General features: G+C 54.4%; 53 protein-coding genes and 1 pseudogene (2 of these 54 cut by a window edge). 35 read left to right on the forward strand and 19 right to left on the reverse strand.

The genetic code is table 11. The annotated features are described in order from the left end of the window. Positions 1-227, forward strand: partial view of an XRE family transcriptional regulator gene (locus tag ABGA49_RS00515; protein ID WP_134318143.1) — the 3' portion only. It extends 346 nt beyond the left edge of the window; only the last 227 of its 573 coding nucleotides appear in the window; the start codon falls outside the window, past its left edge; the stop codon is at positions 225-227. 251 nt (positions 228-478) lie between these two features. Then, entirely contained in the window at positions 479-2,437 is a 1,959-nt protein-coding gene (locus ABGA49_RS00520) for a U32 family peptidase (RefSeq protein WP_061496023.1), read from the forward strand. A 30-nt stretch (positions 2,438-2,467) separates the two neighbouring features. Here the strand turns inward: ABGA49_RS00520 and ABGA49_RS00525 are convergent, their stop codons facing one another. Continuing rightward, positions 2,468-2,677: a hypothetical protein gene (locus tag ABGA49_RS00525; RefSeq protein ID WP_061496020.1), complete on the reverse strand. Its 210-nt coding sequence runs from the start codon at positions 2,675-2,677 to the stop codon at positions 2,468-2,470. Positions 2,678-2,747: 70 nt separating this feature from the next. Continuing rightward, complete coding sequence (locus ABGA49_RS00530) at positions 2,748-3,713, reverse strand: LysR family transcriptional regulator (RefSeq protein WP_088237592.1); 966 nt, start codon at positions 3,711-3,713, stop codon at positions 2,748-2,750. A gap of 96 nt (positions 3,714-3,809) precedes the next feature. On the opposite strand from ABGA49_RS00530, the gene ABGA49_RS00535 reads away from it, so the two are divergent. After that, positions 3,810-4,490 carry a nitroreductase gene (locus ABGA49_RS00535; RefSeq protein WP_061496017.1) on the forward strand — a complete coding sequence of 227 codons (681 nt, stop codon included), beginning with the start codon at positions 3,810-3,812 and terminating at the stop codon, positions 4,488-4,490. 53 nt (positions 4,491-4,543) lie between these two features. Here the strand turns inward: ABGA49_RS00535 and ABGA49_RS00540 are convergent, their stop codons facing one another. The 4 genes from ABGA49_RS00540 to ABGA49_RS00555 form a co-directional block, all read right to left on the reverse strand. After that, complete coding sequence (locus tag ABGA49_RS00540; protein ID WP_245191418.1) at positions 4,544-5,008, reverse strand: hypothetical protein; 465 nt, start codon at positions 5,006-5,008, stop codon at positions 4,544-4,546. A gap of 110 nt (positions 5,009-5,118) precedes the next feature. Next, the gene (locus ABGA49_RS00545) at positions 5,119-5,247 is read right to left on the reverse strand and encodes a DUF2474 domain-containing protein (protein WP_071890023.1); all 129 of its coding nucleotides are present in this window, start codon (positions 5,245-5,247) and stop codon (positions 5,119-5,121) included. Beyond that, positions 5,247-6,257: a cytochrome d ubiquinol oxidase subunit II gene (gene cydB / locus ABGA49_RS00550; protein WP_134318145.1), complete on the reverse strand. Its 1,011-nt coding sequence runs from the start codon at positions 6,255-6,257 to the stop codon at positions 5,247-5,249. Before cydB ends, ABGA49_RS00545 begins: the two co-directional genes overlap by 1 nt. Further along, the gene (locus ABGA49_RS00555) at positions 6,257-7,594 is read right to left on the reverse strand and encodes a cytochrome ubiquinol oxidase subunit I (protein ID WP_347664955.1); all 1,338 of its coding nucleotides are present in this window, start codon (positions 7,592-7,594) and stop codon (positions 6,257-6,259) included. The genes cydB and ABGA49_RS00555 overlap by 1 nt, the downstream gene beginning before the upstream one ends. Positions 7,595-7,870: 276 nt before the next feature. Here ABGA49_RS00555 and ABGA49_RS00560 point away from each other — a divergent pair, with 276 nt between their 5' ends. From ABGA49_RS00560 to ABGA49_RS00600, 9 genes are all read left to right on the forward strand, one after another. Then, positions 7,871-9,583 carry an AAA family ATPase gene (locus ABGA49_RS00560; protein WP_347664956.1) on the forward strand — a complete coding sequence of 571 codons (1,713 nt, stop codon included), beginning with the start codon at positions 7,871-7,873 and terminating at the stop codon, positions 9,581-9,583. After that, the gene (locus ABGA49_RS00565) at positions 9,549-10,502 is read left to right on the forward strand and encodes an HNH endonuclease (protein WP_347664957.1); all 954 of its coding nucleotides are present in this window, start codon (positions 9,549-9,551) and stop codon (positions 10,500-10,502) included. The genes ABGA49_RS00560 and ABGA49_RS00565 overlap by 35 nt, the downstream gene beginning before the upstream one ends. Before the next feature lie 84 nt (positions 10,503-10,586). After that, on the forward strand, positions 10,587-11,993 hold the full coding sequence (locus tag ABGA49_RS00570; protein ID WP_061496005.1) for a PLP-dependent aminotransferase family protein: 1,407 nt from the start codon (positions 10,587-10,589) through the stop codon (positions 11,991-11,993). A 347-nt stretch (positions 11,994-12,340) separates the two neighbouring features. Further along, positions 12,341-13,483: a putative ABC transporter substrate-binding protein YdcS gene (gene ydcS, locus ABGA49_RS00575; protein ID WP_088237587.1), complete on the forward strand. Its 1,143-nt coding sequence runs from the start codon at positions 12,341-12,343 to the stop codon at positions 13,481-13,483. A 17-nt stretch (positions 13,484-13,500) separates the two neighbouring features. Then, a complete protein-coding gene (locus ABGA49_RS00580) occupies positions 13,501-14,514 on the forward strand; it encodes an ABC transporter ATP-binding protein (RefSeq protein WP_061496002.1) in 1,014 nt (337 codons plus the stop codon). Position 14,515: 1 nt separating this feature from the next. Continuing rightward, on the forward strand, positions 14,516-15,451 hold the full coding sequence (locus tag ABGA49_RS00585; RefSeq protein ID WP_134318148.1) for an ABC transporter permease: 936 nt from the start codon (positions 14,516-14,518) through the stop codon (positions 15,449-15,451). Beyond that, complete coding sequence (locus tag ABGA49_RS00590) at positions 15,441-16,235, forward strand: ABC transporter permease (RefSeq protein ID WP_061495999.1); 795 nt, start codon at positions 15,441-15,443, stop codon at positions 16,233-16,235. The genes ABGA49_RS00585 and ABGA49_RS00590 overlap by 11 nt, the downstream gene beginning before the upstream one ends. A gap of 25 nt (positions 16,236-16,260) precedes the next feature. Beyond that, the gene (gene patD, locus ABGA49_RS00595) at positions 16,261-17,685 is read left to right on the forward strand and encodes an aminobutyraldehyde dehydrogenase (RefSeq protein WP_061495998.1); all 1,425 of its coding nucleotides are present in this window, start codon (positions 16,261-16,263) and stop codon (positions 17,683-17,685) included. A 271-nt stretch (positions 17,686-17,956) separates the two neighbouring features. After that, the gene (locus ABGA49_RS00600; RefSeq protein WP_347664958.1) at positions 17,957-18,178 is read left to right on the forward strand and encodes a hypothetical protein; all 222 of its coding nucleotides are present in this window, start codon (positions 17,957-17,959) and stop codon (positions 18,176-18,178) included. 58 nt (positions 18,179-18,236) lie between these two features. On the opposite strand, the gene ABGA49_RS00605 is transcribed toward ABGA49_RS00600, so the two are convergent. Further along, positions 18,237-18,674, reverse strand: coding sequence for a hypothetical protein (locus tag ABGA49_RS00605; protein WP_061495995.1), 438 nt, complete (start codon positions 18,672-18,674; stop codon positions 18,237-18,239). A gap of 308 nt (positions 18,675-18,982) precedes the next feature. On the opposite strand from ABGA49_RS00605, the gene ABGA49_RS00610 reads away from it, so the two are divergent. From ABGA49_RS00610 to ABGA49_RS00625, 4 genes are all read left to right on the forward strand, one after another. Further along, a complete protein-coding gene (locus tag ABGA49_RS00610) occupies positions 18,983-19,231 on the forward strand; it encodes a hypothetical protein (RefSeq protein ID WP_245191420.1) in 249 nt (82 codons plus the stop codon). A gap of 173 nt (positions 19,232-19,404) precedes the next feature. Next, the gene (locus ABGA49_RS00615; RefSeq protein ID WP_071890708.1) at positions 19,405-19,578 is read left to right on the forward strand and encodes a GhoT/OrtT family toxin; all 174 of its coding nucleotides are present in this window, start codon (positions 19,405-19,407) and stop codon (positions 19,576-19,578) included. Positions 19,579-19,664: 86 nt separating this feature from the next. Beyond that, entirely contained in the window at positions 19,665-19,838 is a 174-nt protein-coding gene (locus ABGA49_RS00620) for a GhoT/OrtT family toxin (protein WP_071890021.1), read from the forward strand. 63 nt (positions 19,839-19,901) lie between these two features. Then, complete coding sequence (locus tag ABGA49_RS00625) at positions 19,902-20,663, forward strand: alpha/beta hydrolase (protein WP_347664959.1); 762 nt, start codon at positions 19,902-19,904, stop codon at positions 20,661-20,663. Positions 20,664-20,697: 34 nt separating this feature from the next. Here the strand turns inward: ABGA49_RS00625 and ABGA49_RS00630 are convergent, their stop codons facing one another. Genes ABGA49_RS00630 through ABGA49_RS00640 form a run of 3 tightly spaced genes read right to left on the reverse strand, consistent with a single transcriptional unit; the run spans position 20,698 to position 27,231 of the window. Beyond that, positions 20,698-22,872, reverse strand: coding sequence for a virulence factor SrfC family protein (locus ABGA49_RS00630; RefSeq protein ID WP_347664960.1), 2,175 nt, complete (start codon positions 22,870-22,872; stop codon positions 20,698-20,700). Further along, positions 22,869-25,847, reverse strand: coding sequence for a virulence factor SrfB (locus ABGA49_RS00635; protein WP_088237582.1), 2,979 nt, complete (start codon positions 25,845-25,847; stop codon positions 22,869-22,871). The genes ABGA49_RS00630 and ABGA49_RS00635 overlap by 4 nt, the downstream gene beginning before the upstream one ends. 4 nt (positions 25,848-25,851) lie before the next feature. Continuing rightward, complete coding sequence (locus tag ABGA49_RS00640; protein WP_347664961.1) at positions 25,852-27,231, reverse strand: SrfA family protein; 1,380 nt, start codon at positions 27,229-27,231, stop codon at positions 25,852-25,854. A gap of 278 nt (positions 27,232-27,509) precedes the next feature. Here ABGA49_RS00640 and ABGA49_RS00645 point away from each other — a divergent pair, with 278 nt between their 5' ends. Continuing rightward, positions 27,510-29,108, forward strand: coding sequence for an ABC transporter substrate-binding protein (locus ABGA49_RS00645; RefSeq protein ID WP_088237580.1), 1,599 nt, complete (start codon positions 27,510-27,512; stop codon positions 29,106-29,108). 10 nt (positions 29,109-29,118) lie between these two features. Continuing rightward, the gene (locus ABGA49_RS00650; RefSeq protein ID WP_347664962.1) at positions 29,119-29,352 is read left to right on the forward strand and encodes a DUF2526 family protein; all 234 of its coding nucleotides are present in this window, start codon (positions 29,119-29,121) and stop codon (positions 29,350-29,352) included. Here the strand turns inward: ABGA49_RS00650 and ABGA49_RS00655 are convergent, their stop codons facing one another. Beyond that, positions 29,353-29,802 (reverse strand): DMT family transporter, encoded by a 450-nt coding sequence (locus ABGA49_RS00655; protein WP_061495977.1) that lies wholly within the window; start codon positions 29,800-29,802, stop codon positions 29,353-29,355. Continuing rightward, positions 29,799-30,317, reverse strand: a complete 519-nt coding sequence (locus tag ABGA49_RS00660) for a GNAT family N-acetyltransferase (RefSeq protein WP_061495975.1) — start codon at positions 30,315-30,317, stop codon at positions 29,799-29,801. Before ABGA49_RS00660 ends, ABGA49_RS00655 begins: the two co-directional genes overlap by 4 nt. A gap of 37 nt (positions 30,318-30,354) precedes the next feature. Between ABGA49_RS00660 and ABGA49_RS00665 the strand changes: the two genes are divergently transcribed. From ABGA49_RS00665 to ABGA49_RS00680, 4 genes are all read left to right on the forward strand, one after another. Continuing rightward, complete coding sequence (locus ABGA49_RS00665; RefSeq protein ID WP_061495973.1) at positions 30,355-30,930, forward strand: helix-turn-helix transcriptional regulator; 576 nt, start codon at positions 30,355-30,357, stop codon at positions 30,928-30,930. A 67-nt stretch (positions 30,931-30,997) separates the two neighbouring features. Beyond that, positions 30,998-32,035, forward strand: coding sequence for an NADP-dependent oxidoreductase (locus ABGA49_RS00670; RefSeq protein ID WP_061495971.1), 1,038 nt, complete (start codon positions 30,998-31,000; stop codon positions 32,033-32,035). A gap of 254 nt (positions 32,036-32,289) precedes the next feature. After that, positions 32,290-32,946, forward strand: coding sequence for a GntR family transcriptional regulator (locus ABGA49_RS00675; protein WP_061495969.1), 657 nt, complete (start codon positions 32,290-32,292; stop codon positions 32,944-32,946). Between the two features lie 193 nt (positions 32,947-33,139). Next, on the forward strand, positions 33,140-35,074 hold the full coding sequence (locus ABGA49_RS00680; RefSeq protein WP_061495967.1) for a methyl-accepting chemotaxis protein: 1,935 nt from the start codon (positions 33,140-33,142) through the stop codon (positions 35,072-35,074). 83 nt (positions 35,075-35,157) lie between these two features. Here ABGA49_RS00680 and ABGA49_RS00685 read toward each other — a convergent pair whose 3' ends face one another. Continuing rightward, positions 35,158-36,159: a S1/P1 nuclease gene (locus tag ABGA49_RS00685; RefSeq protein ID WP_347664963.1), complete on the reverse strand. Its 1,002-nt coding sequence runs from the start codon at positions 36,157-36,159 to the stop codon at positions 35,158-35,160. 309 nt (positions 36,160-36,468) lie between these two features. Further along, on the reverse strand, positions 36,469-38,577 hold the full coding sequence (gene pqqU / locus ABGA49_RS00690) for a TonB-dependent receptor PqqU (RefSeq protein WP_347664964.1): 2,109 nt from the start codon (positions 38,575-38,577) through the stop codon (positions 36,469-36,471). Between the two features lie 262 nt (positions 38,578-38,839). Between pqqU and ABGA49_RS00695 the strand changes: the two genes are divergently transcribed. Beyond that, positions 38,840-39,901 (forward strand): YncE family protein, encoded by a 1,062-nt coding sequence (locus tag ABGA49_RS00695; RefSeq protein ID WP_061495961.1) that lies wholly within the window; start codon positions 38,840-38,842, stop codon positions 39,899-39,901. Positions 39,902-39,962: 61 nt separating this feature from the next. Further along, positions 39,963-40,976, forward strand: a complete 1,014-nt coding sequence (locus ABGA49_RS00700) for an alpha/beta fold hydrolase (RefSeq protein WP_347664965.1) — start codon at positions 39,963-39,965, stop codon at positions 40,974-40,976. A gap of 59 nt (positions 40,977-41,035) precedes the next feature. Here ABGA49_RS00700 and ansP read toward each other — a convergent pair whose 3' ends face one another. Further along, the gene (gene ansP / locus ABGA49_RS00705) at positions 41,036-42,532 is read right to left on the reverse strand and encodes an L-asparagine permease (protein ID WP_061495958.1); all 1,497 of its coding nucleotides are present in this window, start codon (positions 42,530-42,532) and stop codon (positions 41,036-41,038) included. 461 nt (positions 42,533-42,993) lie between these two features. Between ansP and ABGA49_RS00710 the strand changes: the two genes are divergently transcribed. The 7 genes and pseudogenes from ABGA49_RS00710 to ABGA49_RS00740 all read left to right on the forward strand — a co-directional run bounded on the left by ABGA49_RS00710 (position 42,994) and on the right by ABGA49_RS00740 (position 50,583). Then, complete coding sequence (locus ABGA49_RS00710) at positions 42,994-44,010, forward strand: MsnO8 family LLM class oxidoreductase (RefSeq protein ID WP_061495956.1); 1,017 nt, start codon at positions 42,994-42,996, stop codon at positions 44,008-44,010. After that, positions 44,007-45,128, forward strand: coding sequence for an amidohydrolase (locus ABGA49_RS00715; RefSeq protein WP_061495954.1), 1,122 nt, complete (start codon positions 44,007-44,009; stop codon positions 45,126-45,128). The genes ABGA49_RS00710 and ABGA49_RS00715 overlap by 4 nt, the downstream gene beginning before the upstream one ends. 64 nt (positions 45,129-45,192) lie before the next feature. Then, positions 45,193-47,458 (forward strand): annotated as a pseudogene (locus ABGA49_RS00720) (NtaA/DmoA family FMN-dependent monooxygenase). Positions 47,459-47,468: 10 nt separating this feature from the next. Then, a complete protein-coding gene (locus tag ABGA49_RS00725) occupies positions 47,469-47,978 on the forward strand; it encodes a GNAT family N-acetyltransferase (protein WP_061495947.1) in 510 nt (169 codons plus the stop codon). Between the two features lie 9 nt (positions 47,979-47,987). Continuing rightward, the gene (locus ABGA49_RS00730; protein WP_347664966.1) at positions 47,988-48,917 is read left to right on the forward strand and encodes an amino acid ABC transporter permease; all 930 of its coding nucleotides are present in this window, start codon (positions 47,988-47,990) and stop codon (positions 48,915-48,917) included. Beyond that, the gene (locus ABGA49_RS00735) at positions 48,901-49,674 is read left to right on the forward strand and encodes an amino acid ABC transporter ATP-binding protein (RefSeq protein WP_061495945.1); all 774 of its coding nucleotides are present in this window, start codon (positions 48,901-48,903) and stop codon (positions 49,672-49,674) included. The genes ABGA49_RS00730 and ABGA49_RS00735 overlap by 17 nt, the downstream gene beginning before the upstream one ends. A 9-nt stretch (positions 49,675-49,683) precedes the next feature. Next, positions 49,684-50,583 (forward strand): transporter substrate-binding domain-containing protein, encoded by a 900-nt coding sequence (locus tag ABGA49_RS00740; RefSeq protein WP_347664967.1) that lies wholly within the window; start codon positions 49,684-49,686, stop codon positions 50,581-50,583. A gap of 67 nt (positions 50,584-50,650) precedes the next feature. Here ABGA49_RS00740 and ABGA49_RS00745 read toward each other — a convergent pair whose 3' ends face one another. Both ABGA49_RS00745 and ABGA49_RS00750 read right to left on the reverse strand, forming a co-directional pair. Continuing rightward, a complete protein-coding gene (locus ABGA49_RS00745) occupies positions 50,651-51,961 on the reverse strand; it encodes an MFS transporter (RefSeq protein WP_347664968.1) in 1,311 nt (436 codons plus the stop codon). A 79-nt stretch (positions 51,962-52,040) separates the two neighbouring features. Further along, the gene (locus ABGA49_RS00750) at positions 52,041-53,237 is read right to left on the reverse strand and encodes an L-talarate/galactarate dehydratase (protein WP_061495939.1); all 1,197 of its coding nucleotides are present in this window, start codon (positions 53,235-53,237) and stop codon (positions 52,041-52,043) included. Positions 53,238-53,557: 320 nt separating this feature from the next. Between ABGA49_RS00750 and ABGA49_RS00755 the strand changes: the two genes are divergently transcribed. The 4 genes from ABGA49_RS00755 (at position 53,558) to ABGA49_RS00770 (ending at position 56,748) form a co-directional block, all read left to right on the forward strand. Then, positions 53,558-54,571 (forward strand): LacI family DNA-binding transcriptional regulator, encoded by a 1,014-nt coding sequence (locus ABGA49_RS00755; RefSeq protein WP_061500036.1) that lies wholly within the window; start codon positions 53,558-53,560, stop codon positions 54,569-54,571. 176 nt (positions 54,572-54,747) lie between these two features. Further along, positions 54,748-55,365: a glutathione S-transferase family protein gene (locus tag ABGA49_RS00760; protein ID WP_061495937.1), complete on the forward strand. Its 618-nt coding sequence runs from the start codon at positions 54,748-54,750 to the stop codon at positions 55,363-55,365. A gap of 57 nt (positions 55,366-55,422) precedes the next feature. Next, positions 55,423-55,653, forward strand: a complete 231-nt coding sequence (gene pptA, locus ABGA49_RS00765; RefSeq protein ID WP_088237569.1) for a tautomerase PptA — start codon at positions 55,423-55,425, stop codon at positions 55,651-55,653. 153 nt (positions 55,654-55,806) lie between these two features. After that, entirely contained in the window at positions 55,807-56,748 is a 942-nt protein-coding gene (locus ABGA49_RS00770; protein WP_061495933.1) for an alpha/beta hydrolase, read from the forward strand. A gap of 5 nt (positions 56,749-56,753) precedes the next feature. Here the strand turns inward: ABGA49_RS00770 and ABGA49_RS00775 are convergent, their stop codons facing one another. Continuing rightward, the gene (locus ABGA49_RS00775) at positions 56,754-57,326 is read right to left on the reverse strand and encodes a flavin reductase family protein (RefSeq protein ID WP_061495931.1); all 573 of its coding nucleotides are present in this window, start codon (positions 57,324-57,326) and stop codon (positions 56,754-56,756) included. A gap of 5 nt (positions 57,327-57,331) precedes the next feature. After that, positions 57,332-57,545: the 3' end of a diguanylate cyclase gene (locus ABGA49_RS00780; RefSeq protein ID WP_347664969.1), read on the reverse strand. 1,580 nt of this gene lie beyond the right edge of the window; only the last 214 of its 1,794 coding nucleotides appear in the window; its start codon lies off the right edge, out of view; the stop codon is at positions 57,332-57,334.

Genomic DNA, 57,545 nt, shown 5'->3' on the forward strand with positions numbered 1-57,545 from the left:
ACGAGAAAGGGGTGATTGAGCATGTGGTTGTTCTTAGCGGCGCGCTGGATATGTGTATTAGCGGGCAGTGGAAGACATTAACCGCTGGCAGGGGGATACGTTTTGCCGGTGATGAGGCGCACGCTTATCGCAATAGCACATTGCAGACGGTGCATTTCCAGTCGCTGATCCACTATCCAAAAGAAAAAGCCGCAAGCAAGCCTGCGGCAAATAACGACGACGATTAACATTCAGACGACCCAAAATAACGCAGGGGACAGGCAGCCAGTAATGCACCTGCAACCTGAACTATCACGGGTACACAACGTGACAAGGCGTGTCCGAGTCACCACTTTACTGTTCAGCAAAACGCAGCGGAAATAGCAATTTCAACATTGCATTGCCAGCGTACGCAAATTCCCCCGGTCGCAGGTGGTGAAACGGCCCGCTTGTGACTACAATAGCCGCCATTTTGCACATAATGGATAACGACGATTGTATGCGCCTGCACCCCCATCACCTTGAACTGTTAAGCCCGGCCCGCGATGCCGCTATCGCCCGTGAGGCAATCCTTCACGGCGCGGACGCTGTCTATATTGGCGGTCCCGGTTTTGGCGCCCGCCATAACGCCGGAAACAGCCTGCGTGACATTGCCGATCTGGTGCCGTTTGCACATCGCTACGGTGCAAAAGTCTTTATTACGCTGAATACCATTCTTCATGATGACGAGCTGGAACCGGCGCAGAAATTGATTGGTGACCTTTATCAGGCAGGCGTTGATGCGTTGATCGTGCAGGACATGGGGGTGCTGGAGCTGGATATTCCGCCCATTGAGCTGCATGCCAGTACCCAGTGCGATATTCGCAGCGTTGAGAAAGCCAAATTTCTTTCCGATGTCGGCTTCAGCCAGATCGTACTGGCGCGCGAACTCAACCTCGAGCAAATCCGCGCCATTCACAGCGCAACGGATGCAACCATTGAGTTCTTTATTCACGGTGCGTTATGCGTGGCCTATTCCGGGCAGTGCAACATTTCTCATGCGCAAACCGGACGCAGCGCCAACCGCGGCGATTGCTCACAGGCGTGCCGTTTGCCCTACACTCTGAAAGATGATCAGGGGCGCGTGGTAGCGTATGAAAAACATCTGCTGTCGATGAAAGATAACGACCAGACCGCCAACCTGGCAGCGCTTATCGACGCGGGCGTGCGCTCCTTCAAAATTGAAGGGCGCTACAAAGATATGAGCTACGTGAAGAACATCACCGCGCATTATCGCCAGATGCTCGATGCGATCATTGCCGATCGCGGTGACCTGGCGCGGGCATCCGCCGGGCGTACCGAGCACTTCTTTGTTCCGTCGACCGACAAAACCTTCCATCGCGGTAGTACGGACTACTTCGTTAATGCGCGTAAAGGCGATATCGGTGCATTTGATTCGCCGAAGTTTATCGGTCTGCCGGTGGGTGAAGTGCTGAAAGTGGGCAAAGATCACCTCGATGTGGCGGTGACCGAGCCGCTGGCGAATGGCGATGGCCTGAACGTGCTGGTGAAACGCGAAGTGGTCGGGTTTCGCGTCAATGTAGCCGAAAAGACGGGAGATAATCGCTATCGCGTCTTCCCGAATGAAATGCCGGAACTGCTGAAAACCCTGCGTCCGCACCATCCGCTGAACCGTAACCTCGATCATAACTGGCAGCAGGCGCTACTCAAAACGTCCAGCGAGCGGCGTATTGGTGTGGATATTGAGCTTGGCGGCTGGCAGGAGCAACTGATTCTGACGCTGACCAGCGAAGATGGCGTAAGCGTAACGCATACGCTGGAGGGGCAGTTCGACGAAGCCAATAATGCAGAAAAAGCGCGGGAAAACCTGAAAGAGGGCCTGAGTAAACTGGGGCAAACCCGCTATTACGCACAAACGGTAGCGGTCAACCTGCCAGGCGCGTTATTTGTGCCTAACAGTCTGCTCAATCAACTGCGCCGTGAAACGGTGGAGATGCTGGAAGAGGCGCGCCTGGCGAGTTACCAGCGCGGCAGCCGTAAACCCGTGGCGACACCCGCGCCTGTTTACCCGGAAACCCACCTCTCTTTCCTGGCGAACGTTTACAACCACAAGGCGCGTGAGTTTTATCATCGCTACGGCGTTCAGCTCATCGATGCTGCGTTTGAAGCCCATGAAGAGAAGGGCGATGTACCGGTGATGATCACGAAGCATTGCCTGCGTTTTGCCTTTAACCTGTGCCCGAAACAGGCGAAAGGGAACATCAAGAGCTGGCGCGCGACGCCAATGCAGTTGATCCACGGTGATGAAGTGCTGACGCTGAAATTTGACTGCCGCCCGTGCGAAATGCACGTGGTGGGCAAGATTAAAAACCACATACTGAAAATGCCGCTCTCCGGCAGCGTGGTGGCGTCGATAAGCCCTGATGAGTTGCTGAAAACACTGCCGAAAAACCGCTAAAAGAACGGGTGGCTTAGCCACCCGTTTTGCTTAACGCGGATCTTCCGGCATTGGCGGTTTCTTCTCGTCACGCTTTGGCGGCTTCGCCGGTTTATGTTTCGGCGGCAGCGGTTTTTTCTCTGCTTTGTGGTGTTGCTGGCCCGGGGCGTTTTCCGGCGGCAATGGTTCATGGTCTGCGGCAAACACCATCGAAGAGACGCTCACCGCCAGGATGGCAGACACGCGTGCAATCTTTTTCATACGACTTCCTTTCTCACTCTGTATTGCGTCGCCGTGAATTTGACGCCAAAAAAGTGAAGGAATGATGGAGTTAACCCCCTGTGGGAGTATGCCAGGCAGAGGGCGTTTGATAGCGCCAGTAGGGCGGCGAACCGAAACTCGCCAGTAAGAAATCAATCACTGTGCGGGTATTGAGCGACGGGTATCTCCCGCCAGGATAAAGCAGCCACAGCGATTGTTCTGCCGCGGAGTAGGTCGGTGAAAATTCCGGCAACAGATCAACCAACTCACCGCGATTCAGCATTTCACCCACCTGCCAGTCCGGGTAAAGCAGGATCCCGGCGTCATTGTTCGCTGCCTGGAGTAACAATTCGGCATTGTCGGAGACGATTTTTGCCTGTGGTGAAAACTGATAGTGCTGCTCACCGGTATGAAAACGCCAGCGCTGCAGACCCGTTTTCCCACGATAGGCCAGCAACCGATGCTGTTGTAACGCTTCCGGGGATTCTGGTCGTCCAAAACGACGAAGATAAGCGGGTGTGGCCACCAGGTGACAACGCTGGCTGGCGATCAGCCGGCCGTGAAGTTCTGAATCTTTCAAAGAGGCGATGCGTAACAGCAGATCCGTCCCATCGGCAAACGGGTCGATGTAGTCATCATTCAGGTTGAGTTCAATGTTCAGTGCCGGGTAACGCTCACTCAATTCACTGATACGCGGCCCAATATGCCGCAAGCCAAAGGATATCGGCGCGTTAATGCGAATGCGGCCGCCGGGTTGGTCGCGCCTTTCGCCAACCTGTATTTGCGCATCGGCAAGTTGCTGAAGCATGGTACGAAAAGCATCGGCATAGATATGACCCGCATCGGTGGCAATGACCGCGCGCGTGTTGCGATACAGCAATTGCGTTTCCAGCGCCTCTTCCAGTTGCTGAACAACACGTGAAAGCGACGACGCGGCAAGACCTTCGTTACGTGCCACTTCCGACAAATTCCCTTCACGCACAATGGCGAGAAACAGGTGCATCGAACGGGCGCTAATCTGGCTGAGTGATTTCATTTTTGCGTAATCTGCAATGGTCTATAGCGCATTGTAGTGTTTTTACGCACAGAATTCATCGCTAAGCTACGCGAACGATAAGCACCGGAGAGTATGATGAATCACACAGTTTTGGCATTTGATGAAACCGTTCGCCAGCGTTCTTCCGTCCGCGCGTTTTTACCCACCCCGCTCAGTGATGCGCAAATCCGCGCGGTATTGCAGGATGCGCAATATTCACCGTCAAACTGCAACACGCAGCCGTGGCACGTGCATGTGGTTTCCGGAGAGACGAAAACGCGGCTGGGAAAACTGATGACCGCGAACGATCTGGCGGGGGTCCAGACGCCGGATTTCAGCTTCTCCTATGAGGATTTTCACGGGGAGTATTTCGATCGTGCCCATGAGCAGGCACGCATTTACTATGAGGCACTCGGCATTGCCCGCGACGATAAAATCCGCCGCAAAGAAGCTTACTTACGTAACTATCAGTTTTTTAATGCGCCGCACGCCGCGTTTCTGTTTATGCCATCGTTTGGCGATAACATCCGTGTGGCCTCGGACATCGGTATGTATGCGCAGAGTTTTTTACTTTCGCTCACTGCGCGCGGTTTTGCCGGGATCCCGCAAACCCTGCTCGGCTTTCACGCCGATATGATCAGAAAGGAATTGGGTGTTTCCAGCGACTATCGCCTGTTATTCGGCATCTCGTTTGGTTATGCCGATACGACCGCGCCTTCGGCGCAAGTCCGTATGCCGCGTATTCCTGTCGAACAGAGTGTGGTGATGCACGGGTAAAACAGCAGGTTTACAGAGACGCTAATCGCGAACATTAGCGTCTCTGTCTGGGATCAAGCAGCACAAAGTGCGCGAGCGCTCTGTTTCCATTGATCAACTTGTGTGGGATGCAGAAAAGAGAAGTAGACGGTGATGTTGTCGGGAAGGATGTTTTGCAGTGCTGGCAGACAATTGGCTTCACAAGGCCGCAGTTCAATGTAAGCACTGGTGATTGGCAGAACGATGTTGGTGCTGTCAGCGCGTTCAATACGCCGGATCGCCGCCATCAGCGCGGCCATTTCTCCGTGCAGTTTCACCCAGTTGTGCGCGTAGATATTTGGTGGCATTTCGACCTGCATCTGGCTATTACCAAACGCATAGCGGGCGTTACCGCGCAGCGTGTATTCAATGGTCGCGCAGCACGATTCCGGGCCAAACCCCTCATGCCGGACCAGTTTCTTTTTGTCTTCCAGCGTGCGACGAACAATCGGATAGCCCGAGTTGAGATCGTAAGGCGTCTGAACAAGGTTAATCATCATCTCTCCCTAACTGCATGAAAAAGCGCGGCTCTAATCAAAATCAGATAACAAAAAAGCGTAGTGAATGATCCCGGCTATTTCTAGCCGGGATCATCGTTGCTTCGTAATTGTCAGTGTGATTTAAACCCCGCCGCCGACATCAGGAGCCGGAAAACCATACTGACCGCGAACAGCGCCATAACACTGCCACCCCAGATTAATAGCATCCAAATCAAGCGGTTCAGGAAGGTTTGTTTCATCAGTGATACCCCTCGCCAGGTTGCACTTTGCCGCGGAACACGTAGTAGCTCCACAACGTGTAAATCAGAATAATTGGAATGATCAGCAGCGCGCCGACCAGCATAAAGCCCTGGCTCTGCGCGGGTGCTGCCGCCTGCCATAGGGTGATATCTGGCGGAATAATGTGTGGCCAGATACTGATGCCAAGGCCGCTAAAACCAAGGAAAATCAACCCCAGTGTCTGTACAAAAGGCAAGGTGTGGTAATCCGGATTGCTGAGGCTACGCCATAACCAAAGACTCAGCGCTACCACCAACAGCGGTACCGGTGAGAAGAAGTAGAGGTTTGGCAGACTAAACCAGCGATCGGCAATCGCCGCATGTGTCAACGGCGTCCACAGGCTGATAACAGCAATAACCGCCAGCAGCGCCAGCAATAAACGCTTCGATGCATGACGCATTTTTTCCTGTAACGGGCCATTGCTTTTCATCACCAGCCAGCTTGCCCCCAGCAAGGCATAGGCGATCACCAGGCCCACGCCGCAAAACAGGGTGAAAGGTGTTAACCAGTCCAGCGCACCGCCGCTGTAACTGCGCCCGGTGACGGAAAAGCCATTAATGACCGCTCCAACCACTACGCCCTGGGCAAACGTAGCAAGCAGTGAGCCCGACAAAAAAGCTTTATCCCAGAACGGTCGATGTGCAGGCGTGGCTTTAAAGCGGAATTCAAACGCCACGCCGCGGAAAATCAGCCCCAGCAGCATCAGCGTTAGCGGAATGGTCAGCGCATCCACAATCACCGCATAAGCCAGCGGAAATGCGCCGAACAATCCCGCGCCACCCAGCACCAGCCAGGTCTCATTGCCATCCCAGACCGGTGCAACGCTGTTGACCATCACATCCCGCTCATCGGCATCACGCGTCAGCGGAAAGAGAATGCCAATACCGAGATCAAAACCGTCCATCACGATGTACATCAAGGTGGCGAAGACAATAATGACGAACCAGATTAACGACAGATCGATACCCATTAGTGACTCTCCTTATGCCACGCCTGCGGGCCGTGGGTGATCAGGCGCACCATATAGCTGTAGCCGACGCCAAAAACCGAACAGTAGACAATAAAAAACGCCAGCAGGCTGAGGCTCATGTGCAGGTCGCCATGTGCCGAAACCGCATCTGCCGTACGCAACAAACCGGACACGACCCACGGTTGTCTGCCAACCTCAGTGGTCACCCACCCGGCGAGAATGGCGATCAAGCCAGCGGGCCCCATCCACAAGGCAAAATGCAAAAATGGGCGAGACTGGTACAAACGCTGTTTGTAGCGCAACCACAGCGCGCCAACGCCCAGCGCAATCATCAGCACGCCCAGCCCGACCATCACGCGGAATGACCAGAACACCAGCGGCGCGTAAGGGCGATCTTCTTCAGGAAACTCTTTCAGCGCCGGAACCTGCTTGTCCAGGCTGTGGGTGAGGATCACGCTGCCCAGCGCCGGGATCGCCAGTGCGTAACGTGTGCGTTCCTGCGCCATATCCGGCAAGCCAAACAACAGCAGCGGGGTGGCTTCACCGGGCGGGTTTTCCCAGTGGCCTTCGATGGCGGCGATTTTTGCCGGTTGATGTTCCAGCGTGTTGAGTCCGTGCATATCGCCAACCATCGCCTGAATCGGGGCGACGATCAGCGCCATCCACATCGCCATGGAGAACATTTTTCGCATGGCGGGGGTGTCGTTACCGCGCAGTAAATGCCAGGCAGCGGAAGCGCCGACAAACAGGGCGCTACTGAGAAATGCCGCAATGGTCATATGCAGCAGACGATACGGGAACGAGGGGTTAAAGATCACCTTTAGCCAGTCGACCGGCACAACCTGGCCGTTTTCAATCACAAACCCTTGCGGTGTATGCATCCAACTGTTAGACGCCAGGATCCAGAAGGTAGACATCAGCGTGCCGAGCGCCACCATGCAGGTGGCAAAGTAGTGAAGACCCGGTCCAACTTTATTCCAACCAAACAGCATTACGCCCAGAAAACCCGCTTCAAGGAAAAACGCCGTCAGCACCTCGTAAGTGAGCAGTGGTCCGGTAATGCTGCCGGCAAACTGGGAAAAACCGCTCCAGTTGGTGCCAAACTGGTATGCCATCACCAGCCCGGAAACCACGCCCATTCCGAAGTTAACGGCAAAGATTTTCGACCAGAAGTGATAGAGCGTACACCAGTCCGGGTTGCGGGTTTTCAGCCACAGCCCTTCAAGCACCGCCAGAAAGCTGGCGAGACCGATGGTGATCGCCGGGAAAATAATGTGAAAAGAAACCGTGAAGGCGAACTGTATTCTCGCCAGGTGAAACGCGTCTAAACCAAACATGCACAACCCCAAATCAAACGTTGTGGTGATTATGTTAATGAGCGCGAGCCTGAACTTGCAGAAACAGATTAGGGAAATTTTTCCATAACAGTTGCTCTGATAATGCTGTTTAGTGGCATCTGATATAGCTACGCTGTTTCAGTGCCAATACGGGTAGGGCGTGTGGCGTGGTAGCCAAAATGTCTCTGTGTTAGATTTATTCTCTTCTAAGATTTTACCGGGTTATGAATGGATCATAACCGTTAAGCCTGACTTCTCACCGGAAGGAGATGGACGTTGAAGGTTTATTTTTGCAATTCACTCGCGATTGACGGGCCAGAGGGTTTGTATTTGGTACCGGATAATATCGTCACTAACCACAGCGCACAGTGGAATGATTTCGGCTTTGAGATGATGTTTGCAGTTCATTATCACAGTCGTCGCCAAGAGACAGAATATATTGGTATGGCGCGATTTTTATGTCGCAGCCGGATGAATACCGCGAGTTATTTTACTGAGCACGGCGAGATTGTGCGTTCAGGGTTGTATGATATATCAAGGTTTATGCGCATCGATAATATCATCTCGCTAGGCAATGAGATTGATTATTACAAGATGCTGAATTTCTTGAGAATGGAGTATCGTCTTGAACCGCTGGTGCTATTGAATAATTTATGCGACGCCAGCTATTACGCTCTGTTCCATAGTGAAACAGGCTTCAAAACATGGAACGGTTATAAAAATGCCTTTCTGCGCAATAAAACGACAGCGGAAACTTTATTAACAAAAGGGGTGAGTATCGCTGCGCCTGGCGCTATCGAGTTAGCCCATCAAGACCTGACAATAGAAGAACTGGATCTACCTGAGACATTCGAACCGGTTAAATTTTCTTTCAGCCGCCGACGCAGTGGCGAGCTGACCGATAACATTAATATTATTATCGGTAAAAACGGGCTTGGTAAGACCCTGGTGTTGAAAGAAATCATCAATAGCATCGCCGGGATCTCATTAGACAAAACCAACAATGGTAAATTCCTCAAACTCATTGTCGCCGCTTTCAGCCCCTTTGAAAATTTCCCTCATCGTGAAGAAATTCTCGATGAGATTGAAAAATTAGAACCCATCCAGATTCGCTCGTCAGAAGAAGAAGCCCGGCGTATAAAAATGCTCGACGCGTATACCTATATCGGTTTTCGCAACCCGCAACGGGTATTTGATACCGAGTGGCCAAAAGCGCAGTCGGTGATTGCGCTGCAAAAAATACTTGAGCATGAAAAAGTCTCTGCAAAACTCAAAGAGACCTCCCGGTTTACACTGCTGACGCAGACCCTTCGCCGGGCGCTCTCCTTTGATCATATTGCCTTAACCGACAAAAATGGGTTTCAGATCATCGTTGATCCGAACGACGATATCGACTTTGATGCCATCAATCTAAAAGCAGGCTTGTCTTTTATTCGCAATGGCGACGAAAAAGCCATGAGCTCAGGCCAGCTAATGTACGCCTATATGATACCGCCGCTTATCGCCCACATTGAGGATGAGAGCCTGGTGCTGATTGATGAGCCGGAGCTTTACCTGCACCCGGAACTGGAAATTGGCCTGATCAAGATGCTAAAAACCCTGCTGCGTGAAACGCGTTCCTATGCAGTGATTGCCACCCACTCAGCGCTGATGGTACGAGAAATACATAAAAACCGCGTCACCATTTTGCAGGAAGGAAACGCGTCACAGCATTCGACACGCGTGATGCAACCGCAAAGCGAAACCTTTGCCGCGTCTATTGAGCAGATCATTGGCGAAGCATTTAACGATTACTTCAGCAGCAAGCCGTTTGAAGAAGAGATCGATGCGCAAATCAGGAAATATGACTCTGCTGAAGAAGCAATAAGAATATTGTTCCCGAAATTGGGTTCAGACGGACAACAATATCTTTTCAGCAAGCTGGATAATTCACATTATACGTTGGGGGACAGGGATGAAAGCACTGAGCCATATGCGGATCCCGAATGATGACAGTTGGTTAGCGCTGGCGCTGGATTCTGACAAAGATAAAGTTCCACAGTTGCTTGCTATTTCTGCACGTTTACGTGTTCGCTACCCTCAGTATGATCGTATTATTCAAAGGTACACAGTCAGGCCAGCGAACAGTATTTTCAAGAATGGCGATGATTTTGGGCCTGAAAAAGAGTTATTAAACCATTTTTACAATTTTGCACCTGCAAACCTGGGTGCTGAGTTAACGCGCCGTCGTAATAATAATGACCTTTCTGAATGCCCTTATTGTGGCTACCCGGAAAAACCTAACACGCTGGATCATTTTATCCCTGAAAGTGACTGGCCTGAGTTTTCCATTTATCCCGATAACTTAGTTCCGCAATGCATATATTGTGCGCGAATTAAAAGCAAACGCTATTACTCAGACGATGAAAGGCGATGCTTTTTTATTCATCCCTTTTATTCCGCTCTCCTTGAAGGGACACGCTTTGTCATTCAACTCTCATTAAGGCGTATTGAGCCGGATACGGTCACGGTAATAGGTGATCCGACATTCACTGTTCCTCCTGACACGTCGGAGGAAAATCGCAGACGCATTAAATTGCATATCGATAGTTTACGTATTGCTGAGCGTATCCGGGAATATTGTCAGCAAGAGCATAACAATCTCAAAAATTTTATTGAGAAAGGCAATCAAACCCATAACCCGGTCAATGTGGACGGCTACTGCCGGGCCAAACGCTACAGCGCGCTGGTGGCGGTGGGGATGACCGATCGCATTGCCGAACCTGATTATCCGCACTGGGCTTCAGCCTATTACGTGGCATTAATTCGCAATACGGCGGTGATGGATTACTACAAGAGTCTGGTGGTCGCACCGCCTGCGACGTCAATCGCGCCGGTTGCCAGAGCGGCCGCAAACGTGCCGCTGTAGAGGATTATTTGCAACATAATTATAACAGGCGCTGTTTTTTGTCGTAATATTCATAACTGATATGAAAAGGAACGCTCCCGTTATATGAAAAAATACCAGCGCCTGGCGCAGCAAATCAGTGAACAGATTGAACTGGGCGTCTGGCGGCCGGGAGAGAAACTGCCGTCGCTGCGTGAGCAGGTCACCAGCAGCGGGCTGAGTTTTATGACCGTCGGCCATGCGTACCAGTTGCTGGAAAGTCAGGGGCGGGTGATTGCTCGCCCGCAATCCGGGTATTTCGTTGCGCCCGCGCCGGGCACGCCTCGCGCGCCGGAGATGAAAGTGACCCGCGATGAAGCGGTGGATATCAACACCTATATTTTTGACGTGTTACAGGCAAGCTGTGACGCTTCCGTGTTGCCGTTCGGCTCCGCCTTCCCGGACCCCAAACTGTTTCCGATGCCGCAACTTAACCGCTCGCTGGCGAAAGTAAGCAAAAGCGCTGCCGCCATGAGCGTGATAGAGAACCTGCCACCGGGCAACAGTCAGCTTCGTCATGCCATCGCCCGGCGCTATGCCCGCCAGGGTATGAATGTCTCGCCGGATGAAATCGTGATTACCGCCGGGGCGCTGGAGGCTCTGAATCTCAGCTTACAAGCCGTCACGGAGCCAGGCGACTGGGTGATTATTGAAAGCCCGTGCTTTTATGGCGCATTACAGGCGCTGGAACGCCTGAAACTGAAAGCGTTGTCGGTACCAACAGATGTGAAAGAGGGCATTGATCTGGATGCGCTGGCGCAGGCGCTGACAGAGTACCCGGTCAAGGCATGCTGGCTGATGACCAACAGCCAGAACCCGTTGGGTTTTACCCTCAGCGCGGAAAAAAAAGCGCGACTGGTCGCGCTGCTGGCCGCGCATAACGTCACGCTGATTGAAGATGATGTTTACAGCGAACTCTATTACGGCCGTGAACAGCCGTTGCCTGCCAAAGCGTGGGATAAACAGGAGATAACGCTGCACTGCTCCTCGTTTTCCAAATGCCTGGTGGCGGGGTTTCGTGTGGGCTGGGTCGCGGCAGGTCGCCATGCGAAGCGCATTCAGCAACTGCAACTGATGAGCACCTTATCTACCAGTTCTCCGCTGCAACTGGCACTGGTGGACTATCTCTCTACCCACCATTACGACGCCCATCTGCGCCGCCTGCGCAGGCAACTTGCGGAGCGTAAACATCTGGCCTGGCAGGCATTGCTGCGCCATTTACCGCCAGAGGTGAAAATTTACCGTAACGAAAGCGGCTATTTTTTATGGCTCGAATTGCCCGCCGGTCTGGATGCGGGCGTTCTGAGCCAGCGAGCGCTGGCACACCATATCAGTATTGCGCCGGGCAAAATGTTTTCGACCACGGATAACTGGCGATCGTTTTTCCGCTTTAATTGTGCCTGGTCGTGGGGCGATAAAGAAGAACGCGCGGTCGTTCGCCTGGGGGAATTAATCCGCGACATGTTGAAATAAACGTCGGCAAGTTGTTCTTATTTTCTGAAGACACCATTCTCATTTTAAAAATAGCGACGGCGTAAACAGAGGTTACGTCGTCATTATTTTCTGCGCTTTCGTTGTGTGTATTCATAGGAAATGTGAATAGCAACACAGATTAACGTGCCATCGCTAACCCCTTGTCTATACTCTAAAAGACCGCGGCTTATTATTTTCATAATTAACGTAATGCGGAGTCAGTCACATCCTGGCGAAATTTCTGATGGGCGACGTTCAGCCCGTCAGGCCGCCGACTATTTTTAGTAAGGGAGATATATTTACGGCAAGGCTGCCGCTCATTTTTCATTGCGACAGGAGTAAAACCGATGAGCAAGAAATTTGCCCGCAGCAGCCTGTGTGCGCTGGGTATCACTGTGATGACTGCACACGCAGCCGTGCCAACGGAAGTGGGACCCGGAGAAGGGCGGCTGGATATTATTGCCTGGCCGGGTTATATCGAGCGCGGCCAGACGGATAAGCAATATGACTGGGTCAGCCAGTTTGAAAGCGACACAGGCTGCGCGGTGAACGTGAAAACCGCCGCCACCTCCGATGAGATGGTCAGCCTGATGGCGAAAGGCGGTTATGACCTGGTCACCGCCTCCGGCGATGCCTCGCTGCGATTGATCATGGGTAAGCGTGTGCAGCCGATTAACACGGCGCTTATCCCGAACTGGAATACCCTCGATCCGAAGCTGGTGAAAGGTCAGTGGTTCAATGTGGACGGTAAGGTTTACGGCACGCCCTATCAGTGGGGCCCGAACCTGCTGATGTACAACACCAAAACCTTCCCGACACCGCCAGATAGCTGGTCTGTGGTTTTTGTGCAGCAAAATCTCCCCGACGGTAAAAGCAACAAAGGCCGCGTACAGGCTTACGATGGCCCCATCTACATTGCCGATGCGGCGCTGTTCCTGAAAGCCACACAACCGCAGCTCGGCATCAGCGATCCCTACCAGCTTACAGAAGCGCAATACCAGGCGGTGTTGAAAGTGCTGCGCGATCAGCATCTCCTGATCCACCGTTACTGGCATGACACCACCGTGCAAATGAGCGACTTCAAAAATGAAGGCGTTGTGGCCTCCAGCGCCTGGCCTTATCAGGCCAATGCCCTGAAAGGTGAGAATCAGCCCATCGCCACCGTGTTCCCGAAAGAAGGGGTAACCGGCTGGGCCGACACCACCATGCTGCACGCACAGGCGAAACACCCAAACTGCGCCTACAAATGGATGAACTGGTCGCTGACGCCAAAAGTCCAGGGGGATGTGGCGGCCTGGTTTGGTTCACTGCCGGTGGTGCCACAAGGGTGTAAAGCCAGTGCCTTGCTGGGCGAAAACGGCTGTGAAACAAACGGCTACAGTTTCTTCGACAAAATCGCTTTCTGGAAAACACCGGTGGCTGAAGGCGGTAAATATGTGCCTTATAGCCGCTGGACGCAGGATTACATCGCCATTATGGGCGGCCGCTAATCTGCCGGGAGCGACGCATGACTGATGCAGTAGAGTTTCAGGATGTCTCCCGCCTGTATGGCGACATTCGGGCGGTGGACGGCGTGAGCATTGCCGTCCGCGATGGGGAATTTTTCTCGATGCTGGGGCCATCCGGCTCCGGCAAAACCACCTGTCTGCGACTGATTGCCGGTTTTGAACAACTGAGCGGCGGGGCGATCCGTATTTTTGGGCGTGAAGCCAGCGAACTGCCGCCGTGGGAGCGGGATGTGAACACCGTTTTCCAGGATTACGCGCTGTTTCCGCATATGTCGATCCTCGACAATGTTGCCTACGGATTAATGGTCAAAGGGATGGAGAAAAAACAGCGTCACGCCCGCGCCCGTGAGGCGCTGGAGAAGGTGGCGCTTGGCTTCGCGCACGGTCGCAAACCTTCGCAACTCTCCGGCGGGCAGCGCCAGCGTGTGGCTATTGCCCGCGCCCTGGTGAATGAACCCCGGGTCTTACTGCTGGATGAACCGCTGGGCGCACTGGATCTCAAGTTGCGCGAACAGATGCAACTGGAGCTGAAAAAACTCCAGCAGGATCTGGGCATCACCTTTATTTTCGTGACCCATGATCAGGGAGAAGCGCTGTCGATGTCTGACCGGGTGGCGGTGTTCAATAATGGCAAAATTGAACAGGTCGACACGCCGCGCGAACTCTATCTGCGTCCGCGTACGGCGTTTGTCGCCAGCTTTGTCGGCACCTCGAATGTGTTTGATGCGGCACTGGCGGGGAAACTGTGCGGTATGCAGGGCATGTACTCGCTACGCCCGGAGCATATTCGTCTGAACGCGCCGGGTGATATCGAAGTTGACGCAATCGTACAGGCAGTGCAATACCAGGGGGCGTCAACCCGCTTTGAACTGGCGCTGCCCGATGGCGTCAGGCTGCTGGTCAGCCAGGCCAATCTCTCCGATGCGTTATTACCAGAGACGCTGGCACCGGGGAAAGCAGTGCGGGCCGCGTGGTCGCGGGACGCGATGGTGCTACTCCAAGGAGCGGGGTGAGATGGAGATGAGCATCACCGGCAGGTCATCGCGCCGCGCCAGCCTTAGCGGGCTATTCTGGCGTAAACCGCTACTCGGGTTGTTGCTGTTACTCCTTGGCCCCCTGATGTGGTTTGGCATTGTTTACCTGGGGTCGCTACTGACCCTGCTGTGGCAAGGTTTTTACACTTTCGACGATTTTACAATGTCGGTCACGCCGGATCTGACTCTGGCGAATCTGTTGGCACTGTTTAATCCGGCCAATTACGACATCATTGTACGCACACTGATGATGGCGGTTTCGGTTACTGTGGCAAGCGCGATCCTCGCCTTCCCGATGGCGTGGTACATGGCGCGCTACAGTCGCGGAAAGTGGAAAGCCTTTTTCTATATTGCGGTGATGTTGCCGATGTGGGCGAGCTATATCGTGAAAGCCTACGCCTGGACGCTATTGCTGGCGAAAGATGGCGTTGCTCAGTGGTTTTTAAATCACCTTGGGCTGGAGCCTGTCCTGGCGTCGCTTCTTGCGCTGCCTTCAGTAGGTGGCAACACGCTGTCCACCTCCGGCCTCGGGCGGTTTTTGGTGTTCGTCTATATCTGGTTGCCGTTTATGATCCTGCCGATTCAGGCCGCGCTGGAGCGGCTACCGCCGTCGCTGCTGCAGGCGTCGGCGGACCTGGGGGCGCATCCGCGCCAGACCTTTCGTTATGTGGTGTTGCCGCTGGCGATCCCTGGTGTGGCGGCGGGATCGATATTTACCTTCTCGCTGACCTTGGGGGATTTTATCGTTCCGCAATTGGTGGGACCACCGGGCTACTTTATTGGCAACATGGTCTATTCCCAACAGGGAGCGATAGGCAATATGCCGATGGCCGCCGCCTTTACGCTGGTTCCAATCGTGCTCATTGCTATTTATCTGGCGTTTGTCAAACGCCTGGGAGCTTTTGATGCACTCTGACCGCGCACCGTTTTTGCTCAAAGTCGCCACCTGGGGTGGCGTTATCTTTCTCCATTTCCCGCTTTTGATTATCGCCATCTATGCTTTCAATACTGAGGATGCGGCATTCAGTTTCCCGCCGCAGGGTTTTACGCTGCGCTGGTTCGGCGTGGCGGCGGCGCGGGGTGACATCCTGGATGCAGTCACACTGTCACTGCAAATTGCCGCCCTGGCGACGGTTATCGCATTGATTCTTGGCACACTTGCTGCAATGGCCTTATGGCGCAGTGATTTTTTTGGTAAGAGCGCCATCTCGTTGTTACTGCTGTTGCCCATTGCGCTGCCGGGCATCATTACCGGGCTGGCGCTGTTAACCGCTTTTAAAACGGTCAATCTGGAGCCGGGCTTTTTTACCATTGTGGTGGGGCATGCGACCTTTTGCGTGGTGGTGGTATTTAACAACGTCATCGCCCGTTTCCGCCGCACCTCCTGGAGTCTGGTGGAAGCCTCAATGGATTTAGGCGCAAATGCCTGGCAAACCTTTCGTTATGTGGTGCTGCCGAATCTCGGTTCAGCGCTGCTGGCGGGGGGGATGCTGGCATTTGCGTTGTCGTTTGACGAAATCATCGTCACGACCTTTACCGCGGGCCACGAGCGCACCTTGCCACTGTGGTTGCTTAACCAGCTTGGTCGCCCGCGTGATGTGCCGGTCACGAATGTGGTTGCGCTGCTGGTGATGCTGGTCACCACCGTGCCTATTCTCGGCGCCTGGTGGCTAACCCGTGATGCGGAAACCGGCAAATAACTGACAACGCTGAAAGGACAGAACTATGCAACATCAATTGTTTATCAATGGCGAACTGGTTAACGGCGAAGGTGAGAAACAGGCTGTCTACAACCCGGCCACCGGCGAGGTGTTGCTGGAGATCGCAGAAGCCTCACCAGCCCAGGTCGATGCGGCGGTGCAGGCGGCAGACCGCGCCTTTGCCAGTTGGGGGCAAACCACGCCAAAAGCACGGGCGGAGTGCTTGCTGCAACTGGCGCAGGTCATTGAAGAGAATGCCGATACCTTTGCCCGCCTCGAGTCCCTCAACTGCGGTAAACCCTTTCATTGTGTGCTGAACGATGAACTGCCCGCTGTGGTGGATGTGTTCCGCTTTTTTGCTGGCGCGGCACGCTGCCTGAACGGGTTAGCCGCAGGGGAATATCTGGAAGGGCACACGTCGATGATCCGTCGCGATCCGATTGGCGTTGTCGCGTCGATTGCACCGTGGAACTACCCGTTGATGATGGCGGCGTGGAAGCTGGCTCCGGCGCTGGCGGCCGGTAACTGTGTGGTGATCAAGCCATCGGAAATTACCCCGTTAACCGCACTGAAACTGGCAGAGCTGGCAAAAGATATCTTCCCGGCGGGGGTACTGAACGTCCTGTTTGGTCGGGGGAAAACCGTTGGCGATCCGTTAACCGGCCACGAAAAAGTGCGCATGGTGTCGCTGACGGGATCTATCGCGACCGGTGAACACATTATCGGGCACACCGCGTCATCCATTAAGCGCACGCACATGGAGCTGGGCGGCAAAGCGCCGGTTATTGTGTTTGATGATGCCGATCTGGATGCGGTGGTAGAAGGCGTACGGACATTCGGTTTTTACAACGCGGGGCAGGATTGTACTGCGGCGTGCCGTATCTACGCGCAGAAAGGCATTTATGCCGCGCTGGTGGAAAAGCTGGGTGCCGCAGTTGCCAGTCTGAAAATGGGCGCGCCAGAGGATGCCTCAACGGAGCTGGGGCCGCTTAGCTCCGCAGCACACCTTGCACGGGTGAGCAAAGCCGTGGATGACGCTCGTGCACTGAGCCATATCCGCGTCATTACCGGCGGCAATAAAGGCGAGGGCGCGGGCTACTATTACCAACCGACGCTGCTGGCGGGGGCGAAGCAGGAAGATGCGATTGTGCAGCGCGAAGTGTTTGGGCCCGTGGTCAGCATGACTGAGTTCGACAACGAAGAGCAGGTGCTGGGCTGGGCGAATGACTCACAGTATGGCCTGGCGTCTTCGGTGTGGACGAAAGATGTCGGGCGGGCGCACCGTCTCAGCGCGCGGCTGCAATATGGCTGCACCTGGGTCAATACGCATTTTATGCTGGTGAGTGAAATGCCCCACGGTGGGCAAAAACTTTCTGGTTATGGCAAAGATATGTCGCTGTATGGTCTGGAAGATTACACCGTGGTGCGTCACGTTATGATCAAGCATTAACAGAATTATCGGCTGCCAGGGAAGGCAGCCAAATCCTTATATTTTTGAGGTATATCTCATAGTCTGTTTTCGTGCTGTTATTATGCGCAAGAAACTGGTTTAATCATCATCAGCCACCAGCGGAATGGCAAAATATAAGTTTTTAAATAATACCGCACTCAGACATCTTCGTTGCCCTGTCACATTAATGTCATTAACGCGACAAATCGCAGTCATTACTGCCTTCGATAATGTCTGGCTTTTAAAAAAATCAGGCAGGGGAAATATACCTATGAGTAAAACAGTGGTCGTGCTCGGTCCGGGCGGGACGTCTGAGTTTCTGACGGTTGCAGACGGTGAAACTTCTATTCCGTGGGCACTGGAAGGGCCCAATGGCGATGCAACACGCGGCGCCATGCCTATCGAAACCTATTATTGCGAAGGCGAAGAGTTTTATTTCGCACGCATCGAGAATATGTTGCATGGCGAAGTGATGTCATCGCCGCTCAATTAAAATTCAATAAAAAAAGAAGGGCTCTGATGAGCCCTTCTTTTTATAATAATTCGCATGCTTATCTTTTCAAAAAGACTTCATTTTCGCGAGGGGCCCAGTCTTTCTCCGAAAAGTCGTAGGTGGGCAGTGGCTCGTCTTTGATTCCCTGGGAACGCAGCACGGCGCGAACTTCCGCAGGTAAGTTTTCATCGCGGAAGAGTTCAGCCAGTACAAACATGACGTCGAGAAACGAGAGTTGCTTTATTTCAAAGGGTTTCCAGCCGGTGCGTTTGTGAATCAAATGATACAATGCTTCTTCGCCGGAGAGCGGCACGAAACTGCTGGCATATTTTTCCCGATGGCGCGCGAGTAGCGATTCAAGAATAAATATCTGCGCAGTGCGCTGGCGGGCTGCATGCGCCCGTGGACTGTCAGTGGTCACATCGTTGTACGTTATGTCATTGTTTTCACGTACCCGAACTTCTATGGCTTGCCACAGATCGTCGTATTTCTGCATAACCTTACCTTTTTCTCCTGAAGTATGACTTGCTGCCAGACAATAACAGAGTTACGCGATCGTCGCCAAACTTCAGGGTGCTATTCAACATCATCGTTTATATTTTAATTTTACCTTAAATTAAATTTTTCTCCACAGACAATGTTCTCTGTTTTTATAGATTACGTCGCCGTAAAAACCCGCAGAATAATTTGCGTTTAATCAATGCTTATTCACTATGTGAATACTACTGTATAAACTCATACCTTCTCTGGATGCATATAATGAACAGGAATGCAGTGTTGTGCGGGGTGATCGCGGCTGTGAGTATGCTGATGACATCAGAAGGACTGGCAAAAACACAGGCGCTTTCCGACGCACAGGTTAAAAAAGAGATTATCGCCGAATCGATCGCCAACTACCCTGGCCCTTGTGCGTGTCCTTATAACCAGGCGCGTAATGGTAGCGCCTGCGGTAAACGCAGCGCATGGAGCAGAGCGGGGGGATACTCACCCATTTGCTATGCAGACGAAGTGACGAAAGAGATGATTAAAACGTGGCGCGAACGACAGCGGTGATCCGTTCGTTACGGGCAAGCCGGGTGAACAGAACACCCGGCTTTTTTATGCCCATCAGTGGGTTAGATCAAAATACGCGCCCATGAATTTCAGGTATAAGTAATTAAACTTGATATATGTCAACAAAAAGAGCATATTGCGCACGTTTTGTTACTTCCTGGTTAATGTTTGCTATGTCGCTCTATCAAAAAATGTTGGTTTTCTACGGTGTTATGGCGCTGATTTGCGCATTTATTACCTGGTTTCTTTCCCACGATCGGAAACGCATTCGTCTGTTGAGTGCTTTTTTGGTGGGTTCCACCTGGCCGATGAGTTTCCCGGTGGCGTTATTGTTTTCCCTCTTCTGAGTGAAGCGTGACGCTGAAAACACAAAAATCTTAAAAAAAGTGCAACATATGCCGCGGATGTTTTACCTAAGGACAGGAGACAGACGTTGGAATTATATACAAAGCTACTCATCTTTTACGGTGTTATGGCGGTCGTGTCCGGTGTAATAACGTATTTCCTTGCGAGTGATACCCGCAAAATTCGTATTCTCAGTGCCTTTTTAGTGGGTGCAACCTGGCCCATCAGTTTTCCTGTCGCCTTACTTTTTTCTCTGTTTTAACGTTTCTCGCCACTTTACTGGATTGCTGTATATAATTACAGTATTACGGTAAAGGAGAGACACATGAACAGTTTTTATTCGCAGCAGGCACAAGGGTGGGTTCGCTGGCAGGATCTGCCCGGTCACGGCGATCCGGTGGTTTTTATCCATGGACTGGGCTGCGCATCATCGTATGAATACCCGCGCGTGGTAACCGATCCAGCCTTCGGCGGCCGGCGCGCGATCCTTATCGATCTGCCCGGCAGCGGTTACAGCGAACGTCCGGCGAGTTTTTCCTACCGCACCAGTGAACAGGCGAAGGTCATCGTTGAACTCCTTGACTATCTGCAACTTGACGCTTGCTGGCTGTATGGCCACAGCATGGGTGGCAGTATTGCAATTGAAGTGGCTGCGCTGGTCCCACAACGGATTCGCGCGCTGGCGGTTTCCGAGCCCAATTTTCATGCCGGAGGCGGGGTGTTCAGCCGGGTGATTGCCGCTGAAGAGGAAGCCGAATTTGTCACCTGCGGTTACGCCATGTTATTAGGCCAGGAGAAAACACCGTGGGCAGGCAGCCTGCAAAGTAACGCGTCCTGGGCTATATGGCGTGGCGCGAAAAGCCTGGTTGACGGTATTGCCCCGTCATGGATGGCGTTGTTTAGCCGTTTTCCACGGCCAAAGACGCTGATTTTTGGTGAGTTATCGCTACCGGATAACGATGCTCAACAGGTGTTGGATCAAGGTATAGAGGTGCGGATCATTCCGCAGGCGGGGCATTCCATGTCATGGGAACAGCCCGCTGCGCTGGCACGTGCGCTGAGCGCCTTTATTGCCGAACATGAGTAAAACCCCCGGCACACCTGCGTGGCCGGGGGGTTTTTTAAGGCAGTAAGGTTTTGAGTTTCTTACGCGCGGCGGCAGAAACATCCAGCGGGTGGCTGTAGCCAATGTTTTCTGTCGCGCGATGGTAGAGAGCAACCAGCCAGTCGTAAACGTAGCGGGTCGCCGCATGAACCGGCTGCTCACTGAGTTTGGTTAAGCGAGCATCATTCATGCTTACCGCGGCGCTGGCAAAAATGGTGCTGCCTTTTTGTACGCGGCTGGCCGGGCGCTTGTCTTCCGGCACATCGGCATAACCCAGCCAGGCGACAAAGTTCCCTATCGCAGCGTACAACTGCGCGGCGCAGGCAGTATCGCGCTGCATCACTTTTTGCAGTTGCTCCGGCAGGTTAAGGCGATAGCTACTGATAATCACCGTCTCCGCCATATGGCGCAGTGCAGCGGGAGAAATGCCAAGGCGTGCTGCATTGTCGTCGTTACGGCTCCACTGGCGAACATGATTTACCCACAGCGCATGCGCCTGCTGCCCAATGTCTTTCGCCATCGGTTGCTGCTCCGTGTTTTCAGCGGACTCGGCAAACAGATCGATAGACTCATTAAACAGGCCGCTGACTTTCTCTTCACGGGGCTGCTGTACTTTCCACAGCGTATCGAACTGCTGCATATCCGGCAGTAAGCCTTCCAGCAACTCACCGTGCCGGGACGCCTGGCCTTGCAGTTCACGGACAACCGATTCCGCACGCGCACGCTGTACCGTAACTTCTCTGACCGGCGCAGCGGCCCAGCTTTGCAGCAGATCCCGCAGCGTTTGTTGATGACGCTCGGTCAGCGCTTTCAAACGGTTCTGGCGCAGACCCGGTGCGGTGGCCTGCGCCAGCCATTCCAACAGGCGTTGCAGGCTGCTGGCATCCAACGCCTGCAATGTGCCCCAGTGCTGGCCCGGTTTGCCAATTAATTGCTGAACGGCTTCGTCGAGGTTTTGCGCCTGGGTAAAACGCGCGTCCTGTGGCGTAATGGCCCAGACCAGACCCGGTAAGGCCGTTTCCTGACCGGATTGCGTCTCTTTAACCCAGTTCAGCAGGGCACGGGCTGTGACGCCTGTCGCTGCGCGTTCTGCGGTGGCATTACAGATCATCAGCACATCCGGTTGCAGACGCTGGCGATAATTGTCCAGCAGCCAGCGGCATTTACTGCGCCACAGCGGTTGCCCCTCCTGAGGACCCGGGGCCGGGATATCCAGAATATCCACCGAGGGCAGCACGCTGTTTTCAACCGGCAGCACCAGTTCACGGGTAATCAGGGCAAGGGTCGCCAGCGGCACGCTCACCGCATTTTGCAACTGGTCATTAGACCAGGGATGCACCACCACGTCGTCCTGAATCTCTTCAGAACGGTGTTCCGCCGGGGTGAGAAAACCGTCCGTCGGCAGGGCAAAATTATCCACCAGTACGCTAAGCGGGGCTGCCAGTTCGCTGGCGTTGCCGGTTTGATGCAGCGTATGGGCCAGCGACAACCACTGTTGCGTCAGCTCTTGCTGTTCACCCCATAGCAGCGACCAGGCGCTGGCGCGCGCGGTGAGATCCAGCGACGGCAGAAGAGAAGCGAACTGATGCCATAACGCATCGTCCATATGTTGCAGTGATGATGGCACCACCGAACGCCAGAAGCGGGCAATGGCGCCAATTTCCAGCGCCGAAATACCGGGAACCGCATTGGGCTGACGCAGGGTGCGCCATTTTGCTACCCGATCTTCAATAACGGATTTGTCCACGGCGCGCAGTTCCGGTTGCTGGCGTGCATGGGCGATAAAAACCTGCACCAGTTCAGCTTCGCTGAGAATGCGCAGACGCAGCGGAAAACTCTCATCCATCCCGCTTGTGCGCGGACTAAAACGCAACGCCATGCTGGTCAGCCCGTGCCCCGGATTAATATGGGTAAAGTAGTCCAGCGTTTTGTCGCCAGGGCGCACATTCAGCCGCCCGTTGCCAGTGCCACACAGCGCATTGAGCAAATGGGCTTTCGCCGCTTGCGAATGACCATACAACCCGATGGTGCAGGGAGCATCCTCCGCCTCTTTTAAGGCAGACTCTTCAGCAGCGGCGGTGGTCAGGCGCGCCAGCAGCGCATCGGCATCGTCGTCCAGCAACGGCGATAGCAGGCGGTTTTCGTTGATCCATGCCGTCAACGCTTGGGTAGTCTTTGCGCTCGCACTCATTTCAGGTACACACTCCCGCTGTCGATCCAGTAATGGCTTCCGCTATGGCGGCGATCGGCCAGCGTATTCAGTTTAAACGTTAACGCATCAGGGGCGACCGGTGTGCCATCCTGTAACCAGGCTTCGCTGAGGGCGAAAGATTCCGGCCCATGTTGTTTGTTACCACCGCTGAATTTCAGACGCACGTTCAGCACACCGTCTCCGGCAATGGCTTTCGCCAGTTCCTGAGAGTTGATACTCAACGTATAGAGCGGGGTGGCTGGCCAGCGGGCATTTGCCAGTTGGCGGAACCCCAACGTTACATTTCCGCGCAGCGGGAAGTGTAAACGCGCGTCCAGCTTCGCGCCCGGCTTATCTAAATCAATGTCGTGATACCAGATATTCTCGTCGCGCAGGGTGTTGACCACGTTATCCAGCACCCCGAGATAGCGCACGGTAGAGTAGGCGCCAATGTCCGCTGCTTTAAAGTTAAAGCGCGGCAGACGCAAATCCAGCGCCAGGCTACAGAGCATCGCGCCGACGGCCGCGGTGGATTTCGGGTTGCCAATTTTGCCTTGCTGGCTGAAGGGATACCACTCATGCACGCGATATTTATCCAGCCACACCATTCGGTTGACCGGCACTGGTTGTAAGTGGCGGATCAGCGCTTGTACGCCAGGCAGACAGCCAGGGCGGCCGGTAATGAGCAGCACGTCGCAGCAATAATGGCTGATGGCTTCGCACACTGCGTGGAGCGGGGCGGTAAGGGTGAACTGCCCGGCCAGCATGGCGTTTTGTAACTCCTGGAAATTCACCTGTAACGGAACATCCAGTACATCAAATTCAGCAGAACCCGCAGGCAGCGCATGATCAATGGCCTGCTTCAGGTAGTTCATCACATTGCGCGTTGGCTGTTGGGTAAGCAACTCGCCAAACGTGGCGTGCAACCCGGCCAGCGGATCGTTGATGTCGCTCTCTTCCCAGGCGGCAAGAATAGCATGGCCGATAGGCATAAAGAGTTGCAGCGTGGTTTGCTGGCGCAATACCGCCTGAGTATCAATACGGCCGGAATCGCCAAACAGGGCCGCCATAATCGCAGCGGCATCGGTGATCCCGGCTTTTTGCATGTGGGTTTGCAATGCAGGCAGAACGCAGCGCTGAATAACGTCCAGCAGAATGTCGTCCCCGGCCACTTTGAAACCTTCGCGGAACAACAGTTTCGGTGTAATTTTCACATTGCTGCCGGTTCCGTCATCCAACTGATAATGGGTGATCGCCATATCCGTGGTGCCGCCACCAATGTCCACGGAGGCAACACGCAGCGAACGACCCGGCGCGGCCTCCGGTGCGTCGGTGCGATCCGGGCGAGCGGTCGCGGCGAAGAATGTTTCGGTTTGCCCGGCAAAACGGGAAATGGCTTCGTTATACAACCACACCAGTTGCCCACAGCTCGCTTCGTCCCACTCCATTTGAATATGCGGCACCGGAACAACGCTTTTTTCCTGCTGTTTACGGTTGGCGAAATCTTCATCCTGCGGATGCCAGCCCATGGCTTTCCATACCAGCGCGATAGCTTCAAACATACGGCGGCGGAAAATTTCCCGCTCCTGTTTTGGCATTGCGGAGGGCAGGGTCAGAATGATGGTACGCAACTGGCGCGGCGAAGCCGGGAAACCAAGACGCAAGCGTGTGGCAACGCTGTTGATCTGCCCGAGCGCTTGCGCCAGCAATTCGCACAGCATATGGGTCATCAGCGTGCTGCGGCTGTACTGCGGTGAAAAGACCGGCAGACGCTCATCCAGCGGCAGGCTGTACAGCGGCTGGCCTTCGTCATTCATCAGGTTCATCAGCGGGAATGCAGTCGCCAGCGGTTCACGCTGGGTTTTGCTGTTCATCTGGCTAAAGCGCCAGTCCTGCAAGACCGGGGTTTCGTCCCACAAATAGCGGCGAGGGCTGGAGATCCCGCTGTTGCCTTCGGTGCCCAGACGTTGCATCGCCAGTTTGCGGGCTTCATCACCGACACGCACGATAGAGGGCCAGATAAACGCATCTTCACGCCCGCTCTCTACGGAAAAATGTTGCTTGCCGAAGCGGGCTTCTGAGAACTCAAGACGGCTGGTAAACAGTGGCTCATTGAGGAACTGCGGTTCACTCAGGGAACGCACCTGCAGTTCGGCAGTCTGACGCAGACCATCGTTAGCATCACCATGATCTTCAATAATCACGCCGCAGGTATGGGTGTTACCGACATCCAGAATCAAATCCACCGGGATCGCCGGGGTGCTCAGGGTATGGGTGACGATCTTCACTTCTGGCACCTGCAACTGCGTACCCAGCAGCGTCATCAGGTTCAACCAGTGCGCCTGGTACTCAAAACTGCGCAGCGCCTGGTTAATATCCCGCTCGCTACGGTTTTCGTTTTGCGTGGCCTGCTGAAAAGCTTCGCGCAACCAGCCGTCGACCCAGGTTTGATCGAGAAAATCCGCCACTTCGTCATCGCGCCAGGCCAGAGAGAAGCGGGTGCCATTAAGGATATCGTTCTCCAGCGGCGCAAGGCTGCCCGGCGAGAGATCGTTAATCTGGCTGTCGAGCGCCAGCGCCACGCGGTGCGTATTACCTGCGCTGTCCGGCTCGCTCAGTTTGCGGATCTGCACGCGCGCCCAGTTATCCGGGCCTTCAACAAAGGTACGCGGCGGGTTGAAGCGTAAAAAGGGAATCGGTAGCCAGACGCCGTCAAGCAGCGCCAGCGAATACTGTAACGCGTGGGTGCTTTCCGGTTTCACCACTTCTGGTTGGCCGCCGTCGCGACCGGGCAGGGTAAAGCGCCCGTTCAGCAGGTCGAAATCCAGACGCAGCAGCGGGCCGTTGGCGGTTTTACGGACGAACCGACCGCTGTTTGGCGGATCTTGCGGCGTCAGGCCGAAATCAAGAAATTGCACGCCGCTGTTGGCAATCAGCGTCACGCTCTGTTTGTAGTCGCAAAGATTAACCAGCATAAACTCAGTCACCTGTTTTTCTGAACGTCACCGGAACGGTGGTTTTGGCGTCAAAACGCGCGTTACATTCCGCGACGTCATTGGTGCTTGCTTTACAGGAAATTTCCGGCATCGGGTAGCGGGATCCGTCACTGCAACGTGCGTTGCCACGGCTCTTAATCATTAGTTCACCAGTGCCATGCAGACCGGAGTAGAGATCCGCGCGGCAGGTAATATTCTTACCGTGAACAATGCGTGCCGTGCCTTTATTGTTCTGGATCTGGAAGCGCACAGCAGGGGCTTTGCCGGTTTCCGGATCTTTAACGTCCAGCGCCACGCGCCAGTTGCCGTTAAGGAAGCGCGTAGAGCCAATTTTCACCTGCAGGGCGTCCATCACCAGCGCATCTTTGGGAATGGCGTTGATCACCACCGGCTCTTTCACTTCACGGGGCTCAGGCGCTTTCTCTTCTGCACGCACTTCAGCACGTACTTCAGCCTGATGCAGCGGCAAACTTGCTGCCAGCATCGGTGCTGCCTGTATCGGTTTTGGTGCAATCTCCACCGGAGCTGGCTGCGGCATGGCGGGCGCGGGGGCAGGGGTTTGCGTCGTTTGTTGATTGAGGACGAACGGTGCTGCCACGGCAATGGCGACGGCCGCCGCAACCGGCAATGCCCACAGACCATAACGACGGCGTTTCTTCGCCACCGGCATCGGCGTCGGCGCAGGAGCAGGTGCGGGAGGTGGAACGGGCTCCGGGGCCACAGTCGGCGCAACATTTTGCACAGGCGGCACGGGTGCGGGCTGAGGTTTGATTTCCGGCGCTGGCGTCAACAGCGGTTCATCAGCCTGGCTGAATGTTACGGCAACCGCAGGCTCTTCCTCTTCAGGTTCCGGTGGCAGAATAATGACCGGTTCTTCCTCTTCCTGTTGGCGCAAACATTCGAGGACATCCTCACGGGCGCTTTCGTTCAGGTTGACGAACCCCCAGAAGGTGATGACGGGTTTACCATCGACCAGGAAAACATGGTTTTCGCCGGGAAACTGCAACGCCTTTTCCAGCAGGGAGCCAAATAACTGCTGCGCCGTTTTTGGCGATTGCATGCATTTGCGGCTCAATGCCGCGGCGCTATCCAGCGTGCTTTCGAGGTAGCGCAATGCCTTAAAACGCGCCTCTTCATCGGCGGCCTTCCACGAGACCGAACGCCCCTCAACGGGCGAATACCAGTCAACACGATCGCCTTCATCATTGACCTGGGGAATCGCCAGGCAGTCTACCAACGCCTGCTGCTTACGCAGACGGAGTGCTTCACGAATTTGCAATGCCGAATCAAATACGGCCTGACCGCCGCCGCCAACGGCCTGGAAATCATCCAGATCACCGCTGCGCAAGAGAGTTTTTGCCACGTTTTCATCCCATAGACTTCTTCACGCGTCTACTCTACGCAATGCGATAGCAAGTAAACGGCAGAAGAAAGCTCAAAACCATTGAATTCTCGACGCATTGATACCGTCGAATCGACTTGACGGCACGAAAAACACTTAACATAAATTTTAATGTTAATTATGGTGGATATTTCAGCGAAATCAACTGCTTTAGAATAACCTGAGCGTGAATCGTTATTTGCCAGTTTGCCGGAGCTATGCTGTGATTACGGCTCCATATAAAAAAGAAGGTTCCTGATATGTCCACAGGGAAAACGCTGCTCGCTCTCGCATTGAGCACACTGTTACCAGCAAGCGCTGCATGGGCAGCGGCAAATGATACCCTCATCTACTGCTCTGAAGCGTCGCCAGAGTCCTTTAACCCACAGATTGCCAGCTCCGGCCCGACGTTTGTCGCCAGCTCGCAGGTGCTTTACAACCGTCTGGTTAACTTCGATCCGGTAAAAAATACGCCGATTCCGTCGCTGGCTACCGGGTGGAAAGTCTCCGACGATGGCAAAACCTGGACGTTTACGTTGCGTCAGGGCGTGAAATTCAACAGCAACAAATACTTCAAACCCACGCGTGATTTTAATGCCGATGACGTGATTTTCTCCGTCCTGCGTCAAAAAGATGCGCAACATCCTTATCATAATGTTTCGCAAGGTAATTACGAATACTTCACCGATGTCGGCCTTGATAAGCTGATCAAAGAAGTGAAAAAAATCGACGACTACCACGTACAGTTTGTGCTCAATGAGCCAAATGCCGCGTTTCTGGCAGATTGGGGAATGGATTTTGCCTCCATTCTTTCTGCGGAGTATGCCGATGCGATGCTGAAAAAAGGCACGCCGGAATACGTCGACACCTGGCCTATTGGCACTGGCCCGTATGCACTGCAACAATATAAAGCCGACGCGCAGATTCGTTATATTGCCAACCCGAATTATTGGGATGGCCCGGTACCGACAAAACACCTGATCTTTGCCATCACACCAGATGTCCAGACGCGACTGGCGAAGCTGCAAACCAACGAGTGCCAGATTATTCCCGCACCTTCGCCGGTGCAGTTTGATCAAATCAAAAATAATAAAGACCTGACCCTGCACACGGTCGATGCGCTGAACGTCGGGTATCTGGCGTTCAATACGGAGAAAAAACCGTTCGATAATGTGCTGGTGCGCCAGGCGCTGAATTATGCGACCGATAAACACGCGATTGTTAACGCCGTCTTCCTGGGGTCCGGTAGCGTGGCGAAATCGCCTTTGCCGCCCAATATGCTCGGTTTTAATAAAGACCTGAAGGACTACCCCTACGATCCTGAAAAAGCCAAAGCGCTGCTCAAACAGGCCGGTCTGGATAAAGGCTTTGAGGCCACGCTGTGGTCAATGCCGGTGCAGCGCCCGTACAACCCGAACTCGCGCCGTATTGCGGAGATGATTCAGGCGGACTGGGCAAAAGTGGGCGTGAAAGCGAAAATTGTCTCTTACGAGTGGGGCGAATACCTTTCGGGGATGCGTAAAGGCGAACACGACACGGCGCTGTTTGGCTGGATGTCGGACAATGGCGATCCGGATAATTTTGCTGATGTATTGCTTGGTTGCAACAGCATAAAAACCGGTTCCAACGCCGCCCGCTGGTGCGATAAAGGGTATGATGCTCTCGTACAGAAAGCGAAGGTGGTGGCCGATCCGGCGTCGCGCGCCAAACTGTACAGCCAGGCACAGGAGATTTTCTACCAGCAAGCGCCATGGATCGCGCTGGCGAATGGTAAAACGTTCTATGCCACTCGCAGTAACGTGACCGGTTACAGCGTGAGCCTGATGGGCAGTGATTTTTCGAAAGCAAAACTGAATTAAAGGAGAGGGTATGTCACACCTGGACGAAGTTGTTGCCCGCGTCGATGCGGCCATTGAACAGAGTGTTATTGCCGACATGAACGAACTGTTGATTGAATTGAGCGATGACGCCGCGCTGAGTCGTGAAGAACGTTATGCTCAGCAACAGCGCCTGCGACAAGCCATTGCTCATCATGGTCGCCAGCATAAAGAAGATTTGGATGCGCGACGGGAACAGCTGACCAAAGGTGGCTCGATCCTGTGATCAGAACTGGCGTCTGGCCACCAGCCAGGCGCCAATCACCAGCAGTACGGCACCGCACACCGGGCCGATAAGCGCCCGCATCGGGATCCCGTGACTTCTGACAACATCCAGTACCAACCCGCCAATCAGCTGGCTTGCCACTAACACCGCAATGGTGGTGGCCGCGCCGACATACTGATAGCCGCTGATGCTGGCGAAAACAAAAAATGACCCCAGCAGACCTGGAATTAACGTCCACCATTTCACGCTGGCATAGAGTTCCTGAAAGCCAGAAAGGCCATATTTAACCAGCAGGATACTGACAAACAGTACAATGCCCACCAGCGAGTTCAGCAACATCGCGATAAGGATTGTCGATGCTGACTGCGTGATGCGCACCATCAAGGTATTTTGCACCACCAGGCCAATACCGGCGGCAATCAGAAAGGTGAGCGTTAGCGACTGATTCATGGGAGCGCGTCCGGGTCGGTGCGGTTATCCAGTTGTAACTGCATAAACGTCAGATCCAGCCAGCGACCAAACTTGGTGCCAACCTGTGGCATTTGCCCGGTCGTGACAAAACCCAGTTTGCTGTGCAGATGAATGGAACCGTGGTTTTGTGCCTCAATGCCCGCCACCATCACATGTTTACCCAAGCGTTTGGCGTCTTCGATTAACCGTTCCATTAATGCCAGTCCCAGGCCTTTGCCCTGATGATCCGGATGAACATAGACCGAGTGTTCAACGGTGTGGCGAAACCCGTCGAAAGCGCGCCAGTCGCCAAAGGATGCATAACCGGTAATCACACCGTTCTCTTCGCTGACCAGTACCGGGTAGCCGAGCAGAGCACGCGCTTCAAACCAGGCGATACGATTTTCCACATCGACGGTTTGGTCATTCCAGATCGCCGCCGTGTTCACCACAGCATGGTTATAAATCGCGGCGATTGCCGCGCAGTCCTCTCTGCCAGCATAACGAATACTCATGGTTGAACCTCTTTTTTGTACACTATAGTATTACGATATGAATACTATCTCAGACACTATAAATCAACGGATCAGTGCACGAATTCGTGTCGAACGCGAATCCCGCGGCTGGTCGCTCAGTGAACTGGCGGAGCGCGCCGGGGTGTCACGGGCGATGATCCACAAAATAGAACGTGCAGAAAGCAGCCCAACCGCGGCACTGCTGGCGCGGCTTTCCGGCGCGTTTGGCATCAGTATGTCAACGCTGATTGCGCGTGCGGAAATGCAGGAAGGAAAACTGCTGCGCTATGCCGATCAACCGGTCTGGCGCGATCCGCAAAGCCACTATCTGCGACGCCACGTCTCCCCCAGAAGCGATTTGCCTATCGATCTCGTGCACATTGAACTGCCTGCGGGCAGCAACATCCCGATGCCAGCCTCCTCGTATGCGCTGGCGCGCCAGTTAATCTGGTTGCAGGAAGGCGAGCTGGTTTTTCAGGAAGGGGACACGCGCCACGAAATGAAAGCCGGGGATTGTCTGGAACTGGGCCCCCCCAATGATTGCCGGTTTATCAACGAAAGTGATGCGCCGTGCCATTATCTGGTTGTGCGACTTAACCATTCCAGCTCGTAATGGAAACGCACACCGCGCAGTCAGCGACTAGTATCAATAGTTAGTCTGACAAGCAGAGGAGTGCAGAATGAATCAACAATCTCACCGTAACCGCCGTTGGGTGCTGGCTTCACGCCCGCACGGCGCGCCGAACGCGGACAATTTCCGCCTGGAAGAAGACAGCATTGCCACCCCTGGAGAAGGCCAGGTGTTGCTGCGTACGGTTTACTTGTCCTTAGATCCTTATATGCGCGGGCGTATGAGCGATGCGCCTTCCTACACGCCGCCGGTACAAATAAATGAAGTGATGTGCGGCGGTACGGTTAGCCGGGTGGTGTCGTCGCTGCACCCGGACTTTGCTGAAGGGGACTGGGTATTAGGCTACAGCGGCTGGCAGGACTATGACATTTCGGGTGGTGAAGGACTGGTGAATCTGGGCGCAAACCCGCAGCACCCTTCGTGGGCATTGGGTGTGCTTGGTATGCCGGGTTTTACCGCCTATATGGGACTGCTGGATATTGGTCAACCGAAAGCCGGAGAAACACTGGTCGTTGCTGCCGCTACCGGGCCGGTCGGCTCGACCGTTGGGCAAATCGGCAAACTGAAAGGTTGCCATGTAGTGGGAGTGGCCGGGGGCAGTGAAAAATGTCGCCACGCTGTGGATGTATTGGGTTTTGATCACTGCCTCGATCACCATGCGCCAGATTTTGCCCAACAACTGAAAACGGCCTGTCCACAAGGTATCGATATTTATTTTGAAAATGTCGGTGGAAAAGTATTCGATGCCGTACTGCCGTTATTAAATACTGCGGCGAGAATTCCGCTTTGTGGGCTGGTGAGTGGTTATAACGCAACCGAGCTTCCCGCCGGACCCGATCGTATTCCGCTATTAATGGCCACGCTGCTGAAAAAAAGAATCCGGTTGCAAGGGTTTATTATTAACCAGGATTATGGTCACCGCCTAAACGAATTTCAGCAAGAAATGGGGCAGTGGGTGAGTGAAGGAAAAATCCACTATCGCGAACATGTGACAGAAGGGCTGGAGAACGCGCCGGACGCCTTTTTCGGCCTGCTCGAAGGAAAAAACTTTGGCAAAGCGGTAGTCAAAATAGGCGCAGAAAGCTAAGCAAACGATGGCGGTAAAAAACCGCCATCATAAATTGTGCAAAATCTAAAAAAACGTCTTTAATTATACAAGCATAAGGAACTGATGACCTTGTGAAGGCAGTTCCTGGTGGTTGTGCATAATAAATAACATTTGTTCTACTTTTAAGCGACAATCCAATACCAGGCATGTGTTTATATAATATATTCTTTGCAAAAAGATCACGGACACGCTACCAGGCTGATAATAGATAAGAATTTAAACAGGATGCAAACATGCTTGATTTGGAAAAAGCGCAGCGGACCAGCCTCACTATGCAAGTTGAAGCCAGTCTGAAAGGTGCGCTTATTATTGGCGCCCTCAAACCTGGCGCACGTCTCATTACGAAAGAAATAGCAGATCAACTTGGCACCAGTATTACACCGGTGCGCGAAGCACTGTTGCGGTTGGTCTCCGCCGGTGCATTGCATGCCACTCCCGCCCAGGCGTTTCTTGTTCCGGAGGTCAGCCTTGAACGTTATAACGAAATCAATTTGATTCGAAAAAACCTGGAAGGTATGGCTGCGCGCTCCGCCAGCCAGAATATGACCAAAGATAAAATCAGGGAACTGCGGATGCTGGCGGGCTCCTTCCATGAAGCGTTAAAAAGTGGCAACACCGAACAAACGCTACAGGCCAATCGCGCATTTCGCTTTAGCGTTTACCAACAAGCGGGGATGCCAACATTAACTGCGCTTATCGAACAATTATGGGTCCGTATCGGCCCCTGTTTTAATTATCTTTATCCGTCTTCTGCTGAGTTATCACGCGGGCATGATTACAGTGACCTGCTGGCTGCACTCGAAGAAGGGGATGGTTTTGCCAGTGAAAGAGCGCTATGGCGAGCCATTGATGAGGGCGCAACCATTATCAACAAGCAGTTCCATCGCTGAGTGATAATTGATAAAACCTATGGTTTAAAGTCAAATATACATGCTCCCCGGCTAAAATTTGCGTAAGGGGAGCATCTGTATCACGTTTTTCACTGATAAGACTCGCTTAAGGCTGAAATCCTTGCACAGTGTGCCGATAACAAATGTTGGCGCAGTTAGGCGCTAACATTTGCTGTTTAGCAAGGAGTCCTGAATGTCATTTAGCCAGCGGTTGAGTAATATAAAAATCAGCAGAAAGCTGTCAGTGGGGTTTGGTCTGGTGCTATTTCTGGTTGCCATCGCCACCATCCTCAGTATGTTGCGCTTTAAAGAAATACGCGACGTCTACGAAAAAACAAACCTGATGTATAACATCAACATTGAAGTATTTCAGGCGAAGATAAACCGCCTGAAATACTTTTATGGTGATGATAAATCCGGAGAGGTGATGTCCAACTATGTACGTCACGCTTCCGAGTTAACCGCCAGCGCGGACGCACTCTCCTGGTCTGCGTCTGAAAAGCAGATCATCAACGATGTGGCGGGCCACCTTAATACGTTCCAGAGCAGCATCGGCGAGATGCAAAAAGCCACCAGTGACATTCGCGCTATACGCGATGCGCTGGACAAACTGGCCGCAAGCGATCTCTCCGCACGATACACCGCGCTTATCCATACACCGCTCGCCGATGCCAACCTGATGACGCAGGTTTACGAACAATTGTTCGCCATCAGCGCCGTGCGTGATGCGGCGCTGGTAGTGCGTTATAGCCCGAGCCAGGCGTCCCGCGACGCATTGGATACACGTTTTAGCCAGACGCAGAAAAGCGTACAGGCGCTGGCGAGTCAATTGCCGGCGGAGCTGAAGTCACCGCTGCAATCCCTGTGGGATGATACGGTGAAATACCGCGATCTGAGCGTGAACTACTTTACCGCCTGGCAGGCACTGAAAGCGGCGGAGGATAAAGTTAAGGTCGGCGGCGACAACAGCAGCGCCTCACTCAAACAGATCATTGCACTGGTCAAAGCCCATAACGATGAGCTGGCGTACACGTCCAGTTCTATTGCGGCAATCATCGGTGTGATTGCGATTCTGATTGGCGTGATTGTCTCCTGGTGGGTTATCCGTCAAATCACCCGTCCGATTGACCGTAACCTGGCGCTGGCGGAGCGTATTGCCAGCGGCGACCTCAGTTCGAATATTCAGGCGCAGAGCAAAGATGAGCTGGGGCAATTGACCGGTGCCATGGGGCGTATGAACGACACCCTGCGCGACATGATCCATGAAGTACGCAACAGCGTAAGTCAGGTATCACGCGCGGCGACGGAAATCGCCGAAGGCAACACCGATCTCTCTTCCCGTACTGAGCAACAGGCCGCCGCCGTGGTGGAAACCGCTGCCAGCATGGAACAGTTGACCGCCACGGTGAAAAACAACGCCGATAACGCCCGCAATGCCCGCAGTCTGGCGGCGCAGGCGTCGAAAACCGCCAGCGAAGGTGGCAGCGTGATGCGCGAAGTGGTGGATACCATGGGCGATATTCACAGCAGTTCGAACAAAATTGCCGATATTACCGCGGTGATCAACAGCATCGCTTTCCAGACCAACATCCTGGCGCTGAACGCCGCTGTGGAAGCCGCCCGTGCAGGTGAGCAGGGCCGGGGATTTGCGGTAGTGGCCAGCGAAGTTCGCAGCCTTTCTCAGCGCAGTTCGCAGGCGGCGAAAGATATCGAACAGCTGATTAGTGAATCCGTCTCCCGTATTAACATCGGTAGCGAACTGGTGGCGAAAGCAGGGGAAACCATGGATCAGGTGGTGCAGTCCGTCACCCGGGTGAATGACATTATGGGGGAAATCTCTTCCGCCTCCGAAGAACAAAGCCGGGGTATCGAACAGATTGCCCGCGCAGTCGGCGAGCTGGACAGCACCACACAACAGAACGCGTCACTGGTAAGCGAATCCTCCTCTGCGGCAGGTTCGCTGGAAGAGCAGGCGCGTCTGCTGGAAGAGCTGGTCGCCACGTTTCGTCTTGAACAGGGTGGCGCGAAACCGGCTTCCGCAGGGAAACCGACGATCAAGCCGAACCTGAAAGCAAAAGCGGAACCCCGTGAAACGGCCGTCAGCGAAGAGGGCTGGACAACCTTCTAAACACGCAGTGAGCCAATCAAAAAGCCCGGATGCGCCATGCTACCGGGCTTTTCATTTTTGCTTACCGGCAAAATGACCGTGCATCAGTTATCTGGCCAAAGGGCTTTCAGAAGCCAGGCCAGATGGGCGCCGCCTTTCTCAAGCTGCGTTGCCTGAAGAGCTTCCCGCTGCGCGGTGTAATCGGGTTGATACTCTACCGTCCAGTTCCCCCACGTTTTCTTACCAAACACCACATTCTGGAAAGCGGCACGGCCATTAACGAGCGTATCGCTGGCCCATTGCGCCGGCCAGGTGGAGAGATCGCCTGTCGGCGCGGGTATAGCCGTTGCGCCGGGCAGCAACGCTTTCCATCCCTCTTTTTCCGTATAGCGTTTCGGCGGCATATCCCACAGCGCGTGAAGCGTTGTATTGCCAGCGATCAGATCGTTGCCTCCGCGAGTATCTGTGCCTTGCGCAGACTCACTCCGGTCGGGGTCTATGGGGTGTCCCTGATCATTAAGATAAATGGCCGCCACGTGGAGCGGCTGTGTTTCATCGCCTACGAAATGTACCAGCAGTTGCAGCGCCTCTTTTTTATCTGCAATGTCAAACGGTGCAGGGGCTGTGCCCCCTTGTAACACGCGGACTGCGGCGTTGATAGCCTGCACAACATCATGATTTGAGGTGCCATATTCTCCCTGCTGATAGGCGTCCCGTTGGATAGCAACATCGGTGAAATGGTAATATCCATGGCAGTTTTTAACCGTTTTCCCGGGGGTACATTGATCCCAATTGCGCTTCACATAGTCCACCAGTGGAGTGCAATCTTTAAAAATAGCGCACTCGGCATATTTGCCATCTTCCTGGTAGTAAAAGCGACCGTTGTTGTCGTTGCGCTTCACCGATTTCACGCAATCAGCCCACACGGATACGGTTTTTAACGTCATACCTTCGCCCAGTATTTCGCGGACGTGCCGCTCAGCATTCGAACCCGCAATTAACGTATCAGCGATTTCACCAATAATTTGATGTCCCTGATAATTCCACGCCAGAGATGTACTTGTATAAAAAAACAACGCAACACAGAGACATTTTGATACTTTCATAACAACCCCTTTTTCTCAGTTGGCTTGCTGATGTAACGCTTTGCTGCGCAACGATGACGGGACTGCAGAGGTGTGTTGACGACGAACGCCGCCCTGACATGAATCAGGCGATGAAAACGTCATCTTCAGACCAGAATGAATGCCGGAGTGGCACAATAAATGATAGCAAGAGATGTTTTTTTATCCGCAGCCGAAGACTGGCTCGCCCAAAAACAGGGAAGGATGCATGTATAGCAATAGTGTATTGGATAGAACTGCGTAAGCATTAAGAGGTCACCCGCCCGGCGGCGGGTGACCCCGATTTCCGTGTTATTCGAATTGATAAGCCACCGACAAGCCCACACCGTAATTACGCCCCGGCGCAGGTTCGTAATAACGCCCATTCGACTCGTTAACGATCACCGACCCCACATATTCGCGGTCAAACAGATTATCGATACGCCCGAAGAGATCCATCATCCAGTTGCCATAGCGAAATTTGTAGCCCGTATTCAGGTCCGCCACGGTATAAGACGGCGCTTTCGCGGTGTTTTCATCATCCGCCATCAAGTCGCTCATATACCGTACATCCGCACCGGCGTACCAGCCTTGATCCGGGATCCAGCCCAGCGAAGCGAAGCCCATATTTCGGGCAATACCCGGCATACGGTGACCGTTACAGTCGGCGTCATTGCACACCTCGCTACGATAGGTGGCATCAAGATAGGTCCATGCCACTTTAGCCCGCCAGTTTCCGGCAAACTGCTGATCCAGAGACAGCTCAGCACCCTGGCGACGGGTTTTCCCGGCGTTTTTATAGGTCGTGCGACCTCCGCTGCTGGTATCGGTGACGATTTCATTATCCGTATCAGTACGGAACAGCGCCGCCGTCAGTAAACCATTACCGATACGGGTTTTACTGCCGACTTCTACCGTATCGTTAGTCGACGGCTTCAGCGCAAAGTTGAGTCCGCTCTGGTCATCGGAACGGTAGGAGAGTTCATTAATGGTCGGTGTTTCAAATCCACGTCCGGCGGCGACATACACATTCCAGGCATCGGTGACGGCATATTTCAGCGACCCTGCCGGGAGCCATTTATGGTAATTCGCCTCGCCGCTGTCATCGCCGTTCCGCGCAGTGATGTAATGATCGTTGGAGTCAAACCACACGGAGCTGTACCGAACGCCAGCTTCTAACGCCAGCTTTTCGGTTAACTGCCAGCCGGTTTGCAGATAGGGGTCAACGTTCCACATCAGATTGCGCTCGTCACGGCGCAGATTGCCTTCACGACCGTAGAGAGGCGTCGTGCCGCTCATCACAAAGTTTTCATAGCCTTTGCGCTGTTCGGTCATGGTTTCGTAATTCAGCCCACCGGTAAACGTCACCGGGACACCCAGCTCACCGCGATGCGTCCAGCGTGTATCGATCCCCTGATAGTGACGTGTCAGGTCGATCACACCCCCGGCATGCTGCGCATTCAGTTGTGGTGCCCGGGGAATGGACTGATATTGCGTGGTTTCACGCTCTCCGGCATACATCATCACGCTCAGGTCATCGTGTGCACTGAGCTGGCGTTCATAGCGTAAACCCGCCTGGGTTTGTTTAATGGTTTTGCGTGTGTCGTACTGTTCGGCGCGTGGAGACTGGCGCGGATTGTTTCGCCACTCGGATTGGGTTAAGCCTCCCGCATCGTTGGCGTTGATATCCACGCTGTTAAAAATCAGGCTCAGTTTGCTGGCATCATCAATGCGTACGCCCAGTTTGGCATTCGCCAGATTTTTACGTGCACCGCTGCGATCGCGATAACCGTGCGTCACAAAACGGGTACTGGAGACAGTGTAATCCACATCCCCGGCATGGGTGCCATCACCCATCGCGCCGGTGGCTTTCACTCCATAGCGCCAACTGGCGTCGCTACCGTAATAACTGCTGGCTTCAATCGTCGCCGGTTCCCTTCCGGTTTGCGTGGTGACATTCACCACACCACCAGACGCGTTACCGTAAAGCGCCGAGAACGGGCCGCGCAGTACATCAATACTTTCCACGCTGTTGAGGTCAATATTCGATGTCTGCCCCTGGCCATCCGGCATGGTGGCGGGGATGCCGTCAACATACATGCGGATACCGCGCACGCCATAGGTTGAGCGGGAGCCAAACCCGCGAATCGACAATTGCAGGTCCTGTGCATAGTTTTGGCGATTCTGTACCTGCAAACCGGGGACACTGCCCAGTGACTCAGACAAATTGACCCGTGGCGTGGCCTGGCGAATATCATCGCCCTGAACAACGCTCACAGCAGCAGGCGTATCCAGTTCAGAAACGGTGTGGGGTGTGGCGCTGACAATCAGGGTTTGTTCATCGGCAAAAGCCGAAGGGGGCACCAGAGCCGGGAGCAGCAAGGCCGGCAAAGTGAGCCTGGTGGTGGAAAAAATAGTCATGGCGGAACCGGTTATAAAACGAACTAATAGGAAAATACGGCAATATGTTAAATCGCATGTTAATCATTTGAAAACATTAAGCGCACATTACGTTAATAATAAGCGTAGTGAGTAAACCGCGATAACGCCTGTTCAAAAATTATGACTCCACATTACTGTCATTAATGATTACTATTCTCACTTATAACAATAAGCGAGGCTGTGGCGTCGCACACTGGAAGCGTGTGAAAAATAACAATCGTGTTAATCAAAGGGAGTCGTCATGTCTTTACGTCATTTATGCTCGCCGCGTTTGCGGCATTCCCTGGTCCTCGGCTCACTACTGCTGGCGGCGTCATTCACCACACAGGCAGCAGAAGAGATGCTGCGCAAAGCCGTAGGCAAAGGGGCGTATGAAATGGCCTTTAGCCAGCAGGAAAATGCGCTCTGGCTGGCAACGGCACAAAGCCGAAAAACCGATAAAGGCGGGGTGGTGTACCGCCTCGACCCAGCAACGCTGGCGATCACACAGTCCATTCACAGCGACCTGAAACCGTTTGGCGCGGCGATCAACACCCGCACGCAAACCCTGTGGTTTGGCAATACTACCGATGGCACGATCACAGCGATCGATGCCAAAAGCGGCATCATAAAAGGACGTGTGGTGCTGGATGCACGCAAACGCTCTGAAACCGTGCGTCCGTTGCAGCCGCGCGAGTTGGCGGTCGATGAGAACACCAACACGGTGTATATCACCGGGGTCGGGAAAGAGAGTGCAATCTGGGTCGTGGATGGCGAAACGCTGAAACTGAAAACCACCATTACGCAGACCGGCACCTACAGCACCGGGCTGGCGATCGACGCGGCAGCAAAACGCCTCTATACCACCAACGGTGACGGTGAACTGATCACTGTCGATACCGGCAAAAACAGCATCATCGCACGTAAAAAACTTCAGGATGACGGTAAAGAACACTTTTATTTGAACCTGAGCCTCGACACAGCGGGCCACCGTGCCTTTGTGACCGATTCCAAAGCGGCGGAAATTCTGGTGGTTGATACCCGCAATGGTAACGTGTTACAGAAAGTCGCCGTGCCAGAATCACTGGCGGTGCTGTTTAACCCGACGCGTAATGAAGCTTATGTTACCCACCGCGAAGCCGGGAAAGTCAGCGTTATCGACGGCAAAACCTACAAGGTTGTCAAAACCTTCGACACACCGACTCACCCCAACAGTCTGGCACTCTCTGCAGACGGCAAGACGCTGTTTGTCAGTGTGAAACAGGCCTCCAGCCGTGAAAAAGAAGCCACCGAGCCGGATGATGTGATCCGCATTGCGCTGTAATCTCGCCATCGCTTAAGCTCCCTACGGGGAGCTTTTTTATGACTGACGGAAGAGTAAAGCGATGCGTAATTGCCTGGTTATCGTGATGGGCCTGCTACTGACGCTGGGTGCGTTGGGTGTTTACCGCTTAACGGACTTCACGCTGCCGACGGATGCGCAGCAACATACCTTGCAGGTGGATTATCAACAGAGCCGGCTTGAAGGAACGTTAATTGTTCCGCACGGCGTGGTTTCACCGCCAGTGGTATTGCTGGTGCATGGCGATGGGGCACAGGATCGCTGGTCGGACGGCGGCTATCTGCCGCTTGTGCGCTATCTTGTCTCTCAGGGTATTGCGGTGTTTTCCTGGGACAAGCCAGGCGTGGGAGCAAGTCAGGGAAACTGGCTGGCGCAAACCATGGATGATCGCGCGCACGAAGCTGCCTTTATGCTGCAACAGCTTAAACAGATGCCGGAACTGGCCGCGAGTCGCGTTGGCTTCCTCGGCTTTTCCCAGGCGGGTTGGGTTGTTCCCGACGCCAGCGCCTTCGCGAAGGCGGATTTTGCCATACTGGTTGGCGCAGCGATCAACTGGCGCGATCAGGGGAGCTATTATCTGCGCCAGCGACTCAGCCGGGAAGGCATGTCAGAACAAAACATCCGTGAGGCCGTGGCCCGTGATAGCATTGATTTCGCGACACAGTTTACCCCGCAAGCGGCGTTACGCCCGTGCCAGGTGAGCTGTAACCGGGATGATTTTGAGCGCCGTAATGCCTTTGCTGATGCCAGGGGTGCCATTGCCCGCATGCACACGCCGGTGATGATCCTGATGGGCAAGGACGACAGGAATGTTGACCCACAGGAAACACTCGCGGTATGGGCGGCGGACTTACCGGCCAATACTGTGCGCTGCATCAAACCGGTTGCTGGCGCAACGCACGGCTTACTGAGAAGTCGCTGGTTTGATTATCAACTGCCTTCCCAATGGCCACTCTGGAAGCAGGGGGTGTTTCTGTTATCCGGTCAGTACGCCTGGGCACCGGGCGCGCTAAGCGGGATAACGGGCTGGATACACACCGGCACGTGCATACAGTAAAGCGCGCAGACATAAAAAAAGCCTGCGCGGGGCGCAGGCTTGTTCACAATAGGGAGGGGTTACGAGCGTGACGCTTCTTCTACCAGCGGCGCTTTTGTTTCTTCATTCGGCGCAACCGGCGCAGTGCTGTGGATAGCCTGCACGCGTTTACGTACGCCAAACCAGCCAGCAACCAGCAGAACGGCGATCAGCGGGATCGAGCCGATGGTATAAGTCCCATTCGGGTAGTCGAACGCCATCAGCACCAATACGCTGAACAGGAACAGCAGGGTCAGCCATGACGTGAACGGCGCGCCCGGCATTTTGAAACTCACATCCGCCGCTTTACCTTCTTTGATGGCTTTACGCAGACGCATCTGGCAAATCACGATAAACGCCCATGATGCGATAATGCCCAGCGATGCCACGTTCAGAACGATTTCAAAGACCTGCGACGGCACCAAATAGTTCAGGAACACCCCAACAACGTAGACACCAATGGTGACCAGAATCCCGGCGTAAGGCACGTGATGACGGCTCATTTTCGCCATGAATTTCGGTGCGGAGCCACCCATCGACATCGAGCGCAGGATACGGCCAGTAGAGTAGAGACCCGAGTTCAGACTGGAGAGCGCAGCGGTCAGCACCACCATGTTCATGATGTCGCCGATGTACGGCACACCCAGTTTGGAGAAGAAGGTGACAAACGGACTCTGACCTGCCTGATAGGCATTCCACGGCAGCAGCAATACCAGCAGCACCACAGAACCGACGTAGAACAGACCGATACGCCAGATCACGCTGTTAATGGCTTTGGGCACCATCGTCTGCGGATCTTTACATTCGCCCGCCGCGGTACCGACCAGTTCAATGGAGGCAAAGGCGAAGACCACGCCCTGAACCAGTACCAGCGCAGGCAGCAGTCCGTGCGGGAAGAAACCGCCATTGTCGGTAATCAAATGGAAGCCGGTTGTGCCGCCGTCCAGCGGTTTACCGGTGCCGAGGAAAATCGTACCGACAACGAGGAATACCACAATCGCCAGCACTTTGATCAACGCAAACCAGAACTCCATTTCGGCGAACCATTTCACGCCGATCATGTTCATGGTGCCGACGATCGCCAGCGCGCCCAGTGCAAATACCCATTGCGGGACATCACCAAATGCGCCCCAGTAGTGCATATACAGCGCCACAGCGGTGATATCCACGATACCGGTCATCGCCCAGTTCACGAAGTACATCCAGCCGGCAACAAACGCGGCTTTTTCACCCAGAAATTCGCGGGCATACGAGACAAAACTGCCGCTGGAAGGACGGTGCAACACCAGTTCGCCCAGTGCACGCAGAATAAAGAAAGAGAAGATACCGCAAACCAAATAGACGATAGCCAGCGATGGCCCCGCCATTTGCAGTCGGGCGCCTGCGCCCAGAAATAAACCGGTACCGATTGCGCCGCCAATGGCGATCATCTGTACCTGACGGTTACCCATAGCCCGGCTGTAGCCCTCTTCGTGAGAGTTAAGCCAGCGTCGTTTTGCCGCGTGATGATCGGCAGCGTGGTTGTGATCTTTTTTCATTGTTTACCTGTTCACCTGTCTGAACCTTGCTGAGTTCCTCAACCCTCGGGATGGCTAACCAAACGATTGCCCCGTCGGGTAAACGCCCTGTCTTTCCAGTCATTCTGCGTATGGATAAGACAAAACATGGCGCAGCATCGTAACCGCAATCGATTACTGACGCAAAACATACACACCAGAAAGACGGCGAGTATTAGTGGAAATTGTGAGGTCACCGGTATCAGGTAGTGTAACTGATTCATAATGGCGAAAAATGCAACAGAAATAACCGTGAGCGGCCAAACGGATTTTAACAAATCAGAACAATCGTCTTCTTTGAACCCTAAGCCTTAACACTCACCACAGCGCCTGCATGCCCTTACTTTGCTAATTTTTTGCTTATTTAATGTAAATTAATTGTTTCACAGCGAATTCAGCGCGTCCTAATAATAAAAGCCTCTTTTCTAACGTGAGTGCGCTGCATGTCTTATCGTCTGAGTCTGCTGGATAAAAGTCCCATTGCGGAACATGAAACCGCGCAGGACGCCCTGAATCGTACGCTACAACTGGCTCAGCGTGCGGAAAAATGGGGCTATCACCGTTTCTGGATAGCCGAACATCACAACACCGCGCAACTGGCCAGCCCGTCTCCTGAGCTGGTTATCGCCTGGATCCTCGGTCAGACCCAACGTATTCGCGTCGGCTCCGGTGGCGTGATGCTGCAACACTACAGCCCGTACAAGGTCGCGGAAAACTTTAATCTGCTGGCAACCCTTGCGCCAGGACGGGTCGATCTCGGCGTCGGCAAAGCACCGGGCGGATTACCGCTCTCCACCCGCGCATTGCAACAGGGTGTGCACAGCGAGGAGAAGGGCAGTTTTGCCGATCAACTGGCGCAACTGGATAACTGGTTATCGCTGGCGAAAGAGGAAAGTGGAGAAGACACGGTACTGGCCACGCCGTTGCCTGCGCAGCGTGCTGCGGGTTTCTTGCTCGGTGCCAGCCTCGAAAGCGCCGAACTGGCGGCCCGGCTGGACTGGAACTTTGTTTTCGCAGCACATTTGAATGGCGATAAAACGCTTCTTCGTGACGTTGTCACGCAATGGCAACAACACAGCCAGCGCGATACCTTCGTTGCGGTGCAGGTGATTGTCGCCGCGACGCAAGCGCAGGCCGATGCACTGGCGCAGCAAGTGGAAGTCTGGGGTGTGGAGTTAGCCAATGGTCAACGGGTTAGCGTCGCCAGTGAAGCGCAAGGGCATGCTTTCGCTCGTCAGGCAGGCAGCCCGGTAGTACGTATTGCGCGCCGGGAACCGTCACTGATTGCCGGAACGCCGCAAACGGTGCTGGCCGGGCTGGACACGCTGCATCAGCACTATGGCATCCATGAATTTATTATCGACACCCCCATCGCTGAAGGGACGGCGCGAATCCGTTCATTACAGTTGCTGGCGGAGGCGTTCGCTGAAGCGCATACCCCTCAGGAGGTGGCAGGATGAGTTTTGCCGGACAACTGATCAACTGGCGGCGCGAGCTGCACCAACATCCAGAACTCTCATTACAGGAGTTTGAAACCACCCGCCGTATTCGCCACTGGCTGGAGAGCGCCGGATTACGTCTGCTTCCACTGACGCTGCCGACCGGCGTGGTGGCCGAAGTGGGCAGCGGAGAAAAGGTGGTAGCGCTGCGGGCGGATATCGACGCCTTGCCCATTGACGAAGCCGTCGATGTGCCTTTTGCGTCGCGTAACCCCGGCGTGATGCACGCCTGCGGACATGACGTTCACACCAGTGTGATGCTCGGCGCAGCACTGCTGCTGAAAGAGAAAGAGCCACAACTGGCAGGTCGCGTGCGTATTCTGTTTCAGCCGGCGGAAGAGAATTTCGGCGGTGCGAAACGGTTGATCCAGGCTGGTGCGCTGGATGAGGTGAACGCCATTTTCGGCATGCACAATGAACCAGGATTGCCGGTGGGCACCTTTGCCACACGTAGTGGGGCCTTTTATGCCAATGTGGATCGCTTTTCGCTGAAGGTCACCGGTAAAGGTGCGCATGCCGCGCGTCCACACGAGGGCAACGATGCGATCCTGCTCGCCAGTCAGTTAGTGGTCGCGCTGCAAAGTATCGCCAGCCGCAATATCAACACGCTGGAGTCGGTGGTATTGAGCGTCACCCGCATTCAGGGCGGTAACACCTGGAACGTGTTGCCGGAAGCGGTGGAGCTGGAAGGGACGCTGAGGACGCACCAGATTACCGTACGCGACCAGGTAAAACGCCGCGTTAACGACATTGCCGCCGGACTGGCGCAAGCGTTCGATGCGGAGATTGCGGTCCGTTGGTTTGAGGGACCCGCCGCGCTGGTGAACCATGATCGATGGGCCACCTTTGCCCGCGATGTTGCCGACTGGCACGGGTATCGCACCGAAGAGGCCGACCTGCATATGGGCGGCGAAGACTTTGCAGTCTACTTACACCATATTCCCGGCGCGTTTGTCAGCATCGGCAGCAACAGCGAATACGGCTTGCATCATCCGGCGTTTAATCCCGATGAGCAGCTCATTGAAGGCGCTGCGCGTTATTTCGCGCTGCTGGCGGAAAAAGCCTTACTCCAACACTGATGTGAATGTCTTTATCCAGGGCTCCGGCCCCGGGTCACCTGTTGCCTGAAAAGGAGGATGGATTATGTCTACAGAACGACAATTGCGGCTCGGCACAATATTACAGGGCGCATCAGGAAATATGTCCGCATGGCGTCACCCGGCGGCAGTCGCGGACGCCAGTATTAATTTTGACTTTGTGCTGGAAACTGCGCGCATTGCTGAACAGGGTAAATTCGATTTTTTATTCGTCGCCGACGGCTTATATATTAATGAAAAATCGATCCCGCATTTTTTAAATCGTTTTGAGCCTATCACCGTATTATCCGCACTGGCCAGCGTGACTCATCACCTTGGACTCGTGGGTACGCTCTCCACGTCATACAGCGAACCGTTTACCGTTGCCCGGCAGTTTGCCAGCCTCGATCACCTCAGCAAGGGGCGTGCGGGCTGGAATGTGGTGACCTCACCACTGGAAGGGTCCGCGAAGAACTTTTCCCGTGCACAACATCCCGATCACGCCCTGCGCTATCGCATTGCCGATGAATATCTGGAGGTGGTGAAAGGGTTATGGAATTCATGGGAAGAGGACGCGTTTATCCGTGATAAAGCCAGTGGGCAATTTTTTGATCCTGCTAAATTACATACGCTCAACCATCACGGTGATTTCTTTCAGGTGGCCGGGCCATTAAATATTGGCCGCACGCCGCAAGGGCGACCGATTATATTCCAGGCCGGTGCCTCAGACGATGGCAAAAAGCTCGCAGCGCATCACGCCGACGCCATTTTTACCCATCAGGAAACGCTGGAAGAGGCAAAAGCGTTTTATCGCGATGTGAAAACGCAACTGGAACAGTATGGCCGTCGCCACGATGAGCTGCATATTTTCCAGGGCGTCAGCGTGATCGTTGGTGACAGTGAAGAGGATGCGGAGCAGCAGTATCAAACCACGGCGGCGTTGGTCTCCATCGATGATGCGCTTAACTATCTGGGGCGTTATTTTGAGCACCATGACTTCAGCCAGTACCCGCTCGATGAGCCCTTCCCGGATATAGGCGATTTAGGGCAAAACAGTTTTCGCAGCACCACCGACGAGATCAAACGCAACGCCCGCGAGCGCCATTTGACGCTGCGCCAGGTGGCGCTGGAAAGCGCATCGCCGCGCCCGCGCTTTTCCGGTACGCCACAGCAGGTCGCCGATGGCTTACAGCAGTGGTTTGAAAACTATGCCGCCGACGGTTTCATCATCCAGGGCGGGACGCCAGACACTTTCCCGCGTTTTGTCGACAACGTTGTTCCCCTGTTGCAGGCGCGCGGTCTGTTTCGCACGCAATACCCCGGCACCACACTGCGTGAAAGCTTAGGCTTGCCGCTGCCGGTGAATCCCTTCTCACAACAATAAAAGATGAGTTAACGCTATGCAGAAAACATCGCTATTGCTGGTCATGATGCTGGCGCTTACGCCGCTGGCCTGGGCAAAGGACGTCACTATCAACGGCACGGGCGTCAGCCTGGAGGCCAATAAAACGCCGATTACGACGGCAAAAAATGCAGACGCCATCGCACAACTGCCCAAGGATTACCACTTTGTCACACCGGGCAAACTGACCGTTGCCGTCGCGGCGCTGAACTCTCCGCCGCTGACCGTGTTTGCCGATGACAACAAAACCCTGCTCGGTAGCGAGGTGGACATCGCCCGCCTGGTGGCGAACAGCCTGGGACTGGAGCTGAATGTGGTGCCGACCTCGTGGGAAGACTGGCCGCTGGGTGTCACTTCCGGCAAGTACGATGCGGCAATCAGCAATATTACCGTTACCAAAGAGCGTAAAGCGAAGTTCGATTTCGCCACCTACCGCAAAGATTCGCTTGGCTTCTACGTCAAATCCACCAGTGCGATCAAACACATTGAGCACGCGGAAGACATCGCTGGATTGCGCATTATTGTGGGCTCCGGCACCAACCAGGAGGCGATCCTGCTGGCGTGGAATGCCGAAAACCTGAAAAAAGGGTTGCAGCCGTTTACGCCGGTGTACACCAAAGATGATGCGGCCCAAACCCTCGCGCTGCAATCCGGTCGCGCCGACGCGTACTTTGGACCGAACGTGATCGGTGCCTGGAAAGCGGCATTGACCGGCAATACCAGGCTGGTTGGCAGCGTGGACGGTGGCTGGCCGAAAGCGGCGCATATTGCGGTGACGCTGCGTAAAGGCAGTGGCCTGGTTGAACCCGTGCAAACCGCGCTCAATGGCGCTATCAAAAACGGGGACTACGACAAGGTACTCAATCGCTGGGGCGAAGGGGTGGAGCGTATTCCGGCGTCGGAGATCAATCCGGCTGGACTGGGCGATTAAGGAGACGGCAATGCGCGAACAATTCCGCGACGTTTCGCCAGAAGCGCAGGAGCTACAACCCATTTTAGCCGGGCTGTTTGGCGAATACGCCGCACGTTACGGTGACTACTTTTCCCGCGATGCAGAAGTGGAACGGACCGAATGGTATTTAGCGCCAAAGGGGCTGTTTATTGTGCTGGAGCGCAACGGCGAAATCATCGCCACCGGGGCTTATAAACCGTTTGATGCACAGACGGCAGAAATCAAACGTATCTGGACCAAACCCACACTGCGTAAACAGGGGCTGGCGGCACGCGTGGTGCAGGAGCTCGAACGTCGGGCGCAACGTGCGGGCTACCGCCAGATCTACCTGACCACGGGCTTTCGCCAGCCGGAAGCGGTACGTCTCTACCTGAGTCAGGGGTATCAGGCGCAGTTTGACCTGAACCGCGATCCGGAAGAGTTCAGTCAGCCGCCATTTGATGGTCGGCTGCGTTTTACCAAAGCGCTGCTGGCAGAAAAATTGAGTAAAACCGCCTGAGGAGCGACCATGAAAAGTCCAGAAACCGTGAAAGTGGTGCCGGCACGCTATCCGCTCCGCACCGTCGGCGCGTTTGTCGCCCTGTTCGTGCTGGCCACCCTGGTGCAGTCGGTGGCCTTTAACCCGCGCTGGGAATGGGCGGTCTTCGCCCGCTGGTTTTTCGACCCGGTGATCCTGGAAGGATTAGGGCAAACACTGCTGTTAACCCTGTTGGGTACAGTGCTGAGCGTGATGTTCGGCGGTCTGCTGGCACTGGCCCGACTCTCCGCATCCTGGCTGTTAAGCAGCCTTGCGTGGAGCTATATTTGGCTGTTCCGCTCGCTGCCACTGATCGTGGTGTTGATCATTTTGTATAACTTTTCCTATCTCTACGACACGCTGTCGCTGGGCATCCCGTTTACCGGCATTACGTGGGCGCGTTATGACACCATTAATGTGCTGGGGCAATTTTCTACGGCGGTGATCGGGCTAACGCTGGTGCAGAGCGCGTATACCGCCGAAATTATTCGCGGCGGTTTTCTCGGCGTCGACCACGGGCAGTATGAAGCCGCCGCTGCGCTGGGGCTCCCTGCCTGGCGGCGCACACTGCGCATCATTCTACCGCAGGCGCTGCGCACCATTTTGCCCTCCGGCTTTAACGAAATCATCAGTCTCGCCAAAGGCACAGCGATGGTGTACGTGCTGGCGATGCCGGAACTGTTCTACACCATTCAGATGATCTACAACCGCACCCAGGACGTGATCCCACTGCTGATGGTCGGCGCCGTCTGGTATCTGGTGATCACCAGTGTCTTGTCCGCGATTCAGCACCTGGTAGAACGCTGGCTGGCCCGCAGCGAACGGCGTTCGGCCATCAACCCGTCGCGCGTTCGTATTCATTCAGCCGCCACTGCGCGTATACCGCAACCACAGGAGCCTGCGCATGCCAACCTCTCTTAATGGCCATATCTCAATTACCGGCGTCAGCAAATACTTCGGTCGCCATAAAGCGCTGGATGAGGTTTCACTGGAGATCCCCCCAGGTTCGGTGACAGTGATCCTCGGGCCATCCGGGTCGGGGAAGTCCACCTTATTGCGCGCCATTAACCACCTGGAGCGCGTTGACGAAGGCTTTATCCGGATCGACGGCGACTACATTGGCTACCGCCAGCAAGGGGACAAACTGTATGAACTGAAAGAGAAGGAGATCCTGCGCCAGCGCGTCAACGTCGGCTATGTATTCCAGAACTTCAATTTATTTCCCCATTTAACGGTACTGGAAAATCTGATTGAAGCCCCCATCGCCCATAAAAAGCTGAGCCGCAAAGCCGCCATTGAACAGGCTTACGAACTGCTGGATGTGGTGGGGTTACGCCATAAAGCGGATGCCTGGTCGCGCCACCTTTCAGGTGGACAACAGCAACGTATTGCCATTGCCCGTGCGCTGTCATTGCGCCCGCGCGTAATGCTGTTTGATGAACCCACATCAGCGCTGGATCCGGAACTGGTGGGCGAAGTGCTGGATGTGATCAAGAAGCTGGCGCGCGCCGGTTCAACCCTGGTGGTGGTCACGCATGAAATTGGTTTTGCCCGCGAAGTGGCCGACCAGGTGGTGTTTATGGTCGATGGCAAAATTGTCGAGCAGGGCAGCAGCGACGAGGTGCTGAACCATCCACAACATCTGCGTACCCGGCAGTTTTTATCCCGGGTTTTGTAAGGAGCAACGATGAAACAAGGATTACTGTCACTGCTGTTGATCACCACAGGTAGTTTCGCCGCCGGGCAGATTGATTTACAGGCCAATGAACAGCCAATAAGCGTGCAGCGAGATGAGGCAGCCATCGCCAAAATCCCGGCCAGTTACAGGTTTGTCGAACCCGGAACATTAACCGTGGCGATCTCTGCGCTTAATTCACCACCGCTGGCGCTGCTCGCCAGTGATAACCGCACGCGTATCGGCAGCGATCCGGATATTGCTCGGTTGCTGGCGCAAAGCCTCGGCTTAAAACTCAACCTGGTGCCCACCGCCTGGGAAGACTGGCCGTTAGGCATCACCTCCGGTCGTTATGATGTGGCGCTGGTGAATATTGCGGTCACAGAAGCACGCAAACAGAAGTTTGACTTCGCCACCTATCGTGCTGATTCGCTGGCGTTTTCGGTAAAGTCCTCCAGCGCTATCCCGGCCATTCGTTCGGCGCAGGATCTCGCCGGACGCAAGGTGATTGTGGGATCGGGAACGAATCAGGAACGCATTCTGCTGCGCTGGAATGAAGAGAACCGCGTTGCCGGTCGGCCCCCGGCGCAGCCGATTTACCTGACAGATGACGCCTCCGGTAATCTCTATATTCAGTCCGGGCGCGCGGATGTGGTGTTTGGTCCACAGTCCGTGGCAGCGTACAAAGCGGCGCTAAACGGCACCACCAAAGTGGTTGGTCTGGGGCCGAAAAAAGCCTGGGTCGCCACCACCACCAAAAAAGGCAACGGGCTGGTTTACGCCTTGCAGGCCGCGCTGGATGGCGCTATTGCGCGGGGGGAATATCAACAGGTGCTGGCGCGCTGGGGGGAGCAGGGGGAAGGGGTCGAACGTTCTCTGGTTAACCCGCCGGGGATCACTTACGACGAATAAAAAACGCTGTTCCGCCGGGAGTACAACGCGCGGAACAGCGAGGCGTAGGAGAACGCCAGGATAACACTCAGGCTGCGGAAGGCGTCAGGGTGATACGCGCCAGCGAGCCGACAATAAACAGGTAAGAGAACAGGCCAATCAATCCCATTGAGCCAACATAGAGAATGGCGTAATCAAAGGAGTGGGTGTTGGCGAGGATCACGCCAATCACCAGCGGGGTGATAATGCTCGCCAGGTTACCGCACATGTTGAACACACCACCGGCAATCCCCAATACCTCTTTGGGCGACGTGTCGCTCAGTACGCACCAGCCGAGGTTGCCGAACCCTTTAGCGAAGAACGCCATACTCATGGCGGCAATCACCACCACTTCAGAGCTGGTGTAGTTTGCCATAACAATCACGCAGGAGAGCAGCATGCCGCAAATCACCGGGAACTTGCGCGCGGTCGTCAGGCTGTAGCCGCGTGTTAACAGCCAGTCGGAGAACACACCGCCCAGTAGCCCGCCAACAAAGCCTGCGATCGCCGGGATACTGGCAACGAAACCGACTTTCAGAATCGACATACCTTTGGCCTGGTATAAATAGGTTGGAAACCAGGTCAGAAAAAACCAGGTGATGGAGGTGACACAGAACTGGCCAATATAAACGCCGATCATCATGCGGTTAATACAGACGCTTTTTATCTGCGCCAGGCTGATTTTAGCCGGCCCTTTTTTATTGCCTAGTGTTGGTTCGCCGCCACCTTCACGAATATAATCAATCTCTTGTTGGTTGATCGCCTTATGGGATAGCGGGTCGCGGACTTTTACCAGCCAGAATATACCCAGAATCACTCCAATAGCGCCAATATAATAGAACACATAATGCCAGCTCAGATTATGCAAAATAAGTGTCATTAAGGGTGTGATAATACCCAGTGAAATATATTGCGCCGCCTGGTAGACCGCCGTTACAAAACCGCGCTCTTTGTTCGGAAACCACTGCACGCTAAGACGACTGTTGGCCGGAAAGGCCGGAGCTTCAATAGCGCCCATCATCAGGCGCAGCACCACCAGTACGATAAGCGGGCTGGCATAAAGATAAATCGTGCCCTGAAACATCGTGACTACCGACCAGCCAATTAATGCGCAGCCATAAACCAGTCTGGATCCATATTTATCCAGCAGCCAGCCGCCGGGAATTTGCATAATCACGTAGGAAATCCCGAAAACCGAAAAAGCGAGTCCTAATGCTTCCGGATCAAAACCTAACTCTTTACTCATGATAGGGGCAACCACTGAAAGGGTGGCGCGGTCGGCATAATTAAATACGGTAGCAAGAAATAAAAAAATAAGGATGCTGTAACGCACATGAGTGCGTTTAATTATTGTATTCATCACAACTCCTCGCAACAGGGTTGAATGTTAGTGTAGGGAACAAAAAAGACGGGAGAGATATCCCGCCTGAGGTGAATACTTAGGGACGTTTGCCAAATTCACAGCTTTGTTGCGTCCAGGCGCGTGCCTGATCGCTGAGGGTAAAGCCCAGACCATGGCGATCGGACACGTACATGCGACCATCGCGCAGTTCGAGTTGCTCGTTGAACAAGGGATTCAACCATTCGAAATGCTCCAACCATGGCTCCAGCGGGTAAGCTGCTGACAAATGCAGGTGCACTTCCATGGCAAAGTGCGGTGCCAGTTTGCGGCCATGTTTTGCGGCTAAATCCATGATTTTCAGGAACGGCGAGATCCCGCCAACGCGGGGCGCATCCGGCTGCACAAAATCGCTGGCATTACCGAGGATCAGCTGTTCATGCTCGCGGAAACTGGTCAGCATTTCCCCGGTAGCAATCGGCGTATCGAGCGCAGCGGCAAGCTGCGCGTGTCCTTCGACATCATAGGCATCCAGCGGCTCTTCAATCCAGATCAGGTTGAATTTCTCCATCTGGCGGCCCATGCGGATAGCCGTTTCGCGGTCCCATTGCTGGTTGGCGTCTACCATCAGCGGGAAGTCATCCCCCAGCGCTTCGCGCACGGCAGTCAGACGGCGGATATCTTCTTTGGTGTCCGGCTGGCCGACCTTAATTTTGATCCCGCCAATGCCGTTTTCCCGCGAGATGATGACATTTTTCAGTACCTGATCTAGTGGGGTATGCAGGAAGCCGCCGGAGGTGTTGTAGCACTGTACCGAGTCGCGATGCGCACCCAGCAGTTTCGCCAGCGGCAGGCCTGCGCGCTTGGCTTTCATATCCCACAGCGCAATGTCGAGAGGGGAGATAGCCTGTACCGCCATGCCGCTACGTCCAACAGACGCGCCAGCCCACAGCAGTTTGGTATAAATCTTATCGATATCGTTAGGATCTTCCCCCAGCAGATTGTCGGCGATCTCTTTGGCATGTGCATAAATGCCCTGGCCTCCCGCACGTTTGGAATAACTGAAACCGACGCCTTCAAATCCATCGCGACTACGGATTTCCGCGATGATGATCGCCACTTCGGTAAGGGGTTTCTGGCGGCCGGTCAGCACTTTTGCATCGCTCACCGGGGTGGCAAGCGGCAGGAAGGCGAGGGAGAGTTTTACCCATTCGATGCGGTCGCCGGTTTCGGCGGCGGTTTTTACCCCTGCGGCTTTGGCATAGGTTACGGCATCAGAATTCGCACTTACGGTCATGATTAGCTCCTGAGGACAGTATAAATGTTTGCGCTAACATTTTTAAATCCGACGAAATGTAATGACCAGAGTTTCGTGCTGATTATGTACAAGAGATCACAAATCGATGCGGGAGAAGGGCAATTATTGGTAATGCGATCACATTTATCATCTTGCATTCAACGGTCAAGGGCAAAAATGATAGCGATAACATTTAAAGGATAAAACAGTGCATAACGCACTGATTTATGAGGGGAGAGCGGCAATGAAAGGAGAACGCGGTATAATACAAAAACAGAGGCGAATAACGCCGAATGCCGTTTAATTCTTTGTGAGTGACCATGTCGAAAACATCCCGTCCCGTACCGCCGCGTGCACCAACGCTTGAAGACGTCGCCCGTTCGGCGGGGCTCTCTTCAATGACCGTAAGTAGGGCGCTTAACACGCCGCAACTGGTGCGACCGAAAACCGTGGAAAAGGTGCTCGCCGCCGTCAAAGCCACCGGCTATATCCCGAACGCATTGGCGGGCGGGTTGGCGTCCCGGCGCAGTAAACTGGTGGCGGTGGTAGTACCGCAAATCAACAACAACATGTTTGTGGATACCATCCAGGCCATTAGCGATGAACTGGCGGTACGTGGTTATCACATGTTGTTATGCGTGGCGGGTTACACGCAACAGACGGAAGCGGAACTGGTGGCGGCGCTGTTGTCCCGTCGCCCGGATGGCATTGTGCTGACCGGTATTCACCACGCTACCGAACTGAAAAAAGTGATCCTCAATGCCAGTGTGCCGGTGGTGGAAATTTGGGATTTAACCCCGACGCCGCTGGATATGTTGGTCGGTTTCTCCCATGAGAAAGTGGGGCAGGCCACGGCGGACTATCTTCTGCGCAAGGGTTACCGCCGACCGGGACTGTTGTGGACAGTGGATAGACGTGCCGCCCAGCGTAAAAGTGGGCTGTGTGACGTGCTGGCGCGTCATGGTATTACAGATCCTGTTGCTGTCGATGTGGCACTGCCTGCTCGTTTTACCTCCGGGCGCGAGGGGCTGTCGCAACTGCTGGCCCGTGGCGAGTGTGATGTGATTGTCTGTAGCTCGGATACGTTGGCGCAGGGAGCAATTATTGAAGCGCAATCCCGTGGCATGCGGGTACCGCAGGACCTGGCGGTGATCGGTTTCGGCGATCTGGATTTCGCCGCCGGGAATCAGCCCGCCATCACCACCGTGAGTGTGGATCGGCAAATTATCGGCCAGCGCGCAGCGACAATGCTGGCAGACCGTATTGAAGGCAGCGAAGTTGACGAGCAAATTGTCGACATCGGTTTCCATTTTGTTGAGCGCGACTCCGCGTAACGGTAAGAAAATCAATGTAATGGGCACCCGCAACAGCGGTAACGCCAGGCTGACGAGTCGCATCGCCAGCCTGTTGAATCTTTCCGGGTTTGCCTCACCTTGTCACAACAGGCAGACGAATTTCTCATCACTCTGTCCTAAGCTTAGGGTTCCTCCTTTCAGGCGCAGGAGCCTTTATGATCACAGTGTATGGTGTTCCCGGTTGGGGATCGGCGATCAGCGAACTCATGCTCACGCTGGCTGACATCCCCTATCAGTTCACAAATGTTGACGGTTTTGATCAACCTGGTCCGCAGCGGCAGACGTTGCAGACGCTGAATCCACTATGTCAGGTGCCAACCCTACAACTGGACGACGGCAGCGTGATGACGGAGTCCGCTGCGGTGGCGTTGATGATCCTCGATAAGCGACCCGACTTAGCCCCCGCAGCCGGTACGCCTGAGCGCCAGCAATTCTGGCGACTGCTGGTGTGGCTGGTTGCCAATGTTTACCCGACCTTTACGTACGCTGACTACCCGGAACGCTGGGCGCAAGACGCACCGGAGCAACTGCGCGAAAGCTGCATACGCTACCGGAAGTCGCTGTATCTCTGGCTGGAGAGCCAACTTAAGGCAACGCCGTACGCCTTTGGCGAACAGCTCACACTGCTGGATATTTACCTGTGTGTGATGCGAACCTGGGGGCCGCGACATTCGTGGTTTAAGGAGAATACGCCGAAGCTCAGCGCGATTGCGGATGCGGTAAATACATTGCCGGAACTGCAAACAGTGTTGCGCAGTAACAACATCATTTGATCATCCGCGTCAGGCGGCTGTGCTACTGTAACGGTCTCGAAAAATAAGGAGTTTGCTATGCCGCATGTTGATATCAAATGTTTTCCCCGCGAACTGAATGATGAGCAAAAAGCCGCGCTGGCGGAGGATATCGCCGGGGTGATTATTCGCCATCTGAACAGCAAAGAGAGTTCCATCAGCGTCGCCCTGAATCAGGTCGCACCGGACGACTGGAAAACGCAGGTCTGGGATACGGATATCGCCCCGCAGATGGCGCAATTGATCAAAAAACCCGGCTACGATATGTAAATCCGCCGCGGCCCAACCACTGGAAAAATGATGCCATCGCTATGGGTGCACAAGCTGGGTGTTTCAATAATAGTGAAACCCCGTTTTGTGCAGTAGTTCGGGTTTCCCGCACGGGGTAAATGATAAACAGGCATTTTCGCTATGGAGATGCCTATGTCGTATAAACCTCAGTTACTTGCCATCACCTTGCTGCTGACCTCGCAGGTGGCGCTCGCCGCGCAAACCACATTCCCTGTCTGGCCATCCGGTGATGCGCCCGGCGCGAAAAACAGCCCGGTCAGCTTTACCTTAACCGAACGTAGCAAAGATCCGGCGTTGCCGGATCGCGCTGTCAGCGGAATCCGCGCTCCACAAGTCACCGTTTACCTGCCGAAAAACCCCAACGGCGTTGCGTTGCTGGTAACGCCCGGCGGATCGTATAAACGCGTGGTGCTGGACAAAGAAGGCAGCGACTTAGCCCAACCCTTTAACGACCGGGGCTATACCTTGTTTGTGATGACATACAGGATGCCGGAAGACGGGCATGCGGAAGGGGCTAATGCACCGCTGGCCGATGCGCAAAGAGCGTTGCGAACCCTGAGAGCGCGCGCGGGCGAATGGAAGATAAACCCGCAGCACATTGGCGTAATGGGCTTTTCCGCCGGTGGACATGTCGCCGCCAGCCTCGAAACCCGTTACGACGAAGCCGTTTATCCGCCTGTGGATGCCATTGATCGGCAAAGCGCACGCCCGGACTTTGTCGTGCTGGGCTATCCGGTGATTTCCATGGACGCAGCGATTGCCCATGCGGGATCGCGTAAGGCACTGATTGGCGATACACCGACAGCCGAACAGATTAAGCATTACTCGCCGGAGCTGAATGTTACGGCGCAAACGCCGCCGACCTTTTTACTGCATGCGGTCGACGATCCTTCCGTGCCAGTCGCGAACTCGCTGGTGATGTTTAACGCCCTGCATGCGCACAACGTGCAGACCGAGCTGCATCTGTTCAGCCACGGTCAGCACGGTTTTGGCATTCGCGGTGTGAAGAACCAGCCCGCCGCGCTCTGGCCGGAACTGGCAATGAACTGGATAGCTGCGCTAACGGAGAAGTAGGGAAATCATTCACCCACGGTGATACGCTTGCCGCTGGTGACGAACGTGCCGCCGCCAAGATGATGAATCGTATTGAGCTTGTCATCATCAAACTGCCAGCGCCCGTTAACAAAGGCGCGATCATCCGCCGCCGCAGAGACCACTTCGCCAAACAGTGTGTCGTATTTTTCCTGCGCGGCGGTGGGCGGCAGCAAACGGCACTCCATCCACGCCAGACATTTTTCTTCAATCACTGGCAGACCGAGCACCGGCCCGGCAAACGCAGGGATGCCGTAGCAGTTAAATTTATCTTCGTCACGCCCGGTCACGCTGCCAACGGCATAACTCCAGTTTGTCGCCGCGACACCCGGCACCACAATGCCAAACATGCCGCTACGTTCAATCAGCTCACGTGACCAGGCGCTTTTGTCTACCACAATGGCGATTCGCGGCGGCGAGAATTCCACTGGCATTGACCATGCCGCTGCCATCACGTTGCGGCGGTCGATCTGCTCATCTCGACTGGTAATTAAAATGGTCGGGCCGTGGTTAAGCAAACGGCTGGCATGCTCCAGCGCCACGGGGCGAAAATGACTCATCTCGGTTACTCCGTTCGGTGGTTATCAGCATTGCGGGCGACAACAATTTGCCCGCGCCCTTGTTCTTTGGCGAGATAGAGCGCCAGATCCGCTGCCCGCACCAGGTTATCCGCCCTGGCATGACGCGGCCAGGTAGCCAACCCAATGGAAACCGAAACCGGGCCAATATCCTGCGATTCGTACAGCATCAGGTGGTTCAACACCGTATCGAGCAGCGTT

Origin of the sequence: Kosakonia sp. WA-90, assembly GCF_039871955.1 — a bacterium.
Lineage (GTDB): Bacteria > Pseudomonadota > Gammaproteobacteria > Enterobacterales > Enterobacteriaceae > Kosakonia > Kosakonia oryzendophytica.

What these genes read in the sequence shown, in the direction of transcription:
- pqqU (WP_347664964.1), bottom strand. Translation starts at nt 38,577, where the DNA reads ATGACTATTTTTTCCACCACCAGGCTCACTTTGCCGGCCTTGCTGCTC.
- ABGA49_RS00625 (WP_347664959.1), top strand. Translation starts at nt 19,902, where the DNA reads ATGAACAGTTTTTATTCGCAGCAGGCACAAGGGTGGGTTCGCTGGCAG.
- ABGA49_RS00600 (WP_347664958.1), top strand. Translation starts at nt 17,957, where the DNA reads ATGAGTAAAACAGTGGTCGTGCTCGGTCCGGGCGGGACGTCTGAGTTT.
- ABGA49_RS00615 (WP_071890708.1), top strand. Translation starts at nt 19,405, where the DNA reads ATGTCGCTCTATCAAAAAATGTTGGTTTTCTACGGTGTTATGGCGCTG.
- ABGA49_RS00570 (WP_061496005.1), top strand. Translation starts at nt 10,587, where the DNA reads ATGAAAAAATACCAGCGCCTGGCGCAGCAAATCAGTGAACAGATTGAA.
- ABGA49_RS00650 (WP_347664962.1), top strand. Translation starts at nt 29,119, where the DNA reads ATGTCACACCTGGACGAAGTTGTTGCCCGCGTCGATGCGGCCATTGAA.
- ABGA49_RS00700 (WP_347664965.1), top strand. Translation starts at nt 39,963, where the DNA reads ATGCGTAATTGCCTGGTTATCGTGATGGGCCTGCTACTGACGCTGGGT.
- cydB (WP_134318145.1), bottom strand. Translation starts at nt 6,257, where the DNA reads ATGGGTATCGATCTGTCGTTAATCTGGTTCGTCATTATTGTCTTCGCC.
- ABGA49_RS00665 (WP_061495973.1), top strand. Translation starts at nt 30,355, where the DNA reads ATGAATACTATCTCAGACACTATAAATCAACGGATCAGTGCACGAATT.
- ABGA49_RS00590 (WP_061495999.1), top strand. Translation starts at nt 15,441, where the DNA reads ATGCACTCTGACCGCGCACCGTTTTTGCTCAAAGTCGCCACCTGGGGT.
- ABGA49_RS00730 (WP_347664966.1), top strand. Translation starts at nt 47,988, where the DNA reads ATGAAAAGTCCAGAAACCGTGAAAGTGGTGCCGGCACGCTATCCGCTC.
- ABGA49_RS00670 (WP_061495971.1), top strand. Translation starts at nt 30,998, where the DNA reads ATGAATCAACAATCTCACCGTAACCGCCGTTGGGTGCTGGCTTCACGC.
- ABGA49_RS00735 (WP_061495945.1), top strand. Translation starts at nt 48,901, where the DNA reads ATGCCAACCTCTCTTAATGGCCATATCTCAATTACCGGCGTCAGCAAA.
- ABGA49_RS00755 (WP_061500036.1), top strand. Translation starts at nt 53,558, where the DNA reads ATGTCGAAAACATCCCGTCCCGTACCGCCGCGTGCACCAACGCTTGAA.
- ABGA49_RS00645 (WP_088237580.1), top strand. Translation starts at nt 27,510, where the DNA reads ATGTCCACAGGGAAAACGCTGCTCGCTCTCGCATTGAGCACACTGTTA.
- ABGA49_RS00770 (WP_061495933.1), top strand. Translation starts at nt 55,807, where the DNA reads ATGTCGTATAAACCTCAGTTACTTGCCATCACCTTGCTGCTGACCTCG.
- ABGA49_RS00520 (WP_061496023.1), top strand. Translation starts at nt 479, where the DNA reads ATGCGCCTGCACCCCCATCACCTTGAACTGTTAAGCCCGGCCCGCGAT.
- ABGA49_RS00530 (WP_088237592.1), bottom strand. Translation starts at nt 3,713, where the DNA reads ATGAAATCACTCAGCCAGATTAGCGCCCGTTCGATGCACCTGTTTCTC.
- ABGA49_RS00580 (WP_061496002.1), top strand. Translation starts at nt 13,501, where the DNA reads ATGACTGATGCAGTAGAGTTTCAGGATGTCTCCCGCCTGTATGGCGAC.
- patD (WP_061495998.1), top strand. Translation starts at nt 16,261, where the DNA reads ATGCAACATCAATTGTTTATCAATGGCGAACTGGTTAACGGCGAAGGT.
- pptA (WP_088237569.1), top strand. Translation starts at nt 55,423, where the DNA reads ATGCCGCATGTTGATATCAAATGTTTTCCCCGCGAACTGAATGATGAG.
- ABGA49_RS00655 (WP_061495977.1), bottom strand. Translation starts at nt 29,802, where the DNA reads ATGAATCAGTCGCTAACGCTCACCTTTCTGATTGCCGCCGGTATTGGC.
- ABGA49_RS00675 (WP_061495969.1), top strand. Translation starts at nt 32,290, where the DNA reads ATGCTTGATTTGGAAAAAGCGCAGCGGACCAGCCTCACTATGCAAGTT.
- ABGA49_RS00660 (WP_061495975.1), bottom strand. Translation starts at nt 30,317, where the DNA reads ATGAGTATTCGTTATGCTGGCAGAGAGGACTGCGCGGCAATCGCCGCG.
- ABGA49_RS00695 (WP_061495961.1), top strand. Translation starts at nt 38,840, where the DNA reads ATGTCTTTACGTCATTTATGCTCGCCGCGTTTGCGGCATTCCCTGGTC.
- ABGA49_RS00525 (WP_061496020.1), bottom strand. Translation starts at nt 2,677, where the DNA reads ATGAAAAAGATTGCACGCGTGTCTGCCATCCTGGCGGTGAGCGTCTCT.
- ABGA49_RS00750 (WP_061495939.1), bottom strand. Translation starts at nt 53,237, where the DNA reads ATGACCGTAAGTGCGAATTCTGATGCCGTAACCTATGCCAAAGCCGCA.
- ABGA49_RS00605 (WP_061495995.1), bottom strand. Translation starts at nt 18,674, where the DNA reads ATGCAGAAATACGACGATCTGTGGCAAGCCATAGAAGTTCGGGTACGT.
- ABGA49_RS00540 (WP_245191418.1), bottom strand. Translation starts at nt 5,008, where the DNA reads ATGATGATTAACCTTGTTCAGACGCCTTACGATCTCAACTCGGGCTAT.
- ABGA49_RS00740 (WP_347664967.1), top strand. Translation starts at nt 49,684, where the DNA reads ATGAAACAAGGATTACTGTCACTGCTGTTGATCACCACAGGTAGTTTC.
- ABGA49_RS00775 (WP_061495931.1), bottom strand. Translation starts at nt 57,326, where the DNA reads ATGAGTCATTTTCGCCCCGTGGCGCTGGAGCATGCCAGCCGTTTGCTT.
- ABGA49_RS00715 (WP_061495954.1), top strand. Translation starts at nt 44,007, where the DNA reads ATGAGTTTTGCCGGACAACTGATCAACTGGCGGCGCGAGCTGCACCAA.
- ydcS (WP_088237587.1), top strand. Translation starts at nt 12,341, where the DNA reads ATGAGCAAGAAATTTGCCCGCAGCAGCCTGTGTGCGCTGGGTATCACT.
- ABGA49_RS00680 (WP_061495967.1), top strand. Translation starts at nt 33,140, where the DNA reads ATGTCATTTAGCCAGCGGTTGAGTAATATAAAAATCAGCAGAAAGCTG.
- ABGA49_RS00685 (WP_347664963.1), bottom strand. Translation starts at nt 36,159, where the DNA reads ATGAAAGTATCAAAATGTCTCTGTGTTGCGTTGTTTTTTTATACAAGT.
- ABGA49_RS00545 (WP_071890023.1), bottom strand. Translation starts at nt 5,247, where the DNA reads ATGAAACAAACCTTCCTGAACCGCTTGATTTGGATGCTATTAATCTGG.
- ABGA49_RS00585 (WP_134318148.1), top strand. Translation starts at nt 14,516, where the DNA reads ATGGAGATGAGCATCACCGGCAGGTCATCGCGCCGCGCCAGCCTTAGC.
- ABGA49_RS00630 (WP_347664960.1), bottom strand. Translation starts at nt 22,872, where the DNA reads ATGAGTGCGAGCGCAAAGACTACCCAAGCGTTGACGGCATGGATCAAC.
- ABGA49_RS00555 (WP_347664955.1), bottom strand. Translation starts at nt 7,594, where the DNA reads ATGTTTGGTTTAGACGCGTTTCACCTGGCGAGAATACAGTTCGCCTTC.
- ansP (WP_061495958.1), bottom strand. Translation starts at nt 42,532, where the DNA reads ATGAAAAAAGATCACAACCACGCTGCCGATCATCACGCGGCAAAACGA.
- ABGA49_RS00760 (WP_061495937.1), top strand. Translation starts at nt 54,748, where the DNA reads ATGATCACAGTGTATGGTGTTCCCGGTTGGGGATCGGCGATCAGCGAA.
- ABGA49_RS00710 (WP_061495956.1), top strand. Translation starts at nt 42,994, where the DNA reads ATGTCTTATCGTCTGAGTCTGCTGGATAAAAGTCCCATTGCGGAACAT.
- ABGA49_RS00635 (WP_088237582.1), bottom strand. Translation starts at nt 25,847, where the DNA reads ATGCTGGTTAATCTTTGCGACTACAAACAGAGCGTGACGCTGATTGCC.
- ABGA49_RS00725 (WP_061495947.1), top strand. Translation starts at nt 47,469, where the DNA reads ATGCGCGAACAATTCCGCGACGTTTCGCCAGAAGCGCAGGAGCTACAA.
- ABGA49_RS00565 (WP_347664957.1), top strand. Translation starts at nt 9,549, where the DNA reads ATGAAAGCACTGAGCCATATGCGGATCCCGAATGATGACAGTTGGTTA.
- ABGA49_RS00535 (WP_061496017.1), top strand. Translation starts at nt 3,810, where the DNA reads ATGAATCACACAGTTTTGGCATTTGATGAAACCGTTCGCCAGCGTTCT.
- ABGA49_RS00610 (WP_245191420.1), top strand. Translation starts at nt 18,983, where the DNA reads ATGCTGATGACATCAGAAGGACTGGCAAAAACACAGGCGCTTTCCGAC.
- ABGA49_RS00745 (WP_347664968.1), bottom strand. Translation starts at nt 51,961, where the DNA reads ATGAATACAATAATTAAACGCACTCATGTGCGTTACAGCATCCTTATT.